The following is a 57,671-nucleotide window of genomic DNA, read 5'->3' as shown; positions in this document are numbered from 1 at the left end:
ATAGCCATTGTACACATCCAGCAAAGCAACCCGATTGCGCATGTCAAAGCCGCAATGCATGACCATCGCCTGTTGCAGGCTGAAACAGTCTGCTTCGCCGAGCAGTACGGCATCGGGAATCACCACCATAGTAGGTTCAAATTCCTTTAACAACGTTTTCAGACCCTTGTCATTTTCCGCCGGATTAAGCGTGGCCGTCTCTACGCCTTTGGTGTAGTCATAGGTTCCCACGGCAATGATGTAGCAGGTGGACCCGCCATTGGAGAAGAACAAGCGCAGCGTGTTGTAGAGATAAAAGTTAGTTTCACGCTTCACCTCAACCTTAAAAGGTTCTCCATTCTCACCGTCCAGCAAATCGAACTGAATTTTTGGCGCGCCGCCAAAGATCTCATGATACTCGTTCAGCGACGTGAGACGGGTTGGAACGTTGATGATGGATTTGTTATTTCGGATCGCTTTCTCCGTGTACCCGATAAACGCGGGTACCGCTGTCGCGACGGGCACAGCCGAGCTGGCAAATGCGCTCTTTTCTTCAATGTACACCCCTGGGGTGGCATAAACTTGTGGCATAATCGTGAGATTAGGTGATTAGATGTGTATATACATGTCAGAATAGGCGCTGGCATGGTGCGCGCTTATCTTGATTCGTTCGATATCGGGAATCGGAAGCCCTAACCTGCGGCGTGAGCTTAGCTTCCCGGCTTTACTGTCTGTTTGGTTAAATTCTATTTCAAACGGTGCGTCATATGTCTCTGAAAGCAGAATGGGATCGACCGGTTCCAGAATAACCGCAGTCGAGCCGTCGGCCAGTGTACGTGTCGTGATCGGTTTTAGCGACAACGGCTGTTTGCCGGCGTACAGAATAAAATCACTGAATGACCGTTGGGGCTTCTCTATAATATTATACCGCCAGGAGATAGCCCGGGCTCCAATGGTAACTACATAACGAGTGGGGTTTGGTGCCGTCGCCATCGGCGGCGTAAGGGTCATTTCCAGGACCGCGAAAACGTTCCTTAACCGGTTCGCCCAGGCATAAAAATTCAATACATCAGACGTGCCGGAATGGCGGATAGTAAAATGAGGCATGTCCAGTAGTGTATCAAATGTCTGCGCAGCTTTAAACGCTTCATAGGTGCCCGTAAAGAACGGAGTACTGGAGTTTACCTTATTTATAAGGTAACACGATATAGCGTCTTCAGGGTTGAAGTAGGCATCCAGGTCGTTGTAGCCGGTGACCGGTATAATGAGGTCCGCCTCGGAAAGCTGCACGCCCATATGAAGGTACGTGGTCCCGTCGGTTGCCTCGTACTGATTGCTGAGTAGAAAGCTTTGCGCGACATCTTCAATGGAAAGACTGGAGTAATTTAATAAGAGCGGGTCATCACACGTTATCGTAAACACCAGCTTAACAGGTTTGTACAGAAGGTATTGCAAGTCTGTGACAGCGTCCTGTGCTTTCGATGCGATGAAAAAACCACGAGCGGAATCTTTCATAAGAAGTCCATAGGCTTGCATTTGCCGTGCGGTGGCAGGGGTAGGGATAACCCTGAACGGCTGATACGACCGGACAGTATAATATTGGTGAATAAAATCGACTTGCCACAACTGCTTAAAGCGTAACATAGGTTCAGGTAGTAGATGGTAACGAAACTTGCTCTAATGTAATAGGAATATGCAAATGAAAATAGGGTATATATACCTTTTTTTAGAATATATTTGTTTTGTATCGTTTTGGTGTCAGTTGATCAATTATTAGTGTTGTGTTCCTGTATCCATTCCACGGATTGCTGGTAAATCGGCCACCACGTTGTCTTGCGAAAAAGTTAACATTCGTACTTTGTATACGACCGAGGGAACGTATTTTATGCCGAGCATCGAATAGTAGTTCATCATATCGCTGGGTGACACAGAGAGCAGGTCGAAATAAATCTTGTCCACGCCTTTGGCGAGCTTTGGCGTATTTTGCCCCGTGAACAGGGACTTGTATTGAAAGAAATAGATGACACCCGATATGTAGCGTAGGGATTCGACATAGTGATTTCTGCTAAAAAGCGCTGAAAACAGAATGGTGAGGTTTATGTTCAACGGCGGAGAGTATTGAAGGATCTCGAAACCCGAAGAGGTTGTTCCCGGTCCGCTTTTATAGGTTGTTTCTTTGTCGATAAAAATCAATGTTGCCACGACCTTGTTTCCGCTTTCGAGGGCCAGGCTGCCATCTTGCTCTACAATGCCGGAAAGTATAGCCTTATCTTCGACAGCATTGAACTGTGATTTTAGGTATTCGTTAAGCTCGTCGATAATGACCGGTAACACATGTTGTATCATGGTGCGTCTATTTCAGGTTGTTATTGAACGAATTGTTTCACTGCCCAGACCGTCAGGCGGATCAGGTAAACTCCCAAAAAGCCCAATATTCCACCAATGAGCATCATATCGACTTCCAATACCTGCTCGTCGCCAGCGACGCTCGTATGGCCTGGATCCAGTTGAAGCATATATAAGAAGAGAAAGGCCACCGGTATCGCGGTGATAATCGCGAAAAATAAGTATAAAAACTCTTTTGCCAGAATGTCTTTCATGCGTTACGGAAGTTTGTTTTTGTACCGCAGGTATGCCGTGCTGGTGATATAGACCAGTACCGCTCCGGATAGTATACCATACGCAAACATGCTCAAGCCGCTGTTGCCGGAGGAGCTTGTCTCGTCCGAGAGGAGGTACACGGCCAGTACCGCGACCACGATCAATCCACAGGCAAAAAGACCACGGTAAGCGCCACTGTGAAAAAATACGCCGCGCACACGCCAGTCCAGCAGCGAGAGGAGCAGGCCCAACAGAAAGAATCCAATGATAATGAAGATCGATACGCCGATAAATTTCCGGTAGCGGTAAAGGGTCGCTACTAGGGAATACGATCGCCCGTTGTCATAGCCGATGGGCTCTATTTTTTGCCAGGGGGATGCCGCAAAATGAGACTCGACCGCATGCCATATTTCCGGGTGGCTGCCATCGTAACCAAGGCCCCAAAGTCCGGCTCCTTTAAGGCCTTTTTCTTTTATCCAGGAAAACTTGCGATTCAAGCTTTCGTGTCCTTCATACCATACCACCTCATAGGGTATGGCATTTCCGTCGCGCACCATACTGCTGCCACTGTATGTTTCGATATATTCTTCGCGGTTCACATTGTACTGCGCACGTATATTTTCGTAGGGCATATTGTCCAATGAAGTCCAGCCAGAGGCCTTGCGTTGCCAACGAGTGCCGTAGAGTGGGAAACCGATAATGATGTCTTCCGGCGGCAAGGTCTGTAGAAGCGCATTCACTGTTTTTTCGAGGCTGGGGCATTCGCCGCCAGATTGCAGTGGCGCCATCGGCAGGGGGGCACCACCACACGTGGGATTTTCATAATCAAAGCCCTGCACCGTAAAGGTATTGATCAACGGTTTCAGCTCATTCAGATCATAGGCTCCCAGGGCGGCGTTATATGGTATTTGCAAGGTGATGATAGTACTGTCGCCCAGTTTATTGCGAATGAATCGGATAAATTCGGTGAAGCGGGATTTCATAGCCGGTTGCAAGCCGTTAAAGTCGAGATCAATTCCGTGGGCTTTTTTTATTCGGATCAGCGACCGGACACTGTCACTCAAGAGCATCCACGCAGGGGGATTGTTCAAAAATGTATTATTGCGTTCCGTACTGTAGCTGGTTAATGTCAGCAACATCTTCGTGTGGTGAACACGGGCCGAGTCGTGTACGGGTGACGTTAGCCATTGCCGGATGGCGTCGACATCGGTACACGCGCCGCTGTGAGCGTCGATGTCATACGCAAAAAAGCCGATGGTAGAAAAAAGTTTGTACGGATAGTAAGGACACTCCGCTTCCATCCAGTGCAGGTGCCAGCCCATCACTTCCGTGCTATCCGCCGGCCGCGCGCGGGTGCTATTTTTTCCATAATACGTTTGGCTTTTGTCGTTGTACGCAATCTCTTGCAGTCCCTCTGTTTTGCGGAAGTAGATTTTGCGACTCTTGCCATGAAGTGTCTTAAAGACCTTGCTGTACTTATTTAATGTGCTGCCGGGCCTGAACTCCCTTTCTTTTTTCCAGGCCACCGTGTCAGTAGCATTCGCCGGATCTATCATATGCGATTGCTGGGCGATGGCGGCAACGTGCAGGCTGCAGTAAAGCAATACAAGCAGACCGCCACGCAGGATCATATCATGTAGCAGCTCTTTCATTTTACGAGGGATGGTTTGCGTTTTCGTTCATACTGGACAATCGTCACGCGCACATGTTTACCGGCCACCGGGTCGTCGTTCTCCAACCACAAAGTGTAAAAGGAGTGTTTAAAAGGTAGTGTTCCGGTGTGGTATATTCCCATCCCATTTTTTACAGTCTTTGCTGCCCCATTGGAAAACGTATATTTTATGGGGCCGCCCGTGGACTGAATTTCGTATTGCAGAAATCCGTGCAAAGAATCGACCTCGATGCGGATACTTTGTTTATTTTTTAAATTAAGTGTACTGGCCAGATAAAGGGTAGAGTCAATTTTTACCGTGGTAACGGTGTCCATTTCGACGGCGGAATTTGTGCTGTCGTGGGTTGGCTCGGGCGTGTAGGGCAGGCATGTGCGTACGTTCAACATCAGGATAAACGAATTTGGAAACGGGCGCCCGGACCGGATCTTGTAGTAATAATTGCCCGGCACAGGGCCTTTTAATCTGCCGGAAAGTACTTTTTCTTTGGCGTGCGTTTTTACGATTTCTTTTCCGGCCGGGTCGTATAGGAAAAAAGTAGCTCCGTATAAATTCTCCTGAAACAATACATATTGAATGCTGTCACCATCTTTTACGGCAAATGTGCCGGTAACATCGCGCTTGAGAAACGTTTTGTAGTTCGCCGTGAGCACATTACTAAATTCTTTCGCACATACCAGGGAGTCGCCTTGCAGGCACTGGCCTGGCGGCGCCGTCACAAAGATTGTCAGAAGAAGGAGTATCGCTTTCATGCGTGCTGCCCGTGGGTTAGGCTTCTTGTTGACTAAATGCGTTTTCTCTGAGCTTGATCTTTTCCTGCTCCACCCATAGCGACAGTTGCTCACGGACCAACTCCTGATGCGCTTTTTCGATCAGGTTGATGGTTTCCCGGTTGTGCTTAAGCTGCTGCTCCACCTGCTGTTGTTCCACGCTAGCCAGCAACGTCAGCTGATTGTTGAGCTTTTGGTTGCGGATGTTGATGGACGAAAGCTCTTCTATTTCGTAGTCGTACTCCAGGGTTTTCAGCACATGGTCGTATGGCCCCGCGGGAGAAAGCAGTTTGGCCAGGATGGGCGATACCTCTATAAAGATGAGCAGGAATATAATGGCCAGGGAAGGTCCTTGCGGTAATTGGTGCAGCGCTTCCAGCTGGGCCAGCAACCCGGTGGCGAAGGTGTTCCGGAGCGACGCCTCGTGCGTTTTACGCTCCTGGTTTAAAGCGCCGATCGCCTGCGCGGCCTGTGCGGTCATAGCTTGTTGCTCGGTGATGACCTCTTGGTACTCCTTGTTGGCGTTGTTATATTTCTTTTCTTTCCGTAAACATTCCGACCCGATGCCGCGCGCGCCCGTTCCGCATGAACCGTCGCATTCGCAACGATATTCTTCGTAGTATTTTTCACGGACGGCATAGCGTTGCTCCGCCTTTTCTTTCATCTGTTGCTGCTGCTGGCGCCAGTGTTCGATTTTGGCGTTGTAGTCGTTGTTCACCGTCTCCAGCCGCGCAAGGCAGGCGAGGTGCAGGGCTTCGTCAATTTCCTCTTTAAAAATGCGAAGCTCCAGAGGTTTCGAAATGACGATCGCCAGGAATACCGCCAGCAGCGTGCGGGGGATGATCTGTAATACCTGGCTATACCGTGTGGAACCCTTCTTTATCGTGCTCACAATAAACCGATCGAGGTTGAAGATCAATATGCCCCAAAAAATCCCAAGCGTGACCGCCACGGCCACGCTATCGAACACTGTATAAAGCGCATAGCCGCCGGACAGGCCGGCGAGGATGCCGGTAAAGAAGATGGTGGCGCCGATGCTGGCATACTTGTGATACTCTGACAGCGGGCAGCGCTGTAAGATCTCTTTATTCGCTGCCGAGCAGAAAATAAAGAACGTCATCACGCGGCCGAGCGCGCGTGGGGGCGGTGTGGCATCCACAGGTTTAGCGCTCATAGTAGTGCTCAATAGATTCGATCGTTTTGCGCACGCCTTCTTTTCCGGCATTCATCCGTTTCAGGTAGCGAAAAACAAAGGCATTCAACTTCTCCAGCGTGGGCTTTTTGCTCGCCTGGTGAAACGTGTAGCGATGTATCTTTTTAACAAGGTTGTGATAGCGCTTTTCCGAATCGCGTAACGTGAGGGTTAGCATCTGTACGGCATCCGCGGTGAGCGTTGGTAGTGGTGTGCGTGACGCCAGGGAAAGAAGCTTGTCCCGAAATACCGGGATGGGAAACGCGAGCAGGGTTATTTTTCGTGTGAGTGCTTGTTGGTCTACGTGTGCCGTGATGGAAATATCGAGGGAGGTGGATGAGGAGAAGGTATGCTCCCCTTCGTGCGCGGTTATGTTAAACGGAAGAATGTGTACATGGGCCGCATGCAGTACACGCCAGCGCAGACAAATGCAGTTGCCCGCAACGGTGCCATAAGTGTCGCTGCCTTTCTCCGCTTTTACCAAACTGTAAAATACATTGGTTTGCGCGCTGACAAAACCGATATCGTAGTCAATAATAGTTTTCTGTGTCACCCACACGTTTGTAGCTGCAACAGACACATCTCTGTTGTTGTAGGCGCCAACCTTAAAAAGAGTGGTCTCCGTCAGCAATACCTGCCGCTGTCCGGCGTGCTCCACCTCACCAAGCCCTTCAATAATTACCGTGTCCGCTCCGTACACTTGCCACGTCAGGTTTACATAGGAACCTCGCAGTACGAGGTCTTCCGACACATCCAGGGTTATCTGGATGCCATCGGTCGGAACATGGAAGGGGAGGCTGTTGCGGATGAGCGCATTAAAACGATACACCGCTTTTCGTACAGCGTCGCACGCCTCTGCAGTATGAATGGTGTCTGAACCGTGAAAATGACTTACTTGTCTGTAGTCGGAGATACATACATATAATAGAGTATCCGGATAGGTGTCTGTTATGTATAACGCAGCGCCCTTTTTGCGCAATTGAAGGCACCGGTTTAAAAGAAAGGGATTGTTTTCCAGATGGGGACGATTGAGTTCACTCATAACCAACACTACGGCCAGTCCCTTTTCCTGTTGCTGAATGCAGGCGTCTAATAACGCTGTGTCGATCGCTGTATTGACGTGAACTTGGATGACTTGCTTACACGCGGAAATTTGCCGCAAAAGATCATTCGCGTTGTACATAGCACACATCGCTGGGTTAGAGGCTTACAATATAGTAAGAAATTCCATTTTGTCAAGAAGTTGAAGGTGTCAATTGTATGGGTGGTATATCTTTTGGTGGAAGTGTCCGGATGGTTTATATGGTGATCCCTTCTTTTTGATACTCTTTAGTAATCCCTTTATAGATATCTTCCGCGGTGACGACGGTAGTGCCACGGCGTTGGGCAACGATGGAACAATACCGTAGCACATTGATCATACTGCCGCCGGACAATTCGAATTCATTGGCAATAGACTCCAGGTCGGCGTCGACCTCAAAGGCAGAAAAATATTTTCGCCACAACGCCAGCCGCTGTTCTGTTTTCGGCTTTGGAAAGAAGACGATGGATTGAAACCGACGCAAGAAGGCGGTGTCGATGTTGTCCTTGAAGTTGGTGGCCAGGACCACCGTGCCGTTGAAATCTTCAATGCGTTGCAACAGATAACTGACTTGCTGGTTTGCGTACTGGTCGTTACTACTTTGTGTTTGCGTACGTTTGCCAAAAAGCGCATCTGCCTCATCAAAAAAGAGTATCCATTGTTTGTTCTCGGCCATATTAAATAAGCTGGCGAGATTCTTTTCTGTTTCGCCAATGTATTTCGAAACGACCGCCGAAAGGTCGATCTGGTATACATCCAGGCCGGATTCTTTTCCCAGCATCGCGGCCGTCATCGTCTTTCCCGTCCCGGGCGGGCCGTAAAACAATACGCGATAACCTTGTTTCAGGAACATTCGCAGGTGTGTATCGGCCATAATCGACTGACCGTGTTTTATCCAACCGCGTACATCGTCCAACGCATGTGCCGTGTGTTCGTCATACACGGCATCGGCAAAGGTTAGGGGAGTGGTGATACGTTTGGCAGGAAACGAAGAGGTATAGTGTGGATAATATGGGCGCCCCTGTGTAAGCAGGGTCAGGTATTCTTTGCTGATGGTCACCGCGCCGCTGAAAATCGGATCACCGTCTTTTACGTCGGAAAGATGCAGGATATTCTGGCTATAGAACGGATGATAATCGGAGAAATACTCCATGAGCTGGAACCGCTTTTCCAGATTCCGGCCACACAGCAGAAACGAAAGTGTTTCTCCCGTCGGGATAAACCCGCTATGCGCCGTGCCAATAATGCCCCCAAACTCGGTATACCCGCGGTTGAGGTTCTCGTTCTTCAGAAAGAAGATATCAAAGCATACCGGCGCCACATGCACCGCAAGCGCCGTCAGCAGGATTACCCTTTCCGTTGTGCTGAAGTTATACTTCTGGATCATGTAGGCATAAAACGAATCGTTACCGGATAAATCCGGTGGCGGCAGGCCGGTCATAAAATCGTCGTCGTCAACACCACTGAAGTGTTGTTGCAACCGGAACTCGATGACTTTGGTGAGCCACGAAAGATCCGCCCGTATCGTGCCCAGGCTGTGGCCGGTAATACCGCCATCGGGGCTGAATTGAAAGGGAGCGCTGTTCATCTATTATTCATTGGCATGAGGTCTCTGTATTGGTCCGATTGCCAGTGTACGGCAAGACTCTTTTCCATCCACGAGAGTTTAATAAGACTGAACGACCAGGGGATCCAGTCTACTAATATATCCACGGATTTTCGATCTACCGTGAGGTTCCAGCCTATTTCATTTTCTTCTATATGACCAGCACGCTGCAAGAAGGTTTCCCGCAACGCATCGATCGATTTGGATTGGAGCGACGTCCAGTTTTGCAGCACGCCTTGCAACAAGCTTTCGGATACTTGTATTTCATGGTCTGTTAGTTCAATCGTATCTTCAAGCGGGAGGAAAAGATCTGCGCCGCACAGCAGATTATACAGCAGCGACTGTCGTGGAGCTTCCGTGTGGCCGCTGACCAGGTAATGTAACAGGTGAACCGCCCGCACCGCGTGAGCATTGGATTTGAAGCTGTTGTTCTCTATCATCTCCAGCCGGTTGAAATACATATAGAAGAAAGGCGCAATGAGTACGATGCCTGCACCCTCAACCGGAATGCGGACACCCTTCTCAAGTGCTGGGGTCGTTCGTTCAACTTTTACGTTCGGGCTCGTCAGCGACTGTAAGAGTAACGATCGGGCGTGCGCGGTCAACTGGGCATGTGCCACCTCCAGGGAAATGACAAAGTGTTCAGATATAGGAGGAGACGCCTTCAACTGTTGAATTTTCTTCAGCAGCGTGTCGGGCCCTTTCGTTAGGGAATGCTGTGTGCTATAGTCCAATACAGCTTGCGCGTACTGAATGGCCGTGATGTTAAAAGCCGGCCGTTGCAACAGCAAAAGAAGGAGCGAGCGGGCGGCCAGCAGCGAAGCTTGAAACGGGCCGGGAATGGCCCCATCGGATTTTTCAGACAATGTATCGAGGAAATTTTCCATCATGCGCGCCCATTGGCTAAACTCCTGCTGTCGGGTACCCGCCAGGGAGCCGATAATGCTGGTCGTAATGGAAGGATCCGAACGCAACAGGTACGCATCCAGGGTGTCGGTATTCTTAAAAAGATTTTTCAGCGTCGTTGTGAGCCAGGTGTGTTCTTGTAATGCGACGACTTGCAGCTGCCGTGTAAATGCCGGGTTGCCACCTCCGCTTTCCTGGGTGTGGACCGGTATAATCCCCAAGCGGAGATAGGCGACAAAGGCCTCCTTGAACGTGGGCGATAGGCTGTCCGTGAACCCACGGTCGGCCTCGACCGTGGGAGGGGCGAGTAATGCAGAGGTTCCGTCCATGGCCGGGGACTGTAGCGTATCCGCGATCAGGGAGGTTTCCCTGGACGCGTCGTCCAGGGAAACCAACAATGTATGCAGCGACCAATAGGGAGAATTCTCCCCTTGCATCGCGGCAAGGTCTGCCATGCGGGCGATCCACGTCGGCTCAGATAGGTTGATCAGCGTCGCACTGTGTCTGGCCAGGACGGAAAGAAATTGGAGCGCCGAAAACGGGTCGATGTGATGAGCCAGATGGTCATATACCACCGCGAACGTTGCATGTAGCGGAAACGTGGGGGTATTTTCTTCTTCCAATGACATTTTCTCGACGAGCAAAAGGACACGTGTAACAAAGCCGGCAACCGTCGGGAATCGGATGCCGATCATCTCCAGAAAGAACGCTTGCGGGAGCCGGGATGCAATCTTTTGTATAATGGCTACCTCGTGCCCGGATGCCTTCAATCTTTCCGTGAACAATTCCAGGTGCTTCTCCAGGGTAGCGGTAGCGGTCGCAGTGTCCATCGGCGGCATGGTGGAAATATACCACCAGGGCCATTGTTCGTACAGCCAGTAATGAAGAGTAGCTTCAATTTGTTGTAACGTCTTGATCCGACTTGTTGTATAGTGTGGTGGCAAAGCTTTAATCGTCGAACCGGACTCTTGTAACAATGACAACGCCGCGGATGAGAGCAGTGGTTTTAGACGACGGTAGGCCTCTGGATTGTCATGTGCAATGGCCATGATGCGGTTATCGTTCGGAGATACTTCTGAAAAGTATCGCGTTGTTATTTTTGTCAATGCGGCTGTATCGGCTGCACCGCCACCGGGTATAAATAGTCCGGTCTTTAGGTAATAAACAATGATATCTGCGACACTATGTCCTCCTTCGGGCGCGTTAAGGGAGGCTACTGGCGGTAACTCAGGAGTCTGCGCGCGTGTTGCCGGGATATTGAGCGTGTCGCCAAGGCTGTTTAACCATACGCTGAAAGGTTGAGGTGATTGCGGTCCATGTCCGATACCTCGTAAAAATCTAAAATAATGCTGGTAGCCTTGCCGTAGCAATACAACATCATGACCAAAACGTTTGGTAAAAGCTACCCAGGGGGAATAACTTGTATCGTCCTGATACAAGATGGCTGAAAGACGGAGTAAGATATCAACACCTGCATCCAGCGCCAGACTATCCAGGATTGGCTCCGGATGCCTGTGCGTTCGGATGTATTGCACCAGTTCCCGTCGATGGTCGGCATAGAGGGATCGCCATAGCATTGTTGCCGATGTGGCCCGGTCAGTCGTGGCAATATAAAGCGCAGCGAATAATTCGTGGACGCCATCGTTCAGTGCCCCTCGTATTTCGGTAGTACTGTTATAGCGTGCCGGCTCTTCTTCGATACCATTGCCATAGTCCTGGTCATGCTCGACCGATGGAGCTTCGTTCGTGTTTGCCCCCGGATAGTCAGTCGAAAGATTTTTCTCTATACCTGAAGGGGGGACAACATCAGCTGTTGATATGGGTTCAACAAGAGCTTCCGCATTGTCATGCTTTGTATCCTGAACGTCGTCAGGATTCGCTACCGGTTCGTGTTTAATATGTATTCCCGCCAGGCTTTCAAATGTGGCGTCGGGTTGTGCGTCCAGCGTTTTCGCAAAATCTGCAAGCGATCGGGTAAAGACTGCCGAAGCATAATCCTGGTGAGTACTTGTCAGGAAATCAAAATAGTATCGATGCATCGCTCGCAACGAGCGTTCATGATGCTTGTAGGGGACTGTAAAGTTTTGCCAGACGTTATAAGAAGGCTCGTCACGCCACAATGAAGCCGTGAGGCCGATCAATATGTCCAGGTCGGCATCCAGGGCCAGGCTGTCGCGCCAGGCCGTCCACGACCATTGCATTCGCGCATAAAGTACCAACGCACTAGGGTAGTTGCGGTAGAGTAGTCTCCAACGCTCTCGCGCAGAAGTGGTGCGGCGCAGGGAGATATCTTCGGCAAGCATGGTTAACAGGCGGGCGGCCACGTTATCGGCAGGTAGTAACGGCGCAAGGGGCGTCGGAGCATCGGGTGAACCGGATGCGGCCGGTATCGGTAGAGATGTTAATGCATCGCCGGGAATAGAAATGGATGCCAGGTGGAAGATACGATCGATAAGTTTTTCGGTCGAAATCGCGAAGCGCGTGTCATGTAACGTCGTAAAAGCGAGGGAGAACATTTTGCGTGTTGTGGGGCGGTCCTCTTTCATAACGCCGGTTTCGGCAAGGCCCTGATATTGAAATGGTGCAAGGATGCTCAACAGCCGATGAAGCCGGTCGAGCGAAAGTATTTCACTGAGCTCAGACCAGAATGAAGGCGTTACATCTGCTGCGTGAAATAACGAAAAGACCGCAGCCTCGTCAGCCAGCGCGGTATCCCACAGCGCATCGATGGCTGCCAATTGCTGGAGTGCCGGCGCATTAGATACGACGTGGCGAATGCCATAGCGAATCATCCCTTTTAGCACTGATCGCCAGTGCAGCGTCGCGCCTGTTACCGACGCATCGAACTGCATGCGCAGGAGCATTGTATCCCCTTCAGGCATCGCTGCGGCCAGCAGCGGTTTTGCACGTTGCAGCAGATGCCGCGGGAGCGTTTCAGGCGACAAAAGCTCGTCACTATCCTGATGCAGAGACTCCCGGTAATAGTACTGAAGCTCCCGTAGAATCTCATCACGCGCCTGAACACCAAGTTCCGTTAGCAGCTCATGCACGCGGGTTTGAAAAGCGATCCAGTAAGCGTAGGACGGATGACGGCGTGTTTCCTGGGTAACAGACGTGTCTACATTCGCCAGGTCTTCCCGCAACGCCGCCAGCGCATCTTCGTACGCTTCACGGAAGGGATCCCAGATGGTTACTATTCTCTCAAGTGCTGCAGCCTGGGTGTCATCGTCGCAATTACACCGAAGCAACTCGCGCATGATTGTATGCGGCGCAATGGGCAACTTCTTCAGGGTATACAGGGATAAAATATACTCGTGTATAATTTTTCCACGAATGGACCCCGAAGGCGCACTGACGTACTGGAACAACGTGAACTTGTCGGCAAAGGACAGGAAGGTAGTTTTTGCGATCAGTGATTCCAGTATCTGCTCCCAAAGATTCCATTCCGCCAACATATCGGAAACGCGGCCCGACGCCGATAGAATTGTTTTCAGTGTATTCGCAGAAAGCGTGTCGGCAAGACGTGCTGTACATGTAACGTTTCCGGCCAGCGTTAAAACATACTGTGTCAACCGTGCCGGGTTCCAGGCCAGAAGATATAGTATCAATGCCTCGAGATCAGCTGCTTGAAGGTGCTGTGCCGCCGTCGGAAAGTACCCGTAACGATAATAAAACCGTACAATGGCAAAAGCGTGCACATCGGGTTGTTTTGCCTGGCCGAGTGCACTGCTCCCGAGGGTAATCGCGACCGTTTCACCAGCGGGTATCGCGGCCCCGAACGTACTTGTCGCAGGGTGTGATACAGCTTGCGGCCAGGTGGGGAGAAGCTGTAGCTCCAGCAGCAAAAACTGTTCGAGACGCGCAAACGTGACACTGCTTTTGTGTTGCGTACTGATCAGGTCAATGTATCGTCGATACATGGTTCGCTTTACGCTGTCGGATAAAACAGCATGCTCGGCCGTATAAAGATCTTTTATTTTTCGAACAAAGACCAACCAGTACGCATAGCTGCCGTGCGCAAGCCCCAGGGATTGTACAACGGCACGCAACTCCAGCAAGGTTAACCCTTCTGCAATGCTATGACGAACGACAGGAGAGTGGCGATGAGTCTGAAATAGATCATGGAGGTATAAGAGGCGTTTTTTTGTGTAGAGTTTATTGTTTTCCGGCGTGGGTATAGTAAAGAATGGCGTCGGAAGGAGTTGAACCGTGTAGGTTACAACGGTATCGTCGCGATCGGCCACAGCAGCCAGCCGGTATTCCTCCTGGATTTTTTCCCGATCGTGCAAAGAAGCCGCCGTCAGGTATTGTAAAAGAAAGCGCCTGGCACGGCTGGTATACTTCCAGGCGGAAACGTCTTCGGTATGTACTTTCTCGATCCAGGTTAACCAGGCAGGTAACGAAGTATTCAAGGCAGGCAAAAGGCGGGCGATGGAGAGTAACGTGTCATACGGCAAACACTCGGCGAGTTTGAGTTGAAAGTAGGTCATGCCGATGCGCCTCGATAAATAGTCGGCGAAGGGGCGTGCTTTTGAGTCGACCAGATAGTTGACCAGGATACTAACGTCCGTCGGTAGCAAGGCTTTAAATGTGTGCGGAAACGTCCCTGTCCGAAAGTATTGAGCAATGACGGCAAGTAGTGTGTCCGTGGACACGGCCTTCCAGCGTTGTGAAGCTATAGCTGTAGGGTATGGCAATAACCCCATATGCAGGCCCGGCAAGGATTCATCCGGGAGCGGGTTGATGCGGGCTGAAGAATCTATGTCGCTGAAGGGCGTTTCTGCACCGTTCGGTTCACCCCGGTTGGTCCGTGACGCGCGGATCGACGGATCGTTCGCAAGACGTTCCAGTTCGGCTGAGAGTAACGCGATGAGGCGATCGGTTAGCGTCTGGATAAAATTCTGTCGCGATACCGTTCCCAGGTCCAGGTGAATTTTAGAGAGACTGATCTGTAGGTTCTCGGGAACCTCCCGGTCTAATACAGCGAGGATCGCTTCCAGAATGCGGGGTTTTTCCTGCGCAAGGAGCTTTACAACTTCCAGGTTATTTTCCGAAGGAAGTGCAATCTGTAAAGTACATTTTTCAATGCGGTGCCTGGAAAACATTCAAGTCAACCCATAAGATGTTGCTAACGATTTTAAACGATTACGGAACGACTATATCCCGGTGCTTAATGCCTTGGCACCCATCACGTCCGCTTCGCGTTCCAGTCCGGCATCGTCGTTGATCGACACATCGTCTACTGTAAGCGTAGGCTCCACGCGTCCCTGTTTTTGCTGCACGACGTGCCACGCCTCGTGCGGCAGGTGTTGTTCCTGACCCGGAGCAACGTGTATATCCGTGCCCTGGGCGTAAGCATGTGCATTGAGCTGTGCCGGTTTGGAGGAACCGTAATGCACCCGGACGTCATCCATCGCTATACCGGATAAAGCCTCTGTCCCTGCTTTTAAGGTATCGGGCAATCCTGTATTATTTTCTTTTTTCTGCACTACCGTTGCCGCGCCTGAGGTGGCACCGCTATCTTTCATCTTGGGTTGCTTTACGAGCTCATCATCTTCCAGGGGCGCGATTTCGTCCCGTTGCAATACTTTGTCGAGTAATTTCCGCTGTGCAACCATCATCGGGCTGGTATTTGCCAGCCGCTGCATCTTTTGTAGTGTCTTTTTAGTGTTCTCCGGAGAGCTCATCTGTTGCGCCACGCTTCGACGCTGCGCGGCTTTATCCGATCCGGTTTTTTCGTGATGAAAGATTGACATGATGGTCGGGTTTAATATTGGATAACCTTACGGGTGACTACTATAGCGCATACAAACTACTGAGAATAAATGAAGATGTCAAGTTGAATAGTATATCGGCCTATAACTACTGCGAGACTTCCACCAGCTTAGCTGTTAAGTCCGGCGTCGGCATGTCCTTGTCAAAGGGAAACATAGGCCGCTGAATACGTTTAAACGTGAGACGTTCCAGGTCCTGGTCCACGCCGCCCGGCGTTAATGCCATAATCCAGTCTGCGCGCATGTCGTATAATTCTGGAACGAGGTATCCCAGCTTTACGACAACGATATCCGTCTTGCGCGGATCCAGCCCCAGACGGGTAAAGTCGGCCTCATGATGATAGGGCTTTCGTTTTTTAGTCACGATCACGTTTACGCTGCCGACTTGAACGACCACTTCCGTTTCAGCGTGCTCGTCGCCTTGCACGATCGCTTTTACCGTACCGCGCAAGAGCACGGGCGGCGCATACCGGTTATCCACGGCCGCACCGGCTACTCCTTCGACCTTTCCGCCGACACCGGCTTTTACAGCCTTCTCCACGAATTCCGGGCCGGGTAGGGCGGCATAGATAACTGACGGACCTTTTTCAGTTTTGAGTTCCGGACGCTTTAGTATTTCGTTGAGTGTCCAGGTAACGTCACCCGCGCCACCAGCGGTAGGGTTGTCACCCATGTCGCTGATCATGAACGGATGTTTGTCACTCTTCAGCGCCTTGTCAAGACTTTCCTGCAGCGTGGCCACCGGCGCGATAAACTCGAACTGATGTCGGACGTCCCAAAAGCTTTTGGCCAGGCGTTCCGCGGTCGACGTGACGTTGTCCCGGTCGTCTCCCACAACCATCACTACAGCATGGTTACGCGGCTCATCGGCCCAGGCATAACCAATCCAGATGGCAGCATCCACTACACCCGGTTGATCCGCTGCGGGTGCGACTTGTGCGTACAAACTTTTACCGGGGTCTACACGTGTACTGGTCTTTTCACCCGGAAGTAAAATGGGTACGGTCACATAAGCCTTGAACGGCGGCTTACCCTTTCCGCTCTCGATACGCGACAACAGGTTGTCAACAGCACGTTTGTCTGATTGCACGGCATCTTCGTGGGGCGCCATGCGATAGCAGGTGATCAGGTCGCTGTTCTGTGCCAGCCGCCAGGACACGTTGCCGTGCAAGTCCATGGACGTAGAGATGATGGTTTTAGCGCCTACGACTTCGCGTATCCGGATAATCATGTCGCCTTCCGGATCATCGAGACCCACAACACTCATCGCGCCGTGTATGTCGAAAAAGAGACCATCGTACGGAAGATTTTTCCGAAGACTGTCAAGCATTTTGGTCATGAGTGACTCGTAGGCCTCACGCGTCACAATCCCACCCGGGATAGCCCGGCCGATCAGGGCGGGAAGCCATGTCGCCCTTTTAAAATCAGCCGAGTCGGGCGATAGGAATTCATAGGATTCCAAAATCGTCTGACCTGTCTTGGCGTGAAAAGCCTCTTCGTGGGTTTGCGCGGGTGAAAACGTGCTCGACTCAATCCCGAGCCCTGCAATGGCAATCCGGGGAAGGTCTTTTTTAGCAACATCGCTTTTTCCGGACTTGCCGCAGCTGGCAAGTATCATGACCATGATAATGATGCAAGAGGCGTGGAATATTCTCATTTTACATACTTTATGGTCAAAATATAGGACAACTTCAATGCAGCTGCAAGGAAAGCGCGGCAATGTCCTGCTTTACGTGACTATGCCCCAAGGGTACAAGAGGAACAGCGTCAGAAATTTTCTTCTCGAAAATGAAAATTTCCCATAGGCACCGGCGGAGGTATTTTTCAAGCGATCCAGGGAGAAATGGCTATCCTTATTGGTAGACGATGTTCGTATTCTATCCCCGCATCAGCTTGATCTAAAGTCTTACCATCGATCACGGAGAAAACGGATCGGAGCACGGAATTGCCTTATGATCTGCCACGATGCGCGGGACAAACATTCGCGCTGACTTCAGCGTTACCAATATAGTACGATCATTCAATAATAAACTGAAATGTATGAAAGCGCATCCATCGGGTTCACGCGTAACACTACGTTCTAACAATGAACACGTCGTCGAGGTCACGATTCACAAAAGTCACATGGAAAAACGGTTTTCCATTTTTCCTGCCTTGACTGCATGTGCCATCCAGCCGTTGCCAAGAATTACCGACACAGGCGAAACGGTATTGTTCCGCTTCCACCTCGAAGATTGGAACAATGTCGTCAATGATTTTCTGGATGAGCGTATGATCCCCTACGATAATTTTCGCGTTCTTACAGCGGAAACAAATCGTGCGAAGGGTATTCAGTTCCTGTCTGAGTAAAGCAAAAGCGATTGCTGGCGCAGGTGTTGGCCCCGCCCGCCGGCAGGGCCAGGCGAAGCGTAGAAGCTATTGAAATATAGTGACAGTAGACTGAAAGTGCGCAATGGTGATGTGCCTCAACCGCGTAATCCCGTCCGGTGCATAGCCAATTCTCGTTTGCGATTGTCCGGCACGCTGGTCGGTAATATCGATCGTGACATTTTCAAAACCCTCCGTGAGAGCAAAGTCTCCGGCGTTAATAAGAATTGCGCTGGAGTTAGGATCTTTGCGAACCCATACCGTCGTCATTTGAACCGTATCTCTGGTAGGAGACAGCAAAGCAAGCGAGCTTCCGATACCGGCCAGGCTAATACAGGCCACAGCGATAATGATAAACAAGACTTTACGTTTCATGGCGTTCAGGTTGATTAAATAAGTGTTTTTTCGAGACCGTGGAGAGTGAGCGCTATCCTTACGGCGCCATGAAGGTAGCCTACAAGATTTCCCAAATGTTGACAAAAGTTTACGTTTGCGGGAGCGTTTTTTATTTTTCAGGAAGCTTTCAGATCGTGTGCGCAAAAAGCTGGCAGGCATCCTTTTTTTAGCGGCTACAAACAACTTTAAAGCACTATCAATCATGAGCGCACCCATCACATCAGAAATCGACATCGAAACCGGTATGATATTGAAAGAGATTGCTACCGGGCAACTTTTCGTAGTAGGCGAGAGGCAGAAACATGGCCACGAAGTATCCGGCGAAGACATCTGGACAATAACGCCGATGGTCAGCGAAAACACGAACCGGTCACCCCTGGTATTGTCGCGTAACGAACTCTCGGAAAAATATTTTGCAGAGGTCGAAGACTAGGCCTTCACGTCACAAAAAGCCACCGACGTTGTCTCGTTCGCACCCCCTCGGTGCGTCGTTTTGTATGTAAGTTTGATTCATACAAAACCCAACACCGTATGCAAAAAATAACCCCGCATTTATGGTTTGACAAAGAAGCGAAGGAAGCAGCCCAATTTTATACATCGGTTTTCCCTTCGTCGAAGATCAACAGTGTAATAACCATGTACGATACGCCCTCCGGCGATTGTGACGTTGTTTGGTTCGAGCTCGCCGGCCAGCCGTTCATGTCGATTAGCGCCGGGCCGATTTTTAAATTCACACCCGCGGTTTCGTTTCTGGTAGCGTGCAGCACAAAAGAAGAAGTCGATTCGCTATGGAAGAAGCTGAATGACGGTGGCCAGGCACTGATGCCGCTGGATCAATACCCCTTCAGTGAACGGTATGGTTGGACACAAGATAAATATGGTCTCTCGTGGCAGATTATGTATTTCAACCAGGAGATCAAACAAAAGATCACGCCGGTACTGATGTTTGTAGGCGATGTCGTCGGTAAAGCCGAGGAAGCTATGCATTTTTATACTTCCGTCTTCAAAGACAGTCGTATCGGTGATATTATGCGCTATAGCAAAGGCCAGGAGCCCGACCGCGAAGGTACCGTGGCACATGCTTCATTCACCCTGGCGGGACAACAGCTCGCCGTAATGGACAGTGCGCAGCAACACAACTTTACCTTTAATGAAGCTATATCCCTGTTGGTCTATTGCAAGGATCAAAAGGAGATCGACTACTATTGGGAAAAACTGTCGGCTGTTCCGGAGGCAGAGCAATGCGGATGGCTAAAAGACAAGTTCGGCCTTTCGTGGCAGATCGTTCCCGAGTCCATGGATAAGATGATGACCGACAACGATTCTGCGCGCGTGGCCCGCGTTACTCAGGCATTTCTGAAGATGAAGAAGTTCGACCTGGCAGAACTCGAAAGAGCGTATAGTGGAGAGGTCGGCGTTCCGTCATAGCGATCTTCACCCCCCTCATTAAAAAAGCCCGCTGTCAACAGCGGGCTTTTTTAATGAGGATGGCAGCGGGCTATTAAGCTTGCGGCGCATCGTTATTATTTTCACCGCCGAAAGTGCGCACGGTAGGCGGTTCGGTTTTGCGTTTAACCCATTTCCAGATGCCTGTGAACAGTGCCATAATGCCAAGCCCGATGAGCTTGATGTTCTTCAGAATGATGGCAAAGAAACCGGCTTTCGCCAGTACCTTACCGGCAACGAGGCCACCAATCGTCCAGGCAGCTACCTCATCGACATCCGGATCGAAGTCTGCATACTTTTTGCCATCGGCATAGGTAAACGACGAGAGTACAGGGTCGATGTTAGCTTGTACGTCGGGCAGCTCATGCACCAGGGCTACAGCGTTCAGCACCAGCACGCCCTTCCGGCCCAGTATCCGCACGTTGTAGTTCAGTGTGTGTTCAACTTCCGCGCTATCGCCAAACTGGAGCTCCTTCGCCCAGTGCAGTACTTTTTTGTCGGCGTCATAATATGGCTTTGCGGCCCATCCCACCATGTGAATCGCCTCATAACCTTCTTTAACACGTTCTTCATTTATGGCCGTCTCCTCCTTCTGTATCTCTTCGAGCATCTCGTCGTAGTCGATCTCGTCGGCATCGTCGTCTTTCACGTATCCCATTTCATCGTACGTAATGATGAACGCCCACGCATCGTTGGTGATCGCCATATTTTCAGGCACGATCATGCCCAGGGTGCCGTCGCCACCCGGGTTGCCCCACAAGTCATGTATAACAAACTGCGCCTGCTTGGGATCGAGATAGCGAAATCCTTTCGGCACTTTTAATGTACCGATGTCATCGCCCAGTTGAATGTCGCCTGTTTGGTACTGGAAGGATGCTTCCAGGCTGTCTAAAAACGTGTTGGTACTATCGTTTTCACCGATAAACGCTGCGAAAGCAGGCATCATGAAAATGCCCGCCAGGAAGGTCAGTAGGAGTTTTCTCATATCGTTAGGTTGATGTTGATATTGCACATCGAAGAAAGATAGTACCGGCCAAAAACGGAAACCAAAGTAAGTTTTTCAACTAAAAACAATTTTACGGCAGTCCTATCCTCCTATAACGTTACACTACTGGCTCATTCCTGCTTCAGCGTATCAATCGGATTTTTCATGGCAGCTTTCAACACCTGGAAACTGATGGTGAAGGCAGCAATCAGCAACACCAGCAGTAACGGCGCGACAAATTGTACCCACCCTGGTGTAACGCGGTAGGCATATCCCTGCAGGCAGTGCTGCATGCTGAAATACGCGATCGGTATCGACAGCGCGGCCGCAACGGCCACCAGCCTGACCAGGTCAACAGAAAGCAGCGAAATGATATGGACTACCGAAGCACCCAATACCTTGCGGATGCCGATTTCCTTCGTGCGCTGTGTGGCCGTATACGACGACAATCCAATAAGCCCTAAACACGCCACGACAATGGCAAGTCCGGTAAAGATACTGATGATCTTTCCAAAACGCATGTCATCGTTATACTGGCGGTTGTAGCGATCTTTCATAAAGAAATATTCGAAGGCGTTTCCGGGAAAATACTTTTTATAGGTATCCTCGATGGACGCCAGCATGCTTTTTGTATCGTCTGTTTTTATTTTGATGGATGTAGCCGCATAGGTACTATAGGTGGGCATCAGCAGGGTAGGCTCCATGGGTGACTTCAGCGATTCCTGGTGAAAGTCCCGGATCACCCCGATAATGGTCCAGGTGTGCTTATCGTCCGTTAATTCTTTTCCGATGGCATCTTCCGGTGTGCTGATCCCCAAAAGCCTGGTGGCATTGACATTGAGGATGATCGATCGGATCTTGTCGTAGTCCGCCTGATGATCCGTCGGTAAAAATCCACGGCCTGCTACCAGCGACATGTTGTAAGCACCCATAAAATGATGATCGACCCCGAGATAGCTGATGGTATATTTGGAAGAAGTTTGCTCTTTCAGGTGCAGGTTAAAGCCTCGCGCCAGCCGGTCGCCAGGCAAGTTAGAGGATGTGGCAACACGCTCCACCCCGGGAAGTTGTAGCAGCGCATGTTTATAGCTTTCCACGCGCTGCATGAAACTAGAGTCCCACGCAGACAGCTCCGGCGCGTTGACAACGACGGTATTGTCGATAACCATACCGAGGTCAGCGTCGTTTATAAAATTCAATTGTTTGGACACAATGATGGTGCCCGTGATCAACGCCGCTGAAGACGTGAACTGAACAATGACCAGGGCCTTCCGGAGAAAATTACCCCGGGCGGAGCGTTGAAATTTTCCTTTAAGCACCGTAATGGGCTGGTAGGAAGAGAGAACCAGCGCCGGATAAAACCCAGACACCAGTGCGCCCAGGAGCAACAACGCCGCTACACCGAGGAGGGTTCTCGGATCCGTTGTTTGAATGACCTGCCACAGGGATAAATCATTACCGGTAATTTTGTTAAACGGCGCTTGCAGCAGCTGCGCCATCATCATGGCGACCACAAAGGCCAGGCCTGTAAGAATAAACGATTCCAAAATGAACTGCTTGATGAGTTGTGTTTTGAATGCGCCCATCACTTTGCGGAGCCCGACTTCCTTGGCACGGTCGAGTGCGCGCGAGGTCGTGAGGTTGATATAGTTGATCCACGCGATCAATAGGATGAAGAGGGCCACAATCAACATCGCCCATACGGCCTTGCCGCTCGCTACTTTGGCAATATCGTATTCATACTGAGAATAAAGGTGTGCATCGCGCAGAGGCTGCAGGTAGAATTTTTCCACGCTGCCCGAAACCTTATCGCCCTGGAAATGACGATCGCTGAAGGCAGGAAACTTGGCTTCCAGTTGCGTATAGTCCACGCCGGGTTTTAGCACCAGATAATGCCGCATATCCGACCATGTCCAGCTGTTGTCAGCCTCCATCTGGGTGGCCCGGATCAGGGTGGCATAGGATATCAGCACGTCAAACTGGATATGAGAATTAGCAGGAATGTCCCGGCATATTGCCTTTACCGTGTACGGCTCCTTGTCTGTTCCCCAGTAAAATGTTTTCCCAATCATGGACGCATAGTCGGTCCCCTGTGCGGGGAAGAATTGTTTGGCTGCATGCTCCGTCAGTACCGCCGAGAGCGGCTCTTTCAGCGCCGTAAGACGATCGCCCGCCAACATCGGAAATGAAAACACGGAAAAGAAATGTTCATCTGCAAAATGAGACTGGCCGCTCCGGATGTATTGGTCGTCGATTCGGATATTCAGGGTCCCTGCCGGCATCAGGCGGGTATATTCTTCTATCTCCGGAAAGTCCCGGACCATCGCGGGCCCGACCGCCGGGTACGTGATCGTGCCATGCTGTATCAGCTTGCCGTGCTGGAAACGGTCGTTGGTGACACGGTAGATGCGATCGATCTTGGTATGAAATGTATCGTAGCTCAATTCGTAGCGAACGAATTGAAAAATAAGAAGACACGCCGCCAGTCCGATGCCAAGCCCCAAAATATTGATACCAGAGAATACCTTGTTCTTGAGTACATTCCGAAAGGCAATGATCAGATAGTTACGCAGCATAGGGGTATAAGTTTCGTTGACTCAAACGTATAACTAAATGTATAATTATAATTGATATAAGGCAAACGCCGATAACGCAATAACGGTGTCTCCGGGATGTTCCCATTCGTACAATTTATAGTCTGATAATCATGGCGCACTGGCAATTCTTAAAAACTCTCGCTTTCTTTACTTAAACAAAATAGGGGTAAATGGCTAAGGATCTTCTGGGAAACAACCTTCGTGCCGCCGGGTTACTAAAAAACCATTTCAGATTGGCGGGTAGGCATCTGATGAAAAACAAAGGCTTCTCCCTGATCAATATTCTGGGCCTTGCCGTCGCCATCACGTCGTTCTTTTTCATTGTGGTCTATGCATCGTTTGAGATGAGCTACGATGATCTCCACGCGAATAAGGACCGTATTTACAGGATTGCGCTCAACGGACAGGAGGTTGGATCAGACGCCGGTAGCTCAGTAAAAAGTTACCCGGGCATTTACAATTTCCTGCAGGAGCTTTCCGACGTGGAGACAGCCACGCGCTTTGTGAAAATCCCGGCTAATACCGGCTTTTTATTCGGACATGACAGCAAGATGTTTAATGAATCCGGCGGACACATCAACGCCGACTCCAACTTCTTTAAAGTGTTCCCAACTTTACTGGTAAAAGGAAATGCGGCAACCGCGCTAAAAAATGCCAACAGCATTGTGATCTCCGAGTCCGTCGCCAGGAAGGTCTTTGGAAACACCGATGTGCTGGGACAACGGCTCGACCGCGTAGAGGAAAACGGCGACGCTCCGCTGATCGTGACGGGAGTCATGAGAGACATTCCAAAAAACGCGCACTTTCATGCAAGGTTTGTTTCAAAGCTCGAAGACGTATGGCCGGAAGTTTTGGAAGACGACTGGCTATCCTCTCTCATTTTTAACTATGCGTTGTTAAAAGAACATACAGACCCCGGCGCAGTTAAATCCAGGCTAAATCAAATGCTCGCGCAAAAGTCAAAGGGAATACCCAAAATCAAAGGCACGTCGGTATTTCTTCAACCGCTCAAAGACATACACCTTCAATCAAATATAAAGGATGAGTACGAAGCGAATGGCAGCGCGACACTGGTTTACCTTCTTATTGCAATCGGCGTTGTCATTATCATCATGGGCTGGATTAACTACATCAATGTCGAAACAGCGCGCTTTTTAAGAAGGGCAAAGGAGGTAGGGGTGAGGCGTATCATAGGTTCATCAAAAGTAGACCTCGGGCTTCAGTTTTTAGTTGAATTTGGTTGCGCCAATCTGTTGGCCCTGGCCATTGCCGGTATGTTGGCGATGACGTTGGCGCCCTATTTTGAAAATGTCAGTGGTATCCCCGTCGAGCTGGCGTATCGGAACACGCCGGAGCTTTGGCTGATCGCGTTCTTATTTTTTGCTGCGGGCTCGATCATCACCGGCATTTATCCGGGACTTTACCTCCTAAAACTAAATGCGGCGCACGCGTTGAAAGGAACCTTTAGCCCGCAAAAAAGTCGCGGCTTTATTCGCAAGCCGTTGCTGGTGGTGCAATTCAGCGTCTCGATCATACTGATAGCATTTCTGCTGGTGATCAACGGACAGCTGAAGTACATGCAGTTGACAAACAAAGGCGTTGACGTGGGGAGCGTGGTGGCCGTCAGAAATCCGGTGGCGTATTCCAACCAGGAAGTAATCGAAAAATACAACAACTATAAGCTACTTCGTGACAAACTGTTGCAGCGTGCATCGGTAGAAATGGTATCGACATCGTCCGCCATACCCGGAACGGAGATCGGCTTTACCTATGTGGATCTCATAAAAAGAAGCTTGAACGATCCCTACGATCCAACCCGCTACAAGACAATGTTTATAGGGGAAAACTTTATTCCATTGTATAAGATTAAATTATTGGCGGGGCGAAATTTTGAAGCGGAAGAAATCAACGAATGGAGGGAGCCCTGGGAAAGAAAAGACTGGCTAAAGATCATCCTGAACGAAAGCGCCATGAAGGCACTTGGATTCAAATCACCGGAAGACGCCGTGAACAAGACGGTCAAATTTCAGGCCTTTGATGATTTTGAAGATCACGAGATCATTGGTGTGATGGAAGACTATCACCATGAAGCGGTAAAAAATGTGATCTATCCGATGATCCTGAAGCTGAACTACAACAGCTATCAGCAAGTATACTATTCCATACGGTTCAACCCCGGAAGTAGACCGCAACAAACACTCAGCGAAATCGAACAAGCCTGGAAAGAAGTATTTCCAGGACAGCCGTTTGAGTATTTCTTCATGGACGAATACTATGACCTGCAGTTCAAATCAGAAAGACAATTTAGTCAGGTGTTCTCCGCCTTTTCAGGCATCGCGGTCTTCATCGCCTGCCTTGGCATTCTGGGAATGGCGTTGTTTGAAACCAATGCCCGCCTGAAAGAGATCAGCATACGAAAAGTACTGGGAGCGTCCGTAGCGCACCTGCTGGCGTTGCTCTTAAATGATCAGGCGCGCTGTATTATCATTTCTTGCCTGGTAGCCATTCCGGTCGTCTGGTACGGCGCGGATCGATGGCTATCCTCATACCCCGCACACACCCAGCTATCGCCCTGGATCTTTGCCATTCCACTGCTGGTGGTTGTATCCGCCGTCGCTGTTCTTTCGGGTATGCAAATCATGAACGTGGTAACACGAAATCCGGTCGATCACCTAAAAAGTGAATAAGATATAACGCTATTTCCGCACCGGGAAGAAAACTCGGAATGTCGCCCCCGCATCCACGACACTCTCCACTTCAATCCTCCCATTGAGCTTCTCCACCTGCTGTCGCACCAGGTACAGACCCAGCCCTTTGCCTTCGGTATGCGTATGAAATCGTTTATATAACTTAAATATATCACCGCCAAACCGTGTCAAGTCAATACCCAGGCCGTTATCCGCCACCTCCAGCACCGCATACTCCGCCGTATCGTGCGACGAGATTCGTATGAACGGCTTGCGATCTGGCGAACGATATTGGATCGCGTTACTCACCAGGTTATATAAAATACTATTAACGTATGCCTTGATCGACACAATCCGCTCGCACGAAAACCGCGCATCGACCTGCACATCGTTTTCCCGCAGGAACGACTTCAGCGACTGTTTGATCAGATCCAGCTCATCCTTAAAACGAACGTCTTCCAATGCCGAGAACTTATCATGCCGTATATCGATGATCTTGTTCAGATCGCGAATGATTGTCTCCAGCGACAGCGCCGACTGCTCGATCAGCTGCATAATGTTCGCTTTCTCCTCGTAGGTATCCGCCAGGCGGTGAATATTCATCAAGCCCATCATGCTTGCGACAGGGCCCCGCAGGTTGTGCGATACCGTATAGGAGAACTGTTGCAGCTCATTGTTCTGCTGCACCAGCTGTTGGTTTGTGTGCAGCAAGTCGAGGCTCTTCTCGTCAAGCGACTTTTCGAGGAAGCGGTTCTGCTCCTGTAGCGTGTTCTTCTGACGCTCGATCTCGTTGCTGGCAAGGATCAAACTTTCCTGACTTTGAATCAGCTCTTCGCTTTGCGCCTGGATTTCTTCGTTCTGCGTCTCGATGTTTTTGTTGAGCTCGTGCAGCTCGCGGTTGGTAGACTCCAGCTCGAGATTTTTCAGATTGAGGCGCGCGATCAGTAATTCGTTCCGCGCTTCAAAGCGATCGAGTACGCTCTTGAGCGACAGCGCACAACTGGTCAATAGAATATACGAGGTAAGCAACGAAAGATTATCCGCCAGGTATTGCTTCGCGGTAGGCAGCGCGTGCAGGTTACTGAAATAACGTAGGAAGATATCGACCGTCGCGAAGACCAGCGCATGCACCATCATACACGCAAACATCATCAGCTTTTCCGAACGGGTAAAGATCAATGCGGGAATGATGGAGGTTGCCATCAATACCGAATAGATGCCCGGCGAGCGGTAGTAGTCATATAGGTCGGGATGTTGTATGCGGTTCAGGAAGAGGATCGTAAGCGACGCCAGCGGAATGGCGAGGGCCAGCAGCACGCGGGCGAGGTGCACCTGCCTGGCGCGGTTCAGTATGGGGACGCTGCAGAGTACGAGTACCGTTGCCGAAAGCACCTTGGATGAAAAGCCCCACCCACGCGGCAGAAGGTATACCAGGTAGACAGAAGTAAGGATCGCCGAGATCAGGGCGATGATATTCGTCAGGATGATCGCCCGGGCATGCAGTGTAGGCATGTCCGCGGTGACGCCCGTTTGGATGAAGTTATTCCGAACAGATGATCTCATATAGGTTGTGCCGGCCTGTGCTTAGGCTATCCAGTCAATGTCTTTTTTCAACAGGTCGAGCGTGCGTTGCTCGGGCGAGTCCGGCGCGGGGTGGTGGTTGTATTCCCACCGAGCCTGGGGGGGAAGGCTCATCAGAATGGATTCGGTGCGCCCGTCGGTATCGAGCCCGAACTTCGTGCCGCGATCCCATACGAGGTTAAACTCCACGTAACGGCCCCGGCGCAGGTATTGCCATTCCTTTTGCCGTTCCGTATACGACTTGTTGTGATTGTTCTGCATATAATGAATATACAACGGCGCGAACGCTGACCCCACCGCACGGATGAACTCAAAGCGTGACGCTTTTGTAAAACCTTCGTTGTCTTTGAGGTAGTCAAAGAAAATACCGCCAATGCCGCGCGTCTCCTGCCGGTGTTTGATGTAGAAGTAGTCATCGGCCCACTTCTTGAACTCCGGGTAATAGGAGGGATGATGCTGATCGCAGACGGCCTTCAGTTGATGATGGAAATGTCGCGCATCGGCTTCATCCACGTAGTGTGGCGTCAGGTCGATGCCACCACCAAACCACCACGCGCCGTTGCTCATTTCAAAGTAACGCGTGTTCATGTGAATGATGGGCACCAGTGGGCTATGCGGATGCAGCACGATCGATACACCCGTAGCAAAGAACTCCAGCGACTCGTTGGCCGGAATTTTAAGGGAGTGTAGTACGTGCTCGGGCGCAGGACCCCACACCGCTGAGAAATTGACGCCACCCTTTTCGAGGATCTTGCCATCCGTGATCACCCGACTTACGCCACCGCCGCCACCGGGACGTTCCCAGGCGTCGGAGATAAAGGTGCCGGTGCCATCGGCTGCTTCCAACTGTGTGCAGATATCCTGCTGGAGGGTCGAGAACCAGTCGCGGATAGAGTCTCTTGTAGGCATCGTGTTCAAAATCGGATGTAAAGTTAATCCTAAATCCTTCTTGCGGTGGCATTGCCTTCCGGAAACCCTGCGGAATTAGATGAAATGCAATCGAAATCGTTTGAATCGGTCGAAATCGTGTATCTTTATCCCGAGACCAATTGTTACCATCATGGCTGTTGAAGAGACCGCAAGAGCCAGAAAGATGCTCCGGTCGGATGTTGACCGTACCATTCTTCTCGACGCTTATACCCACCTGTGCACGGCCCGGCGGATGGCCGATCTGTACGATGAACACCGCGAGGTGTGCAGCAAGTATGTGCACAGCACTTCCCGTGGCCACGAGGCCATTCAGCTTGCCGCCGGCATGCAGCTGGCGCCCCACGACTACGCCGCTCTGTATTACCGCGACGAGTCCATGCTCCTGGGCATGGGCCTGGAGCCGTACGAGCTGATGCTGCAGCTTATGGCGAAACGCGACGACCCCTTCTCCGGCGGCCGCACGTACTATGGCCACCCATCATTACGACGCCCCGGCTTCCCAACCATACCGCACCAAAGCTCTGCCACCGGCATGCAGGCTATACCGGCCACCGGCATGGCCCACGGCATTGCCTACCTCGAGTCACAAGGCCTGGCTTCCTGGCCGGCGCCGCCCGCGGTACTCTGCTCGCTCGGCGATGGCTCCGTTACCGAAGGGGAAGTCGCGGAAGCCTTCCAGATGGCCGTGCTCAAAAAGCTACCGATAGTCTACCTTGTACAAGACAACGACTGGGGTATATCGGCCACCGGCGCCGAGATGCGCGCCATGGATGCCTACGAATATGCCGCAGGCTTCAAGGGCCTCGAACGCATGACCCTCAACGGCGCGGACTTCGTCGAGTCCTATACCGGCATGCAAAAAGCAATTGCCCACGTTCGCAGCCGTAAAGGCCCTATACTGGTGCACGCCCGCTGCCCGCTGTTAGGCCACCATACCTCCGGCGTACGCCGCGAGTGGTACCGGGGCGACGACCTGTCCATCCATCAGCAGCGCGACCCGCTCGCGCACCTCGAAGCCTACCTGTTGGCCCACGGTGAAACCGAAGCAACACTCGACACCCTGCGCACACGCGCAACGGCCCGTGTAGCGGCCGACTTCCAAAAAGCCCTGGCGGCCGCTGATCCCGATCCCGCTACGTTCGACACCCACGAGTTTGCACCAACACCCATAACGGAAGAGCGCGGCCGCCGTATACCGGCCGACGCCACCAAAGTGGTGATGGTAGATGCTGCTCTGCACGCGGTCGAAGAAATACTAAAAGACCATCCCGAAGCACTGTTCTATGGCCAGGACGTTGGCGGTCGCCTCGGCGGAGTCTTCCGCGAAGCCGCTACCCTTGCCGGCAAATACGGCGATGCGCGCGTCTTCAATACGCCGATCCAGGAAGCCTATATCGTAGGTTCAACCGCCGGTATGTCTGCGGTAGGAGCGAAGCCTATTGTCGAAATCCAATTTGCCGACTATATCTGGCCCGCCATGAATCAGTTAGTAGAGGAGCTTTCGAAAAGCTGCTACCTTTCCAACGGCAAGTTCCCGATTCAGGCGCTCATCCGTGTACCCATCGGCGCCTATGGTGGGGGTGGACCCTATCACTCGGGCAGTGTGGAGTCAACGCTCCTCACCATCCGCGGCATTAAGATCGTATACCCCAGCAATGCCGCCGACATGAAAGGCCTGCTCAAAGCCGCCTTCTACGACCCCAACCCGGTTGTATTGTTAGAGCACAAAGGCCTCTACTGGTCCAAAGTCCCCGGCACCACCGACGCCAAGACCCCCGAACCCGACCACGACTATATCATCCCACTCGGCAGGGCCGCCACGGTACAGCAAGCCAACGCAGACAAAATCGCCGCTGGCGAATCCTGCGTCGTCATCACCTACGGCATGGGCGTCTACTGGACCAAAGAAGCCGCCCGCGCCTACGAAGGCCGCGTGGAAATTATAGACCTGCGCACCCTAAACCCCCTCGACTGGCAAGCCGTCATCACCGCCGTACAACGCCACGGCCGCACGTGCATCGTCACCGAAGAGCCCCTGCTAAACTCCTTCGCCGAATCGCTCGCCGGCCGCATCAGCAAAGAATGTTTCAAGCACCTGGATGCTCCGGTATGGACCATCGGCGCAGCCGACCTACCCGCGGTAGCGTTGAATGTAGACCTGGAAAAGATGATGTTGCCGAGCGCAGAGAAAGTAGCAAAAGCGTTGGGGGAACTATTACGATATTAACTGTAGGGCGAGTGTCAAACGCGTAACTGGCGCGAGTCTTAGCCCGTCTCGGGCGAAGACTCGTGCCCAGTATGGTGGCAGTCTCCGACTGCCAAACGGTTCGTTGTGAAGCCTGTAACAAATAATTTCCGGTGGTTGAAGCTATACTATATCAGAAAGGATAACCAATACCAACATTATAAATAACCGGCTCGCGATAATTCGTCCAACCATCGGCCGTCTTTGTCGCATACGGCTTAAAGAACCGCACTTTATCAAATACAAACTTATCGCCTTCTTCCCGCGCAGGGTCCCACACCTTCATCCCTACGTCCAATCGCAGAATCAGGAACGTAAAGTCAAAGCGAAGGCCAAATCCCGTTCCCACAGCAATCTCTTTATAGAACTGATCAGCCTTAAACTGCGAGTTGCCCTCTGTACCATCGTTGACCACCGTCGCGATTGTCTTCGGTCCGCCTTCTATTTGTTGTTCCGGTGGTATCAGGGTATACACTGTTTTAAACCGGCGCTGAAACGTCCAGGTGTTACCGGCGTCGATAAAGACCGCGCCGCTTACAAAACCGAACAGCTTCTGGCGTACCTCCAGGCTTGCCTCCAATAGGATCTCGGCGGGTTGCTCGATGCTATAGTCAAATAATCCGTCGTTGCGTGGATTGCCGTTGACGTCGCCACGAATGTCTATTTCCTCCGTCGTACGCGGTTTGAAGGAGCCGGGCCCCAGACGGCGCGGCCGCCAGGCGCGGATACTGTTACTACCGCCCGCAAAGAAGAATTTTTCGTAGGGAAGACTCCTGCCATCGCCATACGAGTATGCCAGCCCCGAATTAAACCGGTAGGCTACCGTGGTATTTTTGTGCAGCACGTTGATGCGCCGCATGTCGAGGCTAAAGCGAAAATACTTGAAGTAGTTCAGGTCGTACTGCGTCACGATTTTCGGATCGAGAAAGTTCCAGATCGTACCGCCGCTTTCCACTTGCGCGCGGATAAAACCCGAGCTGCGCTCAGTGTTACCGTAGTTTTTGTAATTCCACGTCACGCCAAAGATGATGCTGTTTACAAACGACGGACGGAAGGAATTGATCAGACTGAAGTTACCCTGTTCAGCCTGCTCTAAAAGCAGATCTTTGAATTCACCCGACAGGTTCGCCGTGTCGATCACGCTGAGGTTGACCGGCGTCAGCTGATAGGAGCGGCCCTTATTGTTTTGCCAGGTATAGCTGCCGACGACCGATACTGCCGTACGCCGGTACTCCGGACGATCCGTGTACGCATAACCCGCCGTAAACTTCGTCTTCGGGTTATACGCCGCATGCCGGAACCGTGTACGGTCCCGAAAAGGCCAGATAAACTGCGGAAACGTAAACGACGCGTTCACACCTGCTTCTGTGCTCTTGTAAAAGTTCTGATCACTCGTAGCAGACGCCACGCCTTCGAAACCAAACCGGCCGTTCAGGTCAAATGTCTCCATGCCCTTAAAGACATTGCGCTTCTTAAAAGAGATATTATAGAAAGGACCCGGGTAACCTTGCGTTACGTTCACACCGGCTTCGTTGCTCCACTCGTACCGCGCCAGCGGACTGGTAAAGATATTGGCGACAAACCTGCCGCCGGTAGTGTCATAGTTGATATTGACAAACTTAAAAGCGTCGATGTTGGCCAGCTGGCGTTGGGTGTTGAGCGTTAATGCACGGCTGTACTGGTCGCCCGGTTTCAGAAAGACGCGTTGGGAGAGGATCTTGAGGTTGTAATTGTCTTCGTAGTACCGGAAATGAATGTCGCGATACGAACGTTCCCGGCGCTCGCGGCGGAAGCGGCTGGTACTGGCATCGGTCGTGAAATTTACCTCGTCAATGGTAAAGCGTTTGTGAGCCTCGCGCTTCGCCGGCTCATGAATCTGTACCATAATGGCAATGCGTCGGTTGGGGCTTTCATACGCGGTGTCCATCTTAAACTCGACGTACTGACGGCTGAAATCGTAGTAACCATTATCTTTTAAAAGGATATCCAGGCGCTCACGCTCACGTGTCAGGTTGTCCTCGTCGTAGCGTTCGCCCTTTTTTAAGAAGCTGGCCCGCTCGTTCTCAATAACGGTGCGAAGAATGGCCGTATCGGAAATCTGGTAAAAAATCGAGTCGAGGTGGTAGGCGGCGCCGGGCTGAACGATATACAATACTTTTACCCGCTTGCGCAAAATGCGCGATGTATCAATGCGGGCGTGCACCTTGTTGACGAAATAGCCTTTGGAAAACAAATATCCGCGGAAGCGCCCTTCGGTAATGCTCACCAGCGAGCTGTCGAACACCGCGACGGGCTCGCCCCATTGCATGACGGTGTTACCCTCGTCGATCTTTTTGTCGAACTTCTCGAGCTTCTGTTGTTTGCGGAACTGCAAGTTGTTGATCTTACGGGGCTTGGTAGCCGCGGCGATCTTGGCGTCAAACTTCTTCTCGGCCTTCTCCTTGCGTTTGATCATCTTCTCCTGATCGTACGACCGGTAGCCGAGGTAATAAATGCCCACGAGGGGGGCGATAGGCAGGCCCAGCATCTTGCGGTTGGACTCCTGGGCGTAGAAGTTGCCCAGCTCGTCCCGGTCAATTTCGCGGGGAGCGTCGATGCGCTGCTGGTACAACAGCTTCTCGTTGTCCTTGAGATGCTTGATGCCCAGGCAGCCTGACAGCAGCGGGATGAGAGTGATAAAAAGAAAATATTTACCTTTCGAAGTTCTCACGCGTCAACCATGCTGTCAAAAGCCAGAATCAAGTTCATCAAATCATTGCAATTAAAGAAATACCGCAAACAGGAACAATGTTTTGTGGTCCAGGGCGCCAAGAGTGTTCAGGAATTATTGCATTCTGACTTCGAGACCCTGACCGTACTGGGCACTCCCGAGTTTCTGGCCACGTGTCCACCCACCGGCAAGGCTGAAGTGTTGGAAGTGACCCCCAAAGCCCTGGAAGAGCTTGGCGAGTTCCAATCCAACGACGCTGCCCTGGCCGTGGCCCGCCTGAAGCCTAACAACCTGCTTACCGTCGGCCCCGCCGAGTTTGCCCTCGCCCTCGACGACATCCGCGACCCCGGCAACCTGGGCACTATTTTACGAACCGCGGACTGGTACGGCATCCGCAAGATCATTGCCTCTTCCGAAACCGCCGACTTCTATAACGCCAAAGTGATCAGCGCCACCATGGGCTCCTTCACCCGCGTGCAGGTTTACTACACCGACCTCGAGACCTACCTGCCCACAGCAGGCTGCCCCATCTTCGGCGCCTTCCTCAACGGCTCCAACGTACACACCACCCGTTTCGGGCCTAATGGCATCGTCCTGATCGGCAATGAGTCCCGCGGCATCAGCGATGCGCTGGCGCCGTCGGTCACCCATAAAGTCACCATCCCCCGCTACGGCCAGGCCGAGTCCCTCAACGCCGCCATCGCCACCGCCATCATCTGCGATAACCTGGCACGCCAGAAGACAGTGTGAGTGTGAGAGCGGGAGCGACTACGCTCACGCTATTAAAAAAAGGCCTACCAGTTCACACCAGCAGGCCTTTCTATATACTTGAGCATTAGTCTTAGAGAACGTTGTTTTTCTTCGCTCTCGCGCTCACACTCACGCTGTCTTATACCATTTCTCTCAAATCCACCGGCACCACGCGCGACACGCCTTTCTCCACCATCGTGATACCATAGATCACGTCCGTGGAAGTCATCGTACGCTTATTGTGCGTAACGATCACAAACTGCGAGTCCTTGCTAAAGGTCCGGATAATGTTGTTGAACTTATCGATGTTGGCGTCGTCCAACGGAGCGTCCACCTCATCGAAAATACAGAACGGTGCCGGCTTAAGCAGGTACATGGAGAACAGCAGGGCCGTAGCCGTCAGCGTTTTCTCACCACCCGACAGCTGGTTGATCGTCAGCGGGCGCTTGCCTTTCGGCTTCGCGATAATATCGATCTCCGACTCCAGCGGGTTGTTCGGGTCTACCAGGCGCAGATCGCACTGGTCGTCTTCCGTAAACAACGACCGGAATACACGTACAAAGTGCTCCTTGATCTTGTTGAACGACTCCATGAAGGTTGCGCTCGCCACGCCTTCGATCTCGCCGATCGTGCTCATCAGCGATTCCTTGGCTTTGACAAGGTCGTCCTTCTGCGCCATGATGAAGTCGTTGCGTTGTTTGATCTCCGTATAGGCTTCCATCGCCATTGGGTTGATGGGACCCATGTTGTCGAGGCGGTTGCGGATCTTCTGCACTTCCTCGCGGATCTTGACCTCGTCCATGGCGCTCAGTTGCTCCGCCTCTTCGGGCGTAGCTTCTCCTACAACAGTATCCAGGTCCACATTGAACTCGACCGACAGACGCTCTTTCACCGAGTTGAGGTGCATCTTGCTTTCGTTCAGCTGGCCTTGCAGCTCGATCAACGTATTGTCGATCGCCTGACGCTGATGCTGAATTTCGCGCAGTGACTTCTCCACTTTGTCGATGGCGCCGCGGGCTTCGTAATACTCTTTCTCCGCTTCGGCCAGGCCTTTTTCCATGGCCTCTTTTTCCTCGTACATGCCCAGGAGCTCGTCGTCGTTGCTCTCGGTGTTTTCGATGATGCGTTTTACTTCCTCTTCATTTTTCTTCAGCTCTTCGACGTTGACGTCGATACGCCCGGCGCTTTGCTCCATCGACTCCTGCTTAAAGCGGATCTCCTGATCGATGCTCTTCACGCGGTTGTCCTGCTGGTGGAAGAAAATATTCTGCTCGTTATAGGCGGCAGACTTCTGCGTCAGCAGCTCGTTGTTGCTGGCCAGATCCTGTGCGATATCCGCGAGGCGCTCTTCCTGTGCTTCGTAGTCGCGTTGTATTTGTTGTGCTTTGGGCCGCAGGTCTTCCAGCTCCTGGCGCAGGGTATCGATCTTCTCGAGAATGTCTTCGCGGCGCAGGTCGGCGCTGTTCAGCATGTCGGCGAACTGCTCGCGCTTCGTGCGGAAGGAGACATACTCTTCGTTTACCTGGCGGAGGGTGTTTTGCACCTCGTCGATCTGCTGGCGGATCTTGTTGTTGCGCAGTTTCTCGAGATCGGCTTGTTTTTCCAGCAGGCTGTGACGGATGTCGTCCAGCTTGGCGGTCAGCTCCTTGATCTCCTTCTCCAGCTTTTCCATGTTCTTGGCGCGGCCGATCTTCTTACCTTCGAAGAGACCTACCGAACCACCGGAGATGCTGAACTTGCGCTTGGTGAGCTTGCCGTTCTTGGTAATGAACGTATTGTCATCGCTCACGGGCAATTGCTTCATGTCACCCTCGATGATATATACCTTGTCGAGGATGTACGCCATCAGTTTACGATACTTCTGGTCGTACTCGATAATCTCCGTTGCCGGGAAGGCGTTGTCGTAAATGCGACCCGGTGTGGGTTCGAACTTCTCGAACGAATCGAGTATAAAGAAGTGCGCTTTACCTTTCGCCGCGTCGCTCAGGATGTTGATGGCCTCGTATGCCTCCGACTCATGCTCGACGATATAGTAGTTGAGGTATTGCTCGAGGTAGTTCTCGATCGCCACGCGATACTCTTCCGACGTTGTCAGGATATCCGACAGGAGGGGAGCATTCTTGCCTACTTTTTTCTTGAGGAACTTGATGGCCTCGGGGAAACCTTCCAGGTTCTCGACCAGTGACTTGGTCAGATTATATTCGTTCTGACGGGCGTCGAGCTTACGGCCGGTCACGTTCATCTCCTCGCGGATCATTTCGATGGTTTTTTCCATCGCGGTGATGCGGCTCTGTACTTCTTCTTCCTCCTTCTTCAGGCGGTCCTGCTGCGCATTGCCTTTGTCAAGCTCTTCCTGTAAGACCTTCAGCTTATTCTCGAACTCCACCAGGCTGGCGTTTTGCAGCGACGTATCCGAGGCGGTCTTCTCCAGCTCCTGTTTGAATGATGATACCTGGATCTCGCGGATCTCTACCGACTTGTTTATCTGGAAGCTCTCTTCCTGCTTCTCGCGTTGCACACGGCGCAGCGAGTCGGTCTGCGTTTGCAGCTCGGTGGTGACGCGTTTCTGATCTTCGTACTCACCCTTCAGGCGTTCCAGCTTTTGGGTGATCTCTTCGAGAATGCCTTCGGCGGAACCACGCTCGCCCTCGAGGCTTTGCACGCTGAAGCGCGCACGCTCGTTGCTTTTCTTATCTTGCTCAATCTGATCGCGCAGGCCGTTCGCCCGGTCGTTGAGGTATTTGAGGCGTTCGTTCTTGATCTGCTTTTCGCTTTCGTATTGGCGGATCTTCGACACAAACTCGTTGATCGCCTTCTGGCGCGAGCTCAGGGTCTTTTCCTTGAGCACCAGGTCGGCTTTTTCTTTTTCAATGGAAGCTTCCTTCTCCGCGACATCGGCAGCCATACCGATCTTGCGGTCGTTCTCCGCCTGTACTTGTTTGCTGATGGCGTCGAACTTGTCCTTTTGTCTGTTGACCACCACCTTGGCCAGGGTAATGCTCTTGGCCTTATACTCGTCCTTGACGCGGTAGTATGTCTCCGTTTGCTTGGCCTGTTTCTCCAGGCTCTTCATGTTCTTCTCGATCTCGAATTGCAAGTCGGCCACGCGCTCCAGGTCGGCGTCGGTGTCTTCGAGCTTCTTGAGCGTCTCCTTCTTGCGTTTCTTAAACTTCGAGATCCCGGCCGCTTCTTCAAACAGCATGCGGCGGGAGTGATCCTTGTCGTTGAGCAGGTCGTCGACCATGCCCAGCTGGATGATGGCGTAGCTGTTCGAGGCCACACCGGTATCGAGGAACAAGTTGGTGATGTCTTTGAGACGGCATGTCACGCCGTTCAGCAGGTACTCGCTTTCACCGGTGCGGTAGAGGCGCCGGGTAATCGTGATCTGCGAATATTCTGTCGGCAGAATGTTCTTGGTATTGTTAATGGTCAGCGCCACTTCCGCCATTTGCTGGGCGCCGCGGCCGCTGGTGCCGTTGAAGATTACGTTCTCCATCTTCTCCGAGCGTAGCGCGCTGGTTTTCTGTTCCCCCAGCACCCACCGGATCGAGTCAACGACGTTCGATTTCCCACACCCATTCGGCCCGACAATGCCGGTGATCCCTTCATCAAAATTGATAACGACCTTGTCGGCAAAACTCTTGAAGCCTTTGATCTCCAGTTTCGCTAATTGCATGCTCTATCGATTGTTATAGATTGTTAAAAACCGCTGTATCCGCCTCCCATCCTGATCCGAGGGTGATGTAACCTGGTGGTAACGGCCCGTCAGGAAAGAGGGAAGTCGGCAAAGATAAGTTACCGCATCGGGCAATTCAAAATTAAAATTGTGAGACCGCCAGGACGTCAAAAACGACGTTTTGAGGTCTTTTTCACGACCATCAGCCCGAAAACGAACCGAAATTCGACGGTCGCCGCGCAGGCCGGAGATTTGGCACCCATGTGCTTTTTTTGATCGCTGTCAAAGGCACGGGCCCCGCGCCGTTCGGATATTTGATTATCTAATCTTTTCCCGCATGATCCGATTTTTTCTGCCGGCAATTGCCGTATTTTTTGCCCTGGGCGCTTTTGCGCAATCGCCTGCCACGTTGGACCAGGACCAGTACACGCTGGCCAGCATTCGCCGCATGCGTGCCGTCCAATTTTTGATGGGCCCCTGTGAGCCACTTACGAAGAAGAGCGTAATCCGGCGGCACCGGTATGAAGTCCGGCTGAAAGGCGACAGCACCTTCCAGAAAGCCGGCCGTATCGAGAAATATAGGCGGGGCGATATCTTCGTGATCGGCGGGAGTCATAACTATGACATCATCAAACCCGATAGTACCGTATGCATGAACCGCATTGTGAGCAATCGCCGGAAATTAGAGGGCGTGCCATACAAGGGTAGTTGGGTGTTTCGTATTGTGACGGGTGCCGTTCGGGGGTATTCGCCGTACCCGGAGGAGACGCTGAGCCGCGTGGTCTATATGCAGCTTGAGCCCAACGGTCCGATAGAAGTGGCCGACATCCAGCGCTTGCGTGAAGTGATGGTGGAAAATGAAGCCGCCCTGGCGTTACTGCGCAAGAGAAAGATCGGCGCCGCGATGGAGCGGTATAATCAGGACCTTGCTGAGGGGGAATAATGGCGATAACGCATCGAGTTATCCACAGCGTTATTCACATTGTATGCACAAGTATAGACGTCGGGTCCTTCATATTTCCCCAAAAAGTATACTATAAGTCAAGATAATCCAGTTTTGATCCAGAAGTAAACTATTCCTGGGATACTGTATACCTACACCTTATAAGATCTGGGTTATCTTCTTGTGAAAAATAAATTAAGCATCAGGTATATCTTCGTAAGATAGGAAGTTGTTATATTGTTCGCGGATACCGTTTGAACCCTCGCGGCGTTCGTATAGTAAACTCGTTATAACCGTTTAACCAACTTGTATGGCCTATCTAACCGAATTAAAATTTAGCGGAAGTCTCGGCGACTTCACCGCGTACAAAATGCGCGGCACAGACAAGACCGTCATCCGCCGCAAAGGCGGCGCCAGCAAAGAAACCATTCGTACCTCCCGTCGGTTTGCCACGGCACGGCTATGGATGACCGAGTTTGGCGGCTGCTCGACCATGGGAAAAGAAGTGCGCTTTATGATGAGTCCCATGAAAGCGCTCGCTGACTATAACTTTAGCGGTTTCGTCAACAAAGCGCTAAAACAAATCCAAAAACTGGACGGTGTCAGTGCGCTCGGCCGCCGTGCCATTCGCCTCTCGCAATATCCGGAGCTATTGCAAGGCTTCTCGCTGAATAAATATACAACGTTTGATTCGATGGTTCGTACCGCCGTTACGTGTACCATCGACCGTGCCACCGGTTCCGCACGCATCAACATCCCCCAATTGGTACGCGACATCAATTTCTTTCCCAACAGTCAACACCCGGCCTATAGCATTATGGTATGCCTGGGCGTTGTACCGGATTTTACCTTCAATAGCACCACCGGTAAATATGCCGCGCCGAAATGGTACGACACGATGCAGGGCATGGCCATTGCTGAAACGCCCTGGTACTCGTCACTCAAAGGCTCGCCCGCCCAGACGCTGGAAGTCGTGCTGAATAACCCTATCCCCCCAGACGCAGGATACAGCCTGCAAGTAACGGTAGGGGTGCAGTTTGGCGCGCTCCACGACAATGGCATGGTGAAACAAGTTAAGCGCACAGGCGCCGCGAAAATTCTGGCAATTGCGGGCGACGAATCAGCAGGCAAAACAATGCCTATTGTAAAACCATCTTCGGATATCGAGGCCTTTTTGCCAGAAACATTTTTAGCGGAGGATTCACAGAAAGAGATGCCCACGGTGTCCAGCGCTGCGACGGAAATGCGGGAGGCGCCAAAGGTATTCCGGGAACCGCCGGCCGGGGCGTGGAAGGTTACGTACACCTATACTTCGAGCGCGAGCAGCGCGATCGACCCGCCTGATACCAGGCGAGAACGGATCTTTGAGATCGGAGCGATGGGCTTGTACCATAGCGGTTGGTCCTATGGCGTACAGTAACCGGCTGCTGTGGTGCAGACAGCAGTATTTTAGGTGGTAACACGTTGAAAGAGTTGTTGGAAGACGTAGTCGCGGCCATCGTGCAATTCGTATATTGCGCCAATCGCTCTAAATAACGGCCCAAAAATGCTCTCAATCCGAACTTTACTGTTTAGCATGTTGGTGTTTACATGCTGCTGCTCGTGTAGCAGCGATGACGATGCACCCGATGTGCCGCTGGAAGACGTCGCGCTAAGCTTCGCCGACTCGCTTTATTATATTCACCATGCTCCGCCGCTGGGGCTTTGGTCCCGCGATGATCACGCCAGCCAGGCGCTGGATTATGTCGCGTTTGCTAACAATGTCATGATCATGTACGTGCAACGCTATCTTACTCCGTCGCAGTGGACGGAAGTTCTTGTCGAGCAGCCAGTAGCCGCCGAGCCAGGTGTGAAGTACAGGACGCGCACGTGGTTTATTTACAACGACAACGAATATGCTTACCAGGTAAGTCAACAGCGTGGTCGTTATGTTTTCGAAGGGTTTGTCAGGAAAGGCGAAGCGTGGAAGCCAGTGATGTATGCCGAAGAATACCCGAACCGCAGCCGTGGGCTCATGAAAGTTTACAGCCGGGCAACAGACGACATAATTACCGAAGGCACCTGGGAGCGACGCGATGATAGGTTTAACCTCATACTGAAATATCCTGCCGCTAAATATCACGCGCTGCACATGAACATCGATGAAAAGACCGGTGCGGGTACGGTAAACCATTGGCAGGATGAACGACATATATACGACGTTACCTGGGATGCACGGGGCAGCGGCAGCTGGATCCGATACAATGCCGGTGGCGGCGTAGATGCCACGGGTGCCTGGGAGGCAGATGAGTAGATAGCCTTAACGTCGAGTGGGTTCAATACTGCAGATGGCTACGTCGTTACTGCCGGGATGTGGGAGCCGGGGAAATAGCATCGCGAAGATGGCCCCTAGTGATGCGGTTGCGATCTGCAACATTCCGGTGCAAACGCTTTGTCTATTTGCGGGAACGATTGTTTTGCCATGTTCCATGCAGGCGTCAGTTAATACCAGTATTGTCTGTTGTTTTGTCCAAAAATGTGTAATAACTTGCTCACGATTTCAGTTCATCGATGATAAAACACGTTGGCAGCCGAATTTAACTCGTTCGGCGCGAATAAGTTGTGTGAAGATCGACGATCTGCATGCTCCTCTATAACCTGACTAAGCAAAAAAATCTAACGTAATATGTTGCAGCGTATTTTTGTGGGCCTTTGTGTGCTCAATCTATTGTTTGCCATTTTTCTGGGTATTCTGTTTTTCAGAAACCAGCATGTGGTGTATGTCGATTCCGCCAAACTGATGAATGGCTACAAAGGCATGCAAGATGCGAGGGCCGCCTATCAGCAAAAAGCCGGTGCCTGGAAAGCCAATATTGACACGCTGGCTTCAGAAGTGCAAAAGCAAATCTTTGTCTACGAAAAAGAAAGTCCTGGCATGAGCCCCAAAGAGCGCCAGCTTTCCCAGGAGCTGATCCGTACCAAGCAAAAGCAATTTGGCGACTACCAGCAGGCCATGAACACACAGGCCCAGCAGGAAGATGCAAAAATGACCGGAGACGTAGTGACACAGGTGAACGCCTACCTCAAAAAGTATGGCGAAGCCCATGGCTACAAGGTCATTCTCGCCGCAACCGAATACGGCAACATTGCCTATGCGGACGAAGGGCTCGACATTACCGAACAGGTACTGGAAGGGTTGAACAAAGAGTACGCAGGCAAATAATTCATCTTTAACACCGCTACGATGTTAGTCCGAATGTTATTGGTATGCCTGGCCTGTGCGGCAATCGCTTGCGCGCCAAGCCAGTTGTCGAAAGACGAGCTTGTCGAATACATCCGCGACGAGGAAAATGGCGTAATGCACTCCGCGACCCTGGGCAAAACGGTGGTAGATGTACAATACCGTCCCACAGACCTGTGGGTAGCGCAAGAGTTGAATGGTGAAACGCCACGACCGTCTCAGGTCGATTCGCTGCGCAAAAAGTACGATCATTATTATTATTTCATATTAAGTCTCTCCCGCAACAATAAAGAAGCTCTTCACCAGGTGGACGAGGGGTTTGGTCAATACAGTGAGCTGGTACAGACTTTGTCTTTTCGCATGCCCGAGTACGTCACGTTGACAACGGCCGCCCAGGATACGATTCCTGTCGGCGACTTTATGCTCAACCGTACCTATGGCATGAGCAGTGCCACGGAGGTGCTGTTTGTTTTCTCTCGTGAAAAGGTCACTGACCAGGAATGGGTGCAGTTCAATCTGAACGAATTCGGATTGGGCATCGGCAACCAACGCTTCCGCTTTAAGCGCAGCGACCTGGAAGCTGTGCCGGCACTGGCGTTTTAACGAAGGTGCGCGCATAGCGCCGCGTTGGTGCCAGCGTGTGTCTTTTTCAATGTAGTCGCATTTAACAGTCTACTGTAAAAAGTAGCCGATATATCTATCTATACCTTTAAAATAGGCGCCTGCGTGTGCCCCTGAGTATGAAGCTGATCCGTAAACGAATCTTGCTGAAAGCATTTGCCGTGTTCTTTTTGCTGGAAATTATCACCAGCGCCGTCGCCCCGGCCGTATCCTGGGCGTTGACATCGGGGCCGACGGCCCCCGAGGCCACGAGTTTTGAGCCGGTAGATACCACCGATATGGTGAACCTTAATACCGGTGACCTGGCGTACAACCTCCCGTTGCTGGAGGTGCCGGGTCCTTCGGGAGGGTATCCGCTCTCGCTATCCTACCACGCGGGCATTCAGCCGAACGAAGATGCCAGTTGGACCGGCCTGGGCTGGACGTTGAACCCGGGAGCAATCACGCGGAACGTGAACGGCTTTGCGGACGATCATCAGAGCGTGGCTAATGCCTCACGCTATTTCTGGGCAGGCGGCAGTACCAGTACCTACTCCGTGGGTGTGACGGTCGGCGCGGCCGGTACACCGGCCTCTGTATCGTTCGGGCTTTCATATTCGCAAGATACGTACCGGGGCGTGGGCTACGGCTCGTCCATGGGCTTTGGAATGGGAGTGGGGGGAAAAAAAAGTCCCTTTGACATAAATGCCTCGGTGTCGGTAGATCCCTATGGCGGCACCTATGTCGGCGCAGGCATCGGGGTTTCTATCAGGAAGTCGGAAAAGGAAGCATACGGTATGAGTGCGGACGTTGGACTCTCGACCAATTTTAACCAGATTTCCGGTAGCACCCAGGTTGGATCTTTGCTCAACGGCTGGTCGAGCTCAGTGGGTGTCTCCATGGCGTCTGGTCAGGGTACTTCGGCAGGAGCGGCGATAGCAGGAGCTACGTATTCGAGCAACTCCCGAAGCGGGCGGATGTCGCAAAGCAGCACTGGCTTTTCGCTGGCGATTCCCGTCTATTATGGTGTCTTCGTCAACCTGGGTTACAAATACCACCGGTATTGGATCGACCAGGTGGATCAAACGAATGTAAGCGGCGCGCTGTATTATCCCACACCCGATCCGGATAATGTGTTTTCTACGCATTATTTTGATCACAATAATTTTGATACGTACTCAACTCCAGATCCAAATTTTATGGGCTCCAATCCGGACGCTGCCCAGGGGGGGACGTTCCCAAATTTCGATCACTATTATGTAAATGCCCAGGGATTAGCAGGCATGATGCGTCCGTATTATTTTCAGAAGCATTTGTATAAACGCAACAACTACCGGGTAGACGATGACAATGATTATCAATACACGATGATTCAGTACGACCTCAACAGATCGCATGATCCGGAAGATAAGCGCGCTGAGTTTCGGTTCTTGAACGACTTTTCTAACCGGTTTGAGTATGATCCGGCAAAACTTGAACCCACTGAACAGCCGATTGCTACCGACATGCAGTATAGTTTTAACAGTGGTACGACGAAAATCGGGGAGTTTGGAACCGAGCCCTATACATCTAACCAGATCCAGGGATCGCGCAGCGTCTTATGGTTTACAAACGAAGAGATTATTCAAAAGGCAGAACGTGTTCGGAACGCTGGTTTTATAGAGACGACCTCAACAGGGTATGATCGCGATGCTGCTGCGAATGCTTCTAAAGCTAAACAGATCGGTGGTTACACCATCATCAATGAAAGTGGTATGAAGTATCATTTTGCTTTACCAGCCTATTCATACGATGAGTACATGTACTCCGGGAAAAAAACGGGAGTCGAGACTTTCAATGATTTTCACAAGGATGAGCCTTATGCATACACATGGTACCTGACAGCTATCACGGGCCCGGATTATGTCGATCGTGGACCTAGCGGGGCGGCTGACGGCGTGTTGAATGAATACGACTGGGGATATTGGGTGAACTTCGAATATGGCAAGTGGTCGGATTCGTATGCTTGGAGAAATCCTTCAGAAGCTATGAGTGACGATGTGGACGGAGATTTTCAGAACTTTTCAGAAGGCCGGAAAGAGTTATATTACCTGGATGCCATAAAGACAAAGACCCATACGGCACTTTTCTTTAAGGACATTCGCCATGATGCGAAGGGGAGCGTTTATTTTGAGCGGAACTACAAGCGAAGACTTGCTACGGTCTGGGGAGTGAGTAGGGATAAACAGCCCCAAAGAACAATAATAGCGCAGTCAAAGACGGGTGGCTTTATACCTACATCGGCTAGTTGTACGTGTCAGGTTGAGTATTGGGAAACGAATGACCAGCACGAGAATAACTTTATGGGGGGAGACAACGGCCGGCTTGATTATATCGCGATGCCCACCAGCTCGATGAAATTGAATTCGATCATCCTGATAAAGAATGAAGATTTGAAAGAAATTCCACTTTCAAAGGCACTGGGTGACTATAGTCAGAATTATGCTTTTGGCTGGACGGTAAGCAGTAACGGTATGCCCGCTGCGCGGGAGCAATGCGATTTTTCGAATATGATATTGATTCCCCATCACGGGGAGAACGTGCTCGATAAGTATGATCTGGCGCAGGTGGAGACCGCTTTAACTGAGAAAACGATTCGTCGCGTGCGGTTCGATACGGACTATTCACTTTCGCCGGGTACAGCCAATAGCTTTGATTATGCACCGTTGCATGCAGGCTCAGTATCGACCAATCCGAGCAGTTATCCGCGCATGGGTAAGCTTACCCTCAATGCACTACACTTTGACGGCGTTAAAGGGGCCGATGTATTACCCCCAATGCAGTTTTCTTACGACCTGGATCAACCCGTGTTAGGTGCCGGCACACTGAGCTGGAATGCGAGTACATTGATGCTGCAGACATCGACACAGCTTTCGCCGGGCGATATTCTGGCGTATAGCAATAGTGGAAGAACATATTACGTGGTGATCACCGCGTATCAGGACGGGAATTTATATACTGTAAAAGCCCTGAACGGTGGAGCCGTTCCTGGCGGCATTACCTTTCGCACGACAAAGAACCCGCCCTATGATAAGGATGCGTTGGATATGTGGGGGTTGTATAAATCCGACTATATAGATACAGACGAGCCTTTGTTTGATCATTTGGTTACCGACATTTCTGGAAAGAGCCTGGATGCCTGGTCTCTAAGGAATGTGTGGCTACCCACGGGAGCCAAGCTGTCCTTCGGTTACGAGAGCGATGACTATAAAGAGGCAGTGATATCTTCGAACTACGATTTTCAGATCAATAAGATGAAGCGTCTTGCCGACGGCACGGTCGAGATAAAGTTTCCTACCTGGATGGAATCGGCCACACTCACGAAAACGCTTTTACCGGGAGCGGAAGTGGCCATCGTTTTCTTATCAGGTGACCGCAATAATCCGAATGCCAACAATGCTGTCGATGCGGTAGGCACGATTCAACAATTCATTCGTGACGGCGATGATGATATCAAGGACTTTTATCATACGCTTATTGCTAATTCCCCACTGGCGGCGAGTAGAGCCGCGGCGTTTTACTATGGGCATTTTTATCCGATCAATAAGGTTGGTGGCGGTGTCAAGGTGGCATCCGTGGATTTGGCGGACGGTCAGCGCAAGCGGATTACGCGGTATAATTACTCACACGACGGCAGATCTTCCGGATCGACATCGTATGAGCCCAGCTTAACGGCAAAGGCATTTCTGGACAATGCTGAAAATTGGAACGATAACCGCGCGTCGAATGGGCATAATCTGTTAGCGGTAGCGCGGGAAATTCCTGCGCCCGGGGTAATGTATGAATATGTCACTGTTTCCGAGGAAGTGGTGCAGCATGGGGAGACGTTTGTGGTACCTCAGAAGACAGAATATCATTTCCAGCCGTTTACGACGGGCACTGTGGGAGTGGATTACCAATGGCAATACAACACCGCACTTCCATCACAGAAGAAGTATGAAAATTACATTGGTTATAGCGACATCCAAACACGAAAGGTCTACTTGAAAGATTACAGTAGTCGTGTTGGAACACTGCGGGGTGTGAAGTTATATGACGACCAGGGGCGGGTCATGACGGAAACCATTAATCATTACCTGAACGACCAAACGGCCTCTCAGGATTTTGACAATAATCGATCGCTCGATGATGATTTTGAGCGCAACTGGAAGCTCTATGAACGGTGGCTGGAGCGCGACTTCAAGGGGCAGGGAGTGATGGAAGAGACCTTTACCGAGGGGCGGTTCTACAAACGGCCGGATGATGACTTTGTACAACTGGGCGTGATCACCAAACGTGAGCAGTTTCCGTCTATTCAGATCGGTCAGACGGTTATCAACTACCGGACCGAAGTTGTGACGAATAAATCTACTGTGGCATTCGATTACTACTCCGGGCAGGTTATTTCAAGCCGGGAGATCGATAGCTATGGCAATCGCTATCAGACCGATATAACGCCGGCCTACCGGCTGTACCCGGCCATGGGTCAGGCGTCGACCGGTGGCAAGAATATGCTCACACAGGAGGCTGCTTCCTACACCTACCGGGTGGAGGCTACTGGCAACACACCGATGAAGTTGGGCTTATTGGCAGCCTCTGTTACGACCTGGAGCGACAGTATAAATGTTTCCGACCCCGAAAGAAATGTTAACAATTTCAAGCAATTCGGTATTTGGCGGAAGCGGGCAGGTTATTCTTTTGTCGGTGCAAGTGATGCAGCGCTCGAAGATGGCCTGTACAAGATGGCCTTCGCCACACCGTTTGCAGCGTGGAATAATGAAAAGCTACCTGCAGGCTCGCCCTGGTTAAAGACCGGTGAAACGACACTATATGATCCTTATTCCCGTCCATTGGAAGCGAAAGATGTGTATGAACGTTATGCTGCGGTAAAACTCAGCTCAGGCCAGCAGGGTGTGCTGGGGGCTGCGACAAATGCTCGATACAATGAATTTGCCTGTACAGGAATGGAAGATATCAAAGCAGGTGTTTCAGGCGGTGGTGTGATGCTGATGGGCGGTGTTGTAGACTACGCATATAAGCATACCGGCCGGGCCAGCGCGCGGATCGCCTCCGGCACCCAGGGGCTGTACGCCAACGTGCAGGCGAGCACGGCTGTCGGCAACCAGATGCATGTGAGTTTCTGGGTGCACAAGCCCACGGCCTCGAAGGTAGAGCTTTTGTACCAGTTTGCGGCGGGTGGAGCGGGCCCCGTACAAGAAGACGAGGTTGTGGAATTTGACCTAACAAAGACGGAATATGCCGGCGACTGGTATCTGTGTGAAGCGGACATTTCTGTTCCGACCAATAGCGGCAAACCGTTGTTGACATTTGTCAGCCAAGTGCATAATAGTGGCGGCTCACCGATATATGTCGATGATTTGCGGGTTCACTCCATCCGCACGGGCATGACCACGTATGTATATAATACCTGGGGCAGTGTGACGCACATTCTTGACAACAACAATCTCTATACACGCTACGACTACGACGCTATTGGCCGATTGACGTCGACCAGAAAAGAGACGTTCCAACGTGACTTTGGCGGTACCGGTGTTGTGAAGTTGAATCAGGTGGTCTATCACTACGGAGAAGACGATCTATTTAAGGTTACTCTGACGGCTTCTAATGAGGGAAGTACCGGAAGCGTGCGGCCGTTGGGATCGGTAGAGGTGGCACAGAACGGTGAACAGACGTTTGAGCTGATAGACGCATGCTCACCCTCTAAATTCAGTGGCTTGTGGGTGGATGGTAAAAGCATAAGCCTCACACAACCGACGACGCTTCTGGATGGAACCGTCATTAAGCGGACGGGTAACATCATTACGGTTTCTAATATTCAAAGCTCGCACAGCATTCGGACCTCCTTTGCGGTCAACAGTACGCTTGGTCGCGTGGAATGTGCCAAATCGGATTATGGCAACGGGCGATACTGCTACGAGGGATTCTGGAACTGGACTTACCTGGATGACTGTGGCGAGCCGATCGAGTGGAATACGGCAATGCAAAAAGGCTATATACCGGCTAATCTGCAGAGTTTGGCGATTGATAATTGCTGTACGCTAAGCCCGGCTGGCGCTGGTTGCGGATGTTATGATTTATCCGATAAAGATTGACAACTATTTGGCAACTATGATGACTTGTCTTCCTATGATACGTTTATTTTTCTTGCGCTTCTTTTTGTTGGTGATAGCTGCTATAGGGCTGAATAAGATTGCTTATGCACAGTCCGAACCCAGTTGCACAGAGACCTGGCCCAGGTCAGGTTGCGTGGGTGTGCAGCTTACATTTCGTTCAGCTTGTACGGCACATTATAATGTGTTTACATGGTATGTAAATGGCGTACGAGAATACGAACAGACATTTCCCTATGTATCAGGATCAGGACAGCCGCCCAATCATAGCCCCTCATTTAGCTACGTCTTTCCCGCGGGGGGTACGTATGAGGTAAAGATGGAGGTCGGCTGTACATCAAATTTAAACTGCCCTACAGATGAGCTTAAGGTTATTAAAAGAAATGTGGACATTGGCGCCGTGGCACCGATTACGCTCGGCCCTGTAGCGACTACTCAATTTTGCAGTGTAGGGAACGTATCGTTGGCAATTACCAACCCGTTGGCGGGCGTGAACTATACATGGCGTTCTGTCCCCGCTGGATATTCGGCCAGCGGCACGACCGCGTCGTTTAGCAATCTCACGCGCACTACGACCTTTTATGTACAGGGAAGAAGTGGTTCTTGCGTCAGCAGCGAGACGTCTAAGACTGTCACGGTCGAAACAACGGCTGCCACACCTTCGGTATTATCGTCGGTGTATCGCAAAACAACGCTTACGACGAGTTCCGGTGCTGCATTCCATTACTGGCAACGTACACCCGATGGTAGGGACTTGTCTATTCCGATGGGAAATACCGCCAGGGTAGTGTTCGAGCCGGGAGATTATTACGTGCGTAAGTACACGGCATCCCTTGATTGTTGGTCGACGGCTACGACGCCTGCACATGTGGTGATCGACTATGTACCTCCGGTGGCATCGATCATTCAGGTTCAAAAGCCAGGATATAATACTATCATTTTGGCAAACGGTGACAAAACGCACTTGCTCAAGTTTGCCACCTATTATTGGGTGAAAGATGCCAGCGACGCGCCGGAAATAGACCGACCTTTTAATAACGGAGTGACGATCGTGGGTAGTGATCTGGACAGAAGTGGTACGTATTATTTAAAGGGGAGAGATAACGGCACCGGCACGTGGGGGCCAACGCTGGTGATACAGGCAAGTGTACGTATAGCTGATGGCGAGCTGAATTGGATACAGACGACAGCCTATGACGGTACGTGGCATAAAAATGGCAATGATACTGTCTTCCATGTTGCTGGTGAATCAAAGGCTTATTTTCGTAGAGACGGCGGTCCGCTGCAAACGCAGACGCGTAACCTTACTACGGGGCGGATACTAGCCAGCCAGCCATTGTACGATCGCTTTGACAAGCCGGCGGGGCAAACCCTGGCTGCGCCGATCAAATACAATGCGTTTTCGTACAGTAGCCTCTTCGCGTTGTCTTCTACCGGAGGCGCCTATGGGTATAAGGACTTCGATCGGGAGGGTACAGCCGGCGCGGGAACCATGCTCGAACCACTTGGGATGGCCGGCAGCGGTGAGGGCTCGTTGGGATGGTACTACAGCGCGCAGAACACACTGGAACCAAACACTCCTCGTACAAACTATCCATACGCACGCACAGTCGAGTTTCCCAATATGGCGGATGGAAAAATCCGACAGAGTGCAGGTCCTGGCGATCAGCACCACTTGGGTACGGGGCACGACCAGACGGAATACAAAGGGGCAACACGAGGGTTGCTTGATGACTATTTGAAAAGAAGACGTACGTTGGGATTAACGGACCACAGAATTAAAAATAAGCTGGATAGTGGCGTGGTTAGGTCAATGGTAAAAGATGAGCAGGGCAGGTTCGTCTATAGCTGGGCAGACCTATCCGGCAGAGTGCTGGTAACAGCGCACGGAGATGGCGAGGAAGGCCTGGTGGATATAAAGGCCTATAAAGATGTTGTCTACAACTTTTACGACGATGCTGGGCGATTGGTTTCGGCGGTGTCGCCCAATGGCATGCTGGAATGGTTTTCTGACGCCGACCTGACGGTCAAATATCCAGCGATCGATAAAACCACATACATATATGATTTTCAGGGAAGGCTTTTGGAGATGACCGAGCCGGATGCTGGTACGACACGGTATGTCTATCGTAAAGATGGTCAGATAAGGTTTTCTCAGAACGCCGTGCAGCGAGCGAAAGGCTATTTCTCGTATACCCATTACGATATGCTGAGCAGAGCGGTGGAGTCGGGAGAATATATTGATGTCGCCAGCACGCTGGATTTTGTGGCCATGAATGACCCTGCATTCCGTGGATCGCCGATGGAAGGGCAGTTAGAGAAATTGTCGCATGAAATCAGTTGGCCAGCAACGGCTAAAAGAAGCTGGGTGAGAACAACCTATGATGTTCCTGACGGGAATTTCCGAAACACAACGGCGTTGCCCGAATCTGAATACACACAACGCTATGTCCGGGGTGCTGTGTCACGAAGCGAAAATCAAAACATGATGACCTGGTATAGCTACGACGAGCTGGGACGCGTAGTCTGGATGGCGCAGAAGCCGGCGAAATTGCCGATGATATTTGTGGTGCGCTACCGCTACAACTTCCTTGGGAATGTACTGATGGTATCAAACCTGACTTATGCAGCGCCGGGTGCTCCGGGCGCCGGATCGAATAAACCGCTAGAGGAGTTTTATCATCATTATGAATACGATGCCGACAAACGGTTAAGCAAGGCCTACACCAGCACGACGGCAACAGGCGAGAAATTTCTCCGTGCCCGTTACGAGTATTACCTGCACGGCCCGTTGAAGCGCATTGAGCTAGGTAACAAAACGCAGGGTGTAGACTTCGTATATAACATTCAAGGCTGGCTGCGACAGATCAACCACCCGGATCCGCTACAAGACCCGGGTGCGGACGGGAACGATGCCTTTGGGATGGTGCTGGACTACTACGAGAGCGATATGAATAATCTGATTCCGACAGCAGGTGTAGTTGACCCTTATCGGAGTCACGCTGTGCCGGAGGCGTTGCGTGCAACGACGATGACACACGCACCCTTGCTTCGCTTTTTACCGGAGCCGCCCGTGGGATCCGGCACGGAGATTCCTTCACTCCAACAGTATAGTGCTGACAGTCCGGTATACCAGCGAATGTTGCAACACTCGACCCTAAACCCTGCAAACCGTTAACATATGTCCAGTATGATAAAACGTATACAAGCCGGCCGGCTTTTCTGGATCTTTCTTCTGACGTCCCTGTTGGTGAGTATTCACTCGTTCGGACAGACGAACGTAGTATCGGACGACGTGGAGTTCGCTGTATTAAAGTCATTGTATGACAATATGGGCGGCATTGCCTGGACGAAGAAAACCAACTGGCCTGCGGCGGGTGCCTGGCCGGCCTCGGCCACCAGCGCGCAATTTGGTACCTGGTATGGGATCAAAGTGGAGAATGGTGACATCGTGGAGATCAGCATGACGAACAATAAGCTCACGGGGCCACTTCCTGCGGTAATTGGTAACCTGCAGAAGCTCAGATTACTGGTGATCTATAACAACGCGGCGATGGGCGGAACCATTCCAACATCGTTGACGACAATCCAGACCCTACTAGACTTGAACCTGTCGAATTGCGGTCTTACCGGGGCGATCCCGTCGGGGCTTTTCGATTTGCCGGCGCTCAGGACACTGGACCTGCAATCCAATGCGTTGACTGGCGGTATTCCGTCGAATGTAGGCAACGCCACGAACCTGACCATTCTTTCGCTGACAGCCAACCGTACTTTAGGCGGTTCTATCCCGACAAGTATATGTTCGCTGGTCAATCTGAAGACGCTCTCGATCGAAATATGCGCGTTGACGGGCACTATTCCCACTGACATTGGTAATCTGTCGAACCTGGAGGTGCTCGAACTTCAGAGCAACTCCTTGTCGGGGAGTATCCCGACGAGCATCTCCAATTTGGAGAAGCTGACATTACTGAATCTTTCGCAGGCCGGCCTTACGGGCCCTATTCCCGCAGGCATTTCGGAGTTGACCAGTTTGGTGACCCTCCGGATGAACAATAACCAGTTGAGCGGAGAGATTCCGCAGCAGATCGGTAATCTTACCAAGCTAACGGAACTGCGGCTGAACGGCAATGCGCTGACAGGTTCTATCCCCGCCTCTGTTACAGAACTTGTAAAACTGCAGGTGCTTGATTTTAATACGAATAGACTCACGGGTGGTATCCCTATCAACATAGGGAACCTGGTGGAGATGGTCGGGTTCAACCTTGCGTCGAACCAATTGAGCGGCGAGATTCCCGTATCGCTCGGTAACCTGACGTTGTTACAAACGCTGTATCTGAGCAAGAATAAGCTGTCCGGAGAAATCCCGGCTGCCTTTTCGGCCCTTCGTCAGCTGACCACGCTGCAATTATTTGAGAACCATTTTTCAGGGCCGCTGCCGTCGCTGGACGGATTGACCAAGCTGAAAACGTTGTACTTATACAGGAATGATTTCACGGGCGGGATTCCTGAATCGTATCAGACGCTGACCGAGCTGACCGAGCTATACCTGTATAACAACAGGCTGTCGGGCGATCTGCCTGCGTGGTTTGGAACAAACTGGACCAAGCTGGTGGACATGAACCTGAGTGATAATTATTTTACGGGTGCCTTCCCGGTGAGTATCGGGAACTGTACGTCGCTAGTCTTGTTTCGGGTGATGAACAACAAGTTTACCTCGGTTCCTCAGGTTTTACTGACGAATACGAAAGTGAATACCATCAATGTCTCAAACAACGCCCTTACGTCGATTCCTAATTTTGTCGGTTATGCCAATAATGGCTCTTTGTCGATGTCGGTTTCGTTGAACTATCTGGGCTATACGATGCTGGAACCATTGGTCAATCCAACTACGGGTGCGATCATCACGAAATCACTGACGTATGCGCCGCAAAAAATCTTCGACCAGGTACGCCAGGTAGATGTTCCGTTGGGGAATACGCTGGAGTTACCGGCCACTTCCAAAGGTACGTATGGAACAATTGTTTGGGAAAAGAAGAATGCTAATGGCACCTGGACGAATATAAGCAGCACGAATGCCGACAACAGCCAGCAAACCTACCGGGTGCCGAATGTTACCGCCGCTGTGGCGGGTATTTACCGGTGGACGGCGAGCAACACGAAGCTTACAAACGCGACGCTGCAAAGCGTAGAGATCGAGGTGCGTGTGGTGGAGGCGGTAAAACAAACGGGCGATCGCGGCGTTGCCTTGTACAATGGCCTGATCTCCGCGGCGCGTTGGCGTACGACCAAAGCGCGTGGCGCCACGGGCGGCGATCTGACGGGAATGTATGTGTATGAATATGATGACAAGTATCAGGTGAAGGATGCCAGCTGGGCGGAAGCTAATAATACCCTGAACACGTATAGCTGGGGAGGGAACCGTTTCCGCCTGACGGGTATGGAGTACGACGCGAATGGGAATATTCAGAAACTGAATCGGTACAATGATCAGTCACGGCAGCAGCATACGTTCCAGTATCACTATAAAAACAATACGAACCAACTGACGTCGATCGATGGGTACGCGCAGGCGTATGCGTATGATGAAATCGGTCGTACTACCAAAATCGATAAAACCGAAGGTGATGATCAATACGTTGACTACGATGTGACGGGTAAAGTCATTGCTGTATATCCCACAAGCGAGAAACGGCCTGAAGATAAGCAGGTAGAGTACCTGTATGACGATCGCGGCTTCCGGATGGCGAAGGTCAACTATGCGCTAAATCGTACGACATGGTACATCCGCGATGCTTCTGGAAATATTCTGAATGTATACGATCAGGAGGGAAATCAAGATTCAACGAATACTAATCCGGTCACGAAGATAGAAATGCCTGTGTATGCCGCCGGAAAAGTCGGTACCTATTATCCTGCGCAGGATGGTAGCCTGGCGTATGAGCTGACCGATCATTTGGGCAACGTGCGTGCGCTGGTACGAGAGGATGTAAAGACATACACTGCGACGATGGAGGATAGCGAAGAAGAAAGTATTCGTAATCCACGCATAGAAGAAACTCAATACTTCCAGAACATTTGGGAGACTGTGACCGAGCCGGGAGACATGCATATGAATCATACAGCTGGCACCCGCGAGGTACCAAACCCATCGCGGTCGGCCTACCTGTATTGGAACGACACCCCAGGTACGCTGATGTCGCAGAAGTCGACAGGACCGGCTATTGCGCTGACGGTACAACCGGGCGACACGGTCCGGGCAGAAGCCTATGTACGCTTCGAAGAGAAGACCTCGTATAGCCACACGGGTATTACGCTGTCTTTATTATCGACTATGTTAGGCAATACGTTTGCTTTTGCAGGGGGCGTTGACGGTGCAACACCTGTTCGGGTATCGGAATGGTTTAACGGTGCGTTGTCGGCGCCCGGCTTTTTGAACTATGCAGATGAGGAAGAACGTCCCAATGCCTACCTGAGCTACATTATCTTTGACGAGAACATGGTGCGTATCGGCGGGTACCGCCAGCCGATCCCGGCGGAGGCAGGCTTTGCCCCGGGTGAAGAAGTGTTGGATGACGCGCATGAGCGTGTTTACCTGCCACAACCTGTGATTATACCAGCCGGAGGTAAGTATATTTATGTTTGGGTTTCGAACGAAAGTCCGGAGGCGCGGGTATGGTTTGATGATATTAGTGTGACCCACACGACAAGCTATGTTTCGCAAGCGACGGATTACGGTGTGTGGGGAGATGTGCTGCGTACCATTTCTTCAGAACCTGCACCGGCAGCGCTGCTCCGGAAAAACCTGAAAGGCCAATACGCGTTTTCAGGTAATGCGCAGGATCAAAGTGGTAATGGTCTGAATGGTACGGTGAGTGGCGCAGTGCTCACCACGGGTGTCGATGGCGAGGCGAACAAGGCCTACAGCTTTAACGGTGTCAATAGTTATGTCAAACTGGAGGGGTCTACGGACAAGCTGTCGTTTGTCCAGAACACAGGTGTGTTTACGATTGCCGCCTATATCAAGCTGAACGATCTCAATGCCCGGAGCGCGATTGTGTCGAGCACGGCAAGCGGCAGCCAGAAAGGATTTGCGTTTGTGTTTGATACCTACAGTGGTGCCTTTGGCACGCATGCATTGCGTTTCAGTTCGACGCGAGGAGACGGTTCTTCGGTAAATCTGGGTACCGGTACGGACTATGCCATCAATGATACGGAATGGCACCACGTGGCGGTTGTGGGCGACGGCAGCACATTCCGTTTTTACATTGACGGTCAACCTGATGGTTACAGTACTGCGTTTAGTTTTTTTAGCTCGGGTCCATCGGCAGGCGACATCCTGATAGGTGCATCGCGGACTACGGCGACGAATATTCAATTGCCAATGAATGGATCAATTGATGAAGTGCATATCTTTGACAAGGCGCTGAGCGGCTCGGAGATCCGGTTGCTGGCGGAAGGCGCTTCGCCGGAGCAGATAGATCAAGTATTGCAGCCGGTTAATCGCGGATACCGGTACCAGTATCAGGGTCAATTTGCAGAACGCGATGAAGAGACGGGCTGGAATCATTTTGAATTGAGGGAGTTTGATCCGGTGATTGGAAGGTGGACAACTATTGATCCTGCTGGGCAATATTATTCTCCCTATATAGGTCTGGGTAACAATCCGATTAGTGGTACCGATCCGGATGGAGCTTTTACTATCTATAAAAATGCAAATACCGGCGAAGAGGTAGAAGTAAAAGATGGTATAGAAAGAACGATAGTGGTGGGAGAAGGTGATTTTCAGACAGCGTTGGACTATGCATTTGTAATTGACAATGCTAGCACGCTCCTTCCGGATGGTTATACTCAAGATTTTATAGATGGATATGCTTCTTTTTATAACAAGAATATAAGTTATGATGGGCTAAGCGCTGATGCATTGTGGGATATGTACTGGAACCAACCCACTAATATTTTTGCGGGAGGAACACTGCAACGAACTCAACAGGGCGGGTCGTCAAGTGCGGCTACGTGGGCAACGCCTGGCGGAGCGGGATTTAGTGCAATAAGGGGTTATCGAAGTGCATTGTCTGCAGGTAAGGGTGGTATATCGTTAGTTGCACGGGCGTTACAAAAACATCCCAATATTGCCAGGGTGGTCGGTATAACGACAAACTTGACCAAGGACGCAGCTCGACATGCCGCTGGTAAAGAAGCATTAAAGTTTATTATGAGAAATGGAACTCAATCGGTTAAACCGCACGCGACCTTTGGTACAGTGATAGAGTATAAAATGGCTGACGGTTTAGGTGCAAGGTTCAATGCGGTTACTAATGAATTTATTGGATTTTTAGGCAGAGGATTATGAGCAGAATATTCTTATCGGAAAAGTGGGCTGAAATTATTCGAGACATGGAAGGAGATGATATAGTTCTCGAAGTAAGGGTAGAAGATGTTAATATGGATAAACAAAACGCTTTTTTTAATTTTCTTCATATTAAAAATTATAATGCGAGGTATTTTTATGCAGGGAACGAGACGAAGTTGCCGTCAGCGGTTGATTCCGAAGCCTTCTTAAATGGTGAGAGTAAAGAGGTGATTGTTGATTTGTTGACTTGTGAATTGCACTATTACCTTAATTCGGTTGAGGAAATGGAATTTTATACTAATTCAATTATTCACTTAAATCATGATGAGGCTGCCCCTTTGTTCGATTTTATGCAAGAATTAGGGAGGTTTATTAATTCACGGATTTCTCTTTATATAGAATCATATCCCAAGCCTAGCTATGTGTTTGATCCGTTGCATATCTGAACGTACAGGTATAT

General features: G+C 51.2%; 34 protein-coding genes (1 of these 34 running past the window's edge). 15 read left to right on the top strand and 19 right to left on the bottom strand.

The window, feature by feature from the left end:
- The 12 genes from K7P01_RS29365 to K7P01_RS29310 all read right to left on the bottom strand — a co-directional run.
- Window positions 1-570 carry the beginning of a phage tail sheath family protein gene (locus K7P01_RS29365; RefSeq protein WP_267298166.1) on the bottom strand. It extends 921 nt beyond the left edge of the window, so 570 of the gene's 1,491 nt are visible here — the first part of the coding sequence; the start codon lies at window positions 568-570; the stop codon falls past the left edge of the window.
- 18 nt (window positions 571-588) lie between these two features.
- Window positions 589-1,623 carry a hypothetical protein gene (locus K7P01_RS29360; RefSeq protein WP_267298165.1) on the bottom strand — a complete coding sequence of 345 codons (1,035 nt, stop codon included), beginning with the start codon at window positions 1,621-1,623 and terminating at the stop codon, window positions 589-591.
- A gap of 129 nt (window positions 1,624-1,752) precedes the next feature.
- Entirely contained in the window at window positions 1,753-2,325 is a 573-nt protein-coding gene (locus K7P01_RS29355) for a DUF4255 domain-containing protein (protein ID WP_267298164.1), read from the bottom strand.
- 20 nt (window positions 2,326-2,345) lie between these two features.
- On the bottom strand, window positions 2,346-2,579 hold the full coding sequence (locus tag K7P01_RS29350) for a hypothetical protein (RefSeq protein WP_267298163.1): 234 nt from the start codon (window positions 2,577-2,579) through the stop codon (window positions 2,346-2,348).
- Window positions 2,580-2,582: 3 nt separating this feature from the next.
- Window positions 2,583-4,232, bottom strand: coding sequence for a glycosyl hydrolase family 18 protein (locus tag K7P01_RS29345; RefSeq protein WP_267298162.1), 1,650 nt, complete (start codon window positions 4,230-4,232; stop codon window positions 2,583-2,585).
- On the bottom strand, window positions 4,229-5,002 hold the full coding sequence (locus K7P01_RS29340; RefSeq protein ID WP_267298161.1) for a hypothetical protein: 774 nt from the start codon (window positions 5,000-5,002) through the stop codon (window positions 4,229-4,231). Before K7P01_RS29340 ends, K7P01_RS29345 begins: the two co-directional genes overlap by 4 nt.
- A 16-nt stretch (window positions 5,003-5,018) precedes the next feature.
- Entirely contained in the window at window positions 5,019-6,194 is a 1,176-nt protein-coding gene (locus tag K7P01_RS29335) for a DUF4407 domain-containing protein (RefSeq protein ID WP_267298160.1), read from the bottom strand.
- Window positions 6,184-7,395 (bottom strand): hypothetical protein, encoded by a 1,212-nt coding sequence (locus K7P01_RS29330; protein WP_267298159.1) that lies wholly within the window; start codon window positions 7,393-7,395, stop codon window positions 6,184-6,186. Before K7P01_RS29330 ends, K7P01_RS29335 begins: the two co-directional genes overlap by 11 nt.
- A 115-nt stretch (window positions 7,396-7,510) precedes the next feature.
- On the bottom strand, window positions 7,511-8,881 hold the full coding sequence (locus K7P01_RS29325; protein ID WP_267298158.1) for an ATP-binding protein: 1,371 nt from the start codon (window positions 8,879-8,881) through the stop codon (window positions 7,511-7,513).
- Window positions 8,878-14,910, bottom strand: coding sequence for a contractile injection system tape measure protein (locus K7P01_RS29320; protein ID WP_267298157.1), 6,033 nt, complete (start codon window positions 14,908-14,910; stop codon window positions 8,878-8,880). The genes K7P01_RS29325 and K7P01_RS29320 overlap by 4 nt, the downstream gene beginning before the upstream one ends.
- 51 nt (window positions 14,911-14,961) lie before the next feature.
- Window positions 14,962-15,561, bottom strand: a complete 600-nt coding sequence (locus K7P01_RS29315) for an eCIS core domain-containing protein (RefSeq protein ID WP_267298156.1) — start codon at window positions 15,559-15,561, stop codon at window positions 14,962-14,964.
- 106 nt (window positions 15,562-15,667) lie between these two features.
- Window positions 15,668-17,203: a M81 family metallopeptidase gene (locus K7P01_RS29310; protein ID WP_267298338.1), complete on the bottom strand. Its 1,536-nt coding sequence runs from the start codon at window positions 17,201-17,203 to the stop codon at window positions 15,668-15,670.
- Between the two features lie 416 nt (window positions 17,204-17,619).
- Here K7P01_RS29310 and K7P01_RS29305 point away from each other — a divergent pair, with 416 nt between their 5' ends.
- Window positions 17,620-17,928 (top strand): hypothetical protein, encoded by a 309-nt coding sequence (locus K7P01_RS29305; RefSeq protein ID WP_267298155.1) that lies wholly within the window; start codon window positions 17,620-17,622, stop codon window positions 17,926-17,928.
- Window positions 17,929-17,994: 66 nt separating this feature from the next.
- On the opposite strand, the gene K7P01_RS29300 is transcribed toward K7P01_RS29305, so the two are convergent.
- The gene (locus K7P01_RS29300; protein WP_267298154.1) at window positions 17,995-18,321 is read right to left on the bottom strand and encodes a hypothetical protein; all 327 of its coding nucleotides are present in this window, start codon (window positions 18,319-18,321) and stop codon (window positions 17,995-17,997) included.
- Between the two features lie 223 nt (window positions 18,322-18,544).
- Between K7P01_RS29300 and K7P01_RS29295 the strand changes: the two genes are divergently transcribed.
- Together K7P01_RS29295 and K7P01_RS29290 are read left to right on the top strand one after the other, a co-directional pair.
- The gene (locus tag K7P01_RS29295) at window positions 18,545-18,775 is read left to right on the top strand and encodes a hypothetical protein (protein WP_267298153.1); all 231 of its coding nucleotides are present in this window, start codon (window positions 18,545-18,547) and stop codon (window positions 18,773-18,775) included.
- 98 nt (window positions 18,776-18,873) lie between these two features.
- The gene (locus K7P01_RS29290) at window positions 18,874-19,770 is read left to right on the top strand and encodes a VOC family protein (RefSeq protein WP_267298152.1); all 897 of its coding nucleotides are present in this window, start codon (window positions 18,874-18,876) and stop codon (window positions 19,768-19,770) included.
- Window positions 19,771-19,843: 73 nt separating this feature from the next.
- On the opposite strand, the gene K7P01_RS29285 is transcribed toward K7P01_RS29290, so the two are convergent.
- A complete protein-coding gene (locus tag K7P01_RS29285; protein WP_267298151.1) occupies window positions 19,844-20,773 on the bottom strand; it encodes a DUF2167 domain-containing protein in 930 nt (309 codons plus the stop codon).
- A gap of 131 nt (window positions 20,774-20,904) precedes the next feature.
- A complete protein-coding gene (locus K7P01_RS29280) occupies window positions 20,905-23,349 on the bottom strand; it encodes an ABC transporter permease (protein WP_267298150.1) in 2,445 nt (814 codons plus the stop codon).
- Window positions 23,350-23,540: 191 nt separating this feature from the next.
- Between K7P01_RS29280 and K7P01_RS29275 the strand changes: the two genes are divergently transcribed.
- Window positions 23,541-26,057: an ABC transporter permease gene (locus tag K7P01_RS29275; protein WP_267298149.1), complete on the top strand. Its 2,517-nt coding sequence runs from the start codon at window positions 23,541-23,543 to the stop codon at window positions 26,055-26,057.
- A gap of 9 nt (window positions 26,058-26,066) precedes the next feature.
- Here the strand turns inward: K7P01_RS29275 and K7P01_RS29270 are convergent, their stop codons facing one another.
- Together K7P01_RS29270 and hemF are read right to left on the bottom strand one after the other, a co-directional pair.
- Entirely contained in the window at window positions 26,067-27,620 is a 1,554-nt protein-coding gene (locus K7P01_RS29270) for a sensor histidine kinase (RefSeq protein ID WP_267298148.1), read from the bottom strand.
- 21 nt (window positions 27,621-27,641) lie between these two features.
- Window positions 27,642-28,547 (bottom strand): oxygen-dependent coproporphyrinogen oxidase, encoded by a 906-nt coding sequence (hemF, locus tag K7P01_RS29265; RefSeq protein WP_267298147.1) that lies wholly within the window; start codon window positions 28,545-28,547, stop codon window positions 27,642-27,644.
- A 151-nt stretch (window positions 28,548-28,698) separates the two neighbouring features.
- Here hemF and K7P01_RS29260 point away from each other — a divergent pair, with 151 nt between their 5' ends.
- Window positions 28,699-30,795: an alpha-ketoacid dehydrogenase subunit alpha/beta gene (locus K7P01_RS29260; protein WP_267298146.1), complete on the top strand. Its 2,097-nt coding sequence runs from the start codon at window positions 28,699-28,701 to the stop codon at window positions 30,793-30,795.
- 151 nt (window positions 30,796-30,946) lie between these two features.
- Here the strand turns inward: K7P01_RS29260 and tamL are convergent, their stop codons facing one another.
- On the bottom strand, window positions 30,947-33,523 hold the full coding sequence (gene tamL, locus K7P01_RS29255) for a translocation and assembly module lipoprotein TamL (protein WP_267298145.1): 2,577 nt from the start codon (window positions 33,521-33,523) through the stop codon (window positions 30,947-30,949).
- 9 nt (window positions 33,524-33,532) lie between these two features.
- Between tamL and K7P01_RS29250 the strand changes: the two genes are divergently transcribed.
- Window positions 33,533-34,273, top strand: a complete 741-nt coding sequence (locus tag K7P01_RS29250) for a TrmH family RNA methyltransferase (RefSeq protein ID WP_267298144.1) — start codon at window positions 33,533-33,535, stop codon at window positions 34,271-34,273.
- Between the two features lie 139 nt (window positions 34,274-34,412).
- Here the strand turns inward: K7P01_RS29250 and smc are convergent, their stop codons facing one another.
- Complete coding sequence (gene smc / locus K7P01_RS29245) at window positions 34,413-37,949, bottom strand: chromosome segregation protein SMC (protein ID WP_267298143.1); 3,537 nt, start codon at window positions 37,947-37,949, stop codon at window positions 34,413-34,415.
- A 337-nt stretch (window positions 37,950-38,286) separates the two neighbouring features.
- Between smc and K7P01_RS29240 the strand changes: the two genes are divergently transcribed.
- The 9 genes from K7P01_RS29240 (at window position 38,287) to K7P01_RS29200 (ending at window position 57,657) form a co-directional block, all read left to right on the top strand.
- Window positions 38,287-38,892 (top strand): hypothetical protein, encoded by a 606-nt coding sequence (locus K7P01_RS29240; protein WP_267298142.1) that lies wholly within the window; start codon window positions 38,287-38,289, stop codon window positions 38,890-38,892.
- A gap of 310 nt (window positions 38,893-39,202) precedes the next feature.
- Window positions 39,203-40,312, top strand: coding sequence for a hypothetical protein (locus K7P01_RS29235; protein WP_267298141.1), 1,110 nt, complete (start codon window positions 39,203-39,205; stop codon window positions 40,310-40,312).
- A gap of 126 nt (window positions 40,313-40,438) precedes the next feature.
- Window positions 40,439-41,185 (top strand): hypothetical protein, encoded by a 747-nt coding sequence (locus tag K7P01_RS29230; RefSeq protein WP_267298140.1) that lies wholly within the window; start codon window positions 40,439-40,441, stop codon window positions 41,183-41,185.
- 372 nt (window positions 41,186-41,557) lie between these two features.
- The gene (locus K7P01_RS29225; protein WP_267298139.1) at window positions 41,558-42,094 is read left to right on the top strand and encodes an OmpH family outer membrane protein; all 537 of its coding nucleotides are present in this window, start codon (window positions 41,558-41,560) and stop codon (window positions 42,092-42,094) included.
- A gap of 21 nt (window positions 42,095-42,115) precedes the next feature.
- Window positions 42,116-42,715: a hypothetical protein gene (locus K7P01_RS29220; protein ID WP_267298138.1), complete on the top strand. Its 600-nt coding sequence runs from the start codon at window positions 42,116-42,118 to the stop codon at window positions 42,713-42,715.
- A gap of 137 nt (window positions 42,716-42,852) precedes the next feature.
- Complete coding sequence (locus K7P01_RS29215) at window positions 42,853-48,843, top strand: hypothetical protein (RefSeq protein ID WP_267298137.1); 5,991 nt, start codon at window positions 42,853-42,855, stop codon at window positions 48,841-48,843.
- Window positions 48,844-49,246: 403 nt separating this feature from the next.
- On the top strand, window positions 49,247-52,039 hold the full coding sequence (locus K7P01_RS29210) for an Ig-like domain-containing protein (protein WP_267298136.1): 2,793 nt from the start codon (window positions 49,247-49,249) through the stop codon (window positions 52,037-52,039).
- A 12-nt stretch (window positions 52,040-52,051) separates the two neighbouring features.
- Entirely contained in the window at window positions 52,052-57,211 is a 5,160-nt protein-coding gene (locus tag K7P01_RS29205; protein ID WP_267298135.1) for a leucine-rich repeat domain-containing protein, read from the top strand.
- Window positions 57,208-57,657, top strand: a complete 450-nt coding sequence (locus tag K7P01_RS29200) for a hypothetical protein (RefSeq protein ID WP_267298134.1) — start codon at window positions 57,208-57,210, stop codon at window positions 57,655-57,657. The genes K7P01_RS29205 and K7P01_RS29200 overlap by 4 nt, the downstream gene beginning before the upstream one ends.
- The last annotated feature ends 14 nt before the right edge of the window (window positions 57,658-57,671 follow it).

The organism is Parachryseolinea silvisoli (genome assembly GCF_021190955.1).
GTDB lineage: Bacteria > Bacteroidota > Bacteroidia > Cytophagales > Cyclobacteriaceae > Ohtaekwangia > Ohtaekwangia silvisoli.
The sequence above is the reverse complement of the archived record's forward strand: the minus strand, read 5'-3'. Positions and strand labels throughout refer to the sequence as shown.

What these genes read in the sequence shown, in the direction of transcription:
- K7P01_RS29200 (WP_267298134.1), top strand. Translation starts at nt 57,208, where the DNA reads ATGAGCAGAATATTCTTATCGGAAAAGTGGGCTGAAATTATTCGAGAC.
- K7P01_RS29335 (WP_267298160.1), bottom strand. Translation starts at nt 6,194, where the DNA reads ATGAGCGCTAAACCTGTGGATGCCACACCGCCCCCACGCGCGCTCGGC.
- K7P01_RS29345 (WP_267298162.1), bottom strand. Translation starts at nt 4,232, where the DNA reads ATGAAAGAGCTGCTACATGATATGATCCTGCGTGGCGGTCTGCTTGTA.
- K7P01_RS29270 (WP_267298148.1), bottom strand. Translation starts at nt 27,620, where the DNA reads ATGAGATCATCTGTTCGGAATAACTTCATCCAAACGGGCGTCACCGCG.
- K7P01_RS29230 (WP_267298140.1), top strand. Translation starts at nt 40,439, where the DNA reads ATGCTCTCAATCCGAACTTTACTGTTTAGCATGTTGGTGTTTACATGC.
- K7P01_RS29340 (WP_267298161.1), bottom strand. Translation starts at nt 5,002, where the DNA reads ATGAAAGCGATACTCCTTCTTCTGACAATCTTTGTGACGGCGCCGCCA.
- K7P01_RS29220 (WP_267298138.1), top strand. Translation starts at nt 42,116, where the DNA reads ATGTTAGTCCGAATGTTATTGGTATGCCTGGCCTGTGCGGCAATCGCT.
- K7P01_RS29275 (WP_267298149.1), top strand. Translation starts at nt 23,541, where the DNA reads ATGGCTAAGGATCTTCTGGGAAACAACCTTCGTGCCGCCGGGTTACTA.
- K7P01_RS29360 (WP_267298165.1), bottom strand. Translation starts at nt 1,623, where the DNA reads ATGTTACGCTTTAAGCAGTTGTGGCAAGTCGATTTTATTCACCAATAT.
- K7P01_RS29295 (WP_267298153.1), top strand. Translation starts at nt 18,545, where the DNA reads ATGAGCGCACCCATCACATCAGAAATCGACATCGAAACCGGTATGATA.
- K7P01_RS29205 (WP_267298135.1), top strand. Translation starts at nt 52,052, where the DNA reads ATGATAAAACGTATACAAGCCGGCCGGCTTTTCTGGATCTTTCTTCTG.
- K7P01_RS29325 (WP_267298158.1), bottom strand. Translation starts at nt 8,881, where the DNA reads ATGAACAGCGCTCCCTTTCAATTCAGCCCCGATGGCGGTATTACCGGC.
- K7P01_RS29315 (WP_267298156.1), bottom strand. Translation starts at nt 15,561, where the DNA reads ATGTCAATCTTTCATCACGAAAAAACCGGATCGGATAAAGCCGCGCAG.
- K7P01_RS29250 (WP_267298144.1), top strand. Translation starts at nt 33,533, where the DNA reads ATGCTGTCAAAAGCCAGAATCAAGTTCATCAAATCATTGCAATTAAAG.
- K7P01_RS29280 (WP_267298150.1), bottom strand. Translation starts at nt 23,349, where the DNA reads ATGCTGCGTAACTATCTGATCATTGCCTTTCGGAATGTACTCAAGAAC.
- K7P01_RS29225 (WP_267298139.1), top strand. Translation starts at nt 41,558, where the DNA reads ATGTTGCAGCGTATTTTTGTGGGCCTTTGTGTGCTCAATCTATTGTTT.
- K7P01_RS29285 (WP_267298151.1), bottom strand. Translation starts at nt 20,773, where the DNA reads ATGAGAAAACTCCTACTGACCTTCCTGGCGGGCATTTTCATGATGCCT.
- K7P01_RS29235 (WP_267298141.1), top strand. Translation starts at nt 39,203, where the DNA reads ATGGCCTATCTAACCGAATTAAAATTTAGCGGAAGTCTCGGCGACTTC.
- K7P01_RS29260 (WP_267298146.1), top strand. Translation starts at nt 28,699, where the DNA reads ATGGCTGTTGAAGAGACCGCAAGAGCCAGAAAGATGCTCCGGTCGGAT.
- K7P01_RS29300 (WP_267298154.1), bottom strand. Translation starts at nt 18,321, where the DNA reads ATGAAACGTAAAGTCTTGTTTATCATTATCGCTGTGGCCTGTATTAGC.
- K7P01_RS29305 (WP_267298155.1), top strand. Translation starts at nt 17,620, where the DNA reads ATGAAAGCGCATCCATCGGGTTCACGCGTAACACTACGTTCTAACAAT.
- K7P01_RS29355 (WP_267298164.1), bottom strand. Translation starts at nt 2,325, where the DNA reads ATGATACAACATGTGTTACCGGTCATTATCGACGAGCTTAACGAATAC.
- K7P01_RS29350 (WP_267298163.1), bottom strand. Translation starts at nt 2,579, where the DNA reads ATGAAAGACATTCTGGCAAAAGAGTTTTTATACTTATTTTTCGCGATT.
- K7P01_RS29240 (WP_267298142.1), top strand. Translation starts at nt 38,287, where the DNA reads ATGATCCGATTTTTTCTGCCGGCAATTGCCGTATTTTTTGCCCTGGGC.
- hemF (WP_267298147.1), bottom strand. Translation starts at nt 28,547, where the DNA reads ATGCCTACAAGAGACTCTATCCGCGACTGGTTCTCGACCCTCCAGCAG.
- smc (WP_267298143.1), bottom strand. Translation starts at nt 37,949, where the DNA reads ATGCAATTAGCGAAACTGGAGATCAAAGGCTTCAAGAGTTTTGCCGAC.
- K7P01_RS29330 (WP_267298159.1), bottom strand. Translation starts at nt 7,395, where the DNA reads ATGTACAACGCGAATGATCTTTTGCGGCAAATTTCCGCGTGTAAGCAA.
- K7P01_RS29320 (WP_267298157.1), bottom strand. Translation starts at nt 14,910, where the DNA reads ATGTTTTCCAGGCACCGCATTGAAAAATGTACTTTACAGATTGCACTT.
- K7P01_RS29290 (WP_267298152.1), top strand. Translation starts at nt 18,874, where the DNA reads ATGCAAAAAATAACCCCGCATTTATGGTTTGACAAAGAAGCGAAGGAA.
- K7P01_RS29310 (WP_267298338.1), bottom strand. Translation starts at nt 17,203, where the DNA reads ATGGTCATGATACTTGCCAGCTGCGGCAAGTCCGGAAAAAGCGATGTT.
- K7P01_RS29215 (WP_267298137.1), top strand. Translation starts at nt 42,853, where the DNA reads ATGAAGCTGATCCGTAAACGAATCTTGCTGAAAGCATTTGCCGTGTTC.